This window comes from Alkalibacterium olivapovliticus (assembly GCF_003003275.1).
Taxonomy (GTDB): domain Bacteria; phylum Bacillota; class Bacilli; order Lactobacillales; family Carnobacteriaceae_A; genus Alkalibacterium; species Alkalibacterium olivapovliticum.
In genome coordinates this window covers 57,672-115,342 of record NZ_PVTO01000006.1, presented here as the reverse complement: position 1 = coordinate 115,342, position 57,671 = coordinate 57,672, and the positions used below count along the sequence as shown (strand labels likewise).

The following is a 57,671-nucleotide window of genomic DNA, read 5'->3' as shown; positions in this document are numbered from 1 at the left end:
CCAGATCACATTCAATCAGAAGCTGACCAGCTGCAACTTTGTCTCCTACCTTGACTTGAGGTGCAAAACCTTTTCCGTCAAGCTGGACAGTATCCATACCGATATGGATCAGGATTTCTACACCTTCATCACTTTTCACTCCAATAGCGTGGTGCGTCGGGAACAATACTGTGATCTCTCCATTAACAGGTGAGAACACTTTTCCATTGACTGGTTCAACAGCCACCCCTTTACCCATAGCACCTGATGCAAAAGCTTCGTCCTTAACCTGACTTAATGGAATAACGTTCCCTTCCATCACACTTGCCAACACTTCTTTTTCAATGTATGTTTCGCCGTTTGCTTCAATAACTGGTCCGGCTGTTTCAGGTTTAGATTCAACGCCTTGAGTCGTTGCTGTTTTATCATCTTCAAATACTTTACCGAATCCTAACAGGTAAGTGACGACAGCTCCGAAGATCATGCCTGCTATAGAGATTGCAATAATAGTGTACATGTTACCTACACCCGTAATTTCCGGATTGATGAAGTTCGTGTAGCCAAAGACGCCAAGACCACCAATGGTGTACGTTCTTGTCCCAATCAATGCTAATGCCGCACCACCTAGCCCCCCGCCGATACAGCTGACGATAAATGGCTTTTTAAGCGGCAATGAAATACCATAGATTGCAGGTTCTGTAACACCGAACATTCCTGATATGATGGCCGGTATAGCAAGTGTTTTTACTTTTGATTCTTTTGTTTTCAACAGGACGCCGATAATGGCCCCTACCTGTGCAAATGATGCAATAAATGATAATGCTAGAATTGGATCATATCCATAAACAGATAAGTTGTTGATGGCTACCGGAACAAGTCCCCAGTGCAGACCGAAAATAACGAATACCTGCCAGAATCCACCGATTACCAGTCCTGCAATAATTGGACTGAAATTATAGACAGCTAAAGTTCCCGCTCCAATCAAGTTGGCAGCAATGTTTGCGATCGGTCCAATAACGATAAAAGTTAATGGGACAGCAATCAGTAAAGTTAAAAATGGAACAATAAATAATTTTATGACATCAGGCACCACTTTTTTTATCAGTTTTTCTACTTTAGCTGCGAATAGTACGGCTAAAATAATCGGAATAACTGTGGAGCCATATCCACCTTGAGGTAAAATAACAGGTATACCCAGAAATTCAAGGACAACTGGAGAGGCAAAGACAGTTCCTTCAAATAGAGTATACAGTGTTTCACCAGTTGCTAAACCTGCCATACTAGGATAAACGAGCGCTCCACCAATTGCCATACCGATAAATGGTGACAGTTTCAATTTCTTGGAAGCTGTATATCCAAGGAATATTGGGAAGAAGTAAAATAATGCATCTCCTGTTGCATCTAGAATTTGATATGTGCCCGATTCTGCTGTTAACCATCCAACAGCCAGAAATAAAGCGTTGAATCCTTTGATCATCCCAGTCGCAGCCAAAACACCAAGGACTGGCTGGAAAATGCCTGAGACTAAATCAATAAATCGGTCAAACGGGTTTCCTTTTGGCCCGTCATCTGCAGCGTCACTTGACTCGCCACCTAAGCCACCTTCGATCAGGACTTGCTGATAAACATCCGGTACATGATTTCCAATAACGACCTGATACTGTCCGCCACTCTGCATGACCGTCACGACGCCATCCATGTTTTTCAGAACATCTGTATTTGCTTTATTCTCGTCTTTCAATTTGAAACGTAAACGCGTGATACAGTGTGTCAGATTATTGATATTACCTTTGCCGCCGACATTTTCGACGATTTTTTTTGCCAGTTCTTCGTAAGCCATTCTATTTTCCTTCTTTCTTTTTGGGTTTGTTTTTTAATTTTTAATTCCATTAATGAAAAAAACCCAAATCGATAGTCAATACGACACTACTCCTCTTAAAGAATAGTGCGTTGACTATCAATTCAGGTTTTGCCTGGTCTAACCAGTAACAATCCATCAGTGATAGATCAGTCTATTTAATTGACAGTCAATCTTCAGTCGTTACACGCTGTATGTGTATCGCGAGATACAGCTGTTCATCTTTTGTTAAAGACGTGTTTTCGACATTTAACAGGTAGTCATTGATGCGTTCCGTACATTTAAAAGCTTTCTGATATTTTTTTTGGATTTGATCATATAGAAAATCGTCATTTGATTCCCGTCGTTCCTGATGAAGCAGTCGTCTTGCAAAGTACTGCAAGTGAGTGATGAAACGGGTGTATTGAAATGAATCTTCATCAAAAGTCATACCGTAGTAAAAGTGAACGATATTCAATATATCCTGAACCAGTTCAGTCATGCGGATCGTGACACCCAGATCTGAGTTGTCTTGTCTTGCATTGACGATATGAAGCGCGATGGAAGCCGCTTCTGAATCAGGGAGCAGTATGCTCATCTCGTCTTTTACAAGCGAAATGGCCTTCAACCCTATTTCATATTCCACTTTATAAAAGCGCTTGATTTCCCATGTTAAGGGATTTCTGATATCGAGACCTTCTTTTGTCCGACTGATGGCATAACTCAAGTGATCAGGCAGGGTCAAATAAATATGATTGCTTAATTTCAAACGCAGTACCCCTTGTGCATACTTGATGACGTTAGTGGCTATCTCCAAAATATCAGGATCGATATCACGGTACAAATTGGCAAGATTTTCAAGTACTTCCTGCCCTTCCGGAATAAAGGTTTTTTCAATTTTATCGGTTTCAATGTCTTGTCCTACTTTTTTCTGAAACGCAATCCCTCTCCCCATAACAACTGTTTCCTGATTGGATTCATTCAAAGTAAGCACAACATTGTTGTTTAATATTTTTTCAATTTTCATTTCACTAGTCTGACACCCCCTAAACGGACTTTTCCAAAAAAATAAACCTAAACTCATCCCAAACCTTTCCTGAAGACAGTCTGCCTCACAGATAAAGTTCTCGGATCAATTCAGGTTTTGCCTGCATCTTTTCAGATCAGTAACAATCCAGTTCTGTTCCTGTTATTTAACTCTGAGTAAACTATAACACGCTTCAAAATATCATGCAAGCGTTTTTTTCTGAATTTTATTAAACATCTTGTATACTTAATTTGTCACATCAATACCCAGGAAATGAGGTCGCTTGTATGCATTCAAACTTGTCACTGTTACTACTGGTTTCTTATATATCGATTCTCACTGGATGTACGACTGGTACGGAAGAACAAGTAGTGACTATCTCGGAAATCACTCCTGAAGAGATACTGAGACTTGAACCAGATGCCGATATTTTTCAATACAATGATGTCATTTATCAGACAAACATCGATTGGGTCGATGAGCTGGAACTGACAACTGGAAAAAGAGTCATGACGATCGAAGAAAACGCTTCTGACCCCGAGGGTTTTTCGCACGGTACAGCTAACCTTCTTCCTATAGGAACAGACATATTTGAAGCTGATGGACGACATGATGTTCTGATTGCTGATGTTGACGACGAGTATCTTTATTACATGGCTATCGTTGAAGGATAAGTTACCATCATGATATATAAGGAATCGCCTGCGAATTCAGCAGACGGTTTTTATTTTACTCTGTTTTCACTTACTCCATCTACAATAACCGATACCGCACTATCTAATGCAATATCCACCATGTTCTGCACCGCTTCGGTCGTGTAGAACCCTATGTGTGGAGTAATCAGAACTGTCTCTGTGTTCATCAGTTTCTGGAGATGTTCGTCAGGGAACTCTTGAGCCGTTAAATCCTGATTAAAAAAGGACTGTTCTTGCGGGAGCGTATCAAGTGCTGCTCCTGCTAATTTTTTGAATTCAAGCGCATCAATCAGCGCATTTGTGTCAACCACAGGACCTCGCGCAGCATTTATCAAGTAGGCGCCTGATTTCATCTGATTCAGTGCTTCTGCATCGATCAGATTCAGTGTCGTTTTATCCAGTGGCACATGAAGGCTGACAATATCCGCGGATTCCAGCACTTCTTTTTGAGTTGATTTATATGTTAGAACTTCTTTTAATCTATCGTATTGTATTGGATCATACGCAATAACGTTTGCACCTAAGGCATTAAATAAACGGGCAGTGGTTGCTCCGATGTGACCTGCGCCGATGATGCCAACTGTCAAGGTATGGATTTCTTTAGCCACCAGTCCAGACCATCTAAAATCTCCTCTAGCCATATTGGATTCTATGACCGGAAAGTTTCGAATTAGACGCATGACTTGCGTAACAACTAATTCCGCTACCGAACGCGGCGAATACGCCGGTACATTTGTGACAGCCAGATTATATTTTTCTGCCAGTTCCATATCGACAATATCGTACCCGGCTGTTCTAAGAGAAATCTGCTTTATATTGAAAGCAGACAGTTTCTTGTAAAGTCGTTCATCTTTTAGTTCCGTTCGCTGCTGAATACAAATGCCATCGAATCCTTCCACGAGATCGATATTTTCTAGAGAAAGATCTTCACTGACTGGTGTAATCTCTATTCCCTTTCGTGTTTCCCATTTGTTTATAGCTGCTTTTTCGTCTTCACGCACACTGAACATGATCAGTTTCATTTTGATTCATCCCTTCGTAACTAACTTCTTGAATAAATATGAAGATAATCTGGTAAACCAGATTATCTTCATATTTATTTTACTTCTATAGTGTAGTTCAGCAGAAGAATGACGTGCTAAACTAGTCTTTTTTTCAAAAATGTACAGTACAGGACTCGTTATTCTACATGAACTTCACTAAATCAGATAAAACTGAACTTCACTGAGTTTCGAATCGGTTAAACTGCAGTTTTTCTGCTAAATGTGCAGTTCATTAGATAAATGAACTCTAAACTCAACCTCATTTATTTTAGAGTCTAAAACACCCTATAGAAGCAGCTTTTCACTGTTTCTACAGGGTATCACTTTTACTCGCCTAATCCAACTCGAGTGAATATTTCATCTACGTTTCTTAAATGATAATTGTAGTCGAATGCCTCTTCGATATCTGACAGGCTCAAAATAGACATGATTTCCTTGTCTTCTTCTAAAAGTGGACGGAATGCTGTCTGCTCATCCCATGCAATAGCCGTTTTAGGCTGTACCAAATCATAAGCATCTTCGCGGCTCAAGCCTTTATCGATCAGTTTCAGCAAAACACGCTGGCTGTAGATCAGTCCAAGTGTCGCATCCATGTTGCGCTTCATATTTTCTGGGAACACCGTCAGGTTACTGACAATATTAGAAAAACGGTTCAGCATATAGTTCAGTAAAGTTGTACTGTCTGGTAAGATAATACGTTCAGCTGAAGAATGCGAGATGTCACGTTCATGCCATAGGCTGACATTTTCGTAAGCTGTCACCATATGCCCTCTGATTACACGAGCCAGTCCGGCCATGTTTTCTGAACCGATCGGATTACGCTTATGCGGCATAGCGGATGACCCTTTTTGTCCTTTTGCAAAGCCTTCTTCTACTTCTCTGGTTTCAGATTTCTGCAGTCCTCTTATTTCCGTTGCAAATTTTTCTACACTAGTCGCAATCAGAGCGATCGAGCTCAAATACTCAGCATGCAGATCACGCGGCAGAACTTGAGTGGATATTTCCTGTGGACGCGTGCCCAGTTTTTCACAGACATATTTTTCAACGAACGTCGGGATATTCGCGAAAGTCCCCACTGCACCACTTATTTTCCCAGCTTCTACACCTTTAGCAGCATGTTCAAACCGCTCGATGTGGCGTTTCATTTCTGAATACCATAAAGCCAGCTTCAGTCCGAAAGTGGTCGGTTCAGCATGCACACCATGAGTCCGGCCCATTGTAACATTGTATTTATGTTCTTTCGCTCTTTCACCAATGACTTCAAGCAGTTTCTGCAAATCTTTTCTCAACACGTCGTTGACCTGTTTCAGCTGATAGCCGTAAGCTGTATCGACAACATCTGTACTGGTCAATCCGTAATGGACCCATTTCTTCTCAGCTCCAAGAGATTCAGAAACAGCACGTGTAAAGGCAACCACATCATGTTTGGTCTGTTTTTCGATTTCTAAAATACGGTCGATATTAAAAGAAGCATTCTCACGGATTTTCTGTACATCTTCTTTAGGAATGTCGCCGAGTTCAGCCCATGCTTCGTCGGCTAAAATTTCTACTTCCAGCCATGAGTTATAGCGATTTTCTTCTGACCAGAGTTCTTTCATTTCAGGTCTCGTATAGCGTTCAATCATATAAACAGTCTCCTAATTCCAAATTTTCGTTTCATCGATTGCGTCCAAGGTTTCTTCTATAGAATCCGTCAAGATTGTGACGTGTCCCATCTTACGTCCGACTTTGACCCCGTTTTTCCCGTAGTTATGGACATGCCAGGACGGGTGTGATGCATTCAGTTCTATAGCTGATTCAAAATGTTCACCCAGTATATTGACCATTACAGCCGGTTTCAGCAAGTCGACTTCTGGCAAAGGATAGCCGCAGATCGCTCTGATGTGCAAATCAAACTGTGAATCCGAACAGGCTTCGATTGAATAGTGTCCGGAGTTATGCGGACGCGGTGCCAGTTCATTAGCGTATATTTTTCCAGAATCTGTCAGAAACAGTTCAACACCCAGCACGCCCACTAAATTCATCGTATCAGCAATCGTTTTTGCAATCGTTTCAGCCTCGTTCAAACTGTCCTCTGAAACACGGGCAGGCACAATACTTTTAAGTAGAATATTATTTAGATGGATATTCTCTGAAACAGGTAAAGTTACAACATCTCCTGATGCATTACGAGCCACCATGATAGAAATTTCTTTATCAAATGATACCCATTCTTCCAGCACACACGTCCCTTTTTCCAATAACGATTCAGCTTCTTTTAAATCTGAATCTGATTTTAAAACGACTTGTCCTTTTCCGTCATAACCACCTTGAATAGTTTTTAAGACAGACGGATAGCCCAATTTATCGATCCCTTGGGTCAAATCAGCTTTCGTTTCAATTTTAGCATAGGATGCAATGGGAATGCCTGCTTTTTTCAGGAAATCTTTTTCTGTTAAGCGGTTTTGAGTGTTTAAAAGCAGCTCTGTTCCTTGAGGAATAGCAATCTCTACTTCAGACAGTACACGGTCGATCGTTTCTGCATCTACGTTTTCAAATTCATAGGTCAGCACATCGCTTTGTTCAGCCAGTTCTTTCAAGGCATCTAAATCATCATAAGCGGCTTCAATGTGGACGTCCGCTACTTGAGCAGTCGGACAATCAGGAGTCGGATCGAGAACAGCTATGCGGTAGCCTCTTTCTTTAGCAGAAAAGGCCATCATCCGTCCAAGCTGACCTCCACCAATAATCCCTATCGTGCTTCCTGGTTTGATTAAGTTAGACAAGGTTGTCACTACTTTCCATGACTTTCTGTTTTAAGGTTTCCCGTCTTGATTCGACTCGTTCGGCAATATCAGATTGAGTAGTCCCCAGAATTTGAGCGGCTAGAAGTCCTGCGTTGGTCGCACCTGCTTTTCCGATCGCAACGGTTGCAACAGGAACACCGCCTGGCATCTGAACGATCGACAAGAGTGAATCCAGGCCGTTCAGAGCTTTTGACTGCACAGGTACACCAATAACGGGCAAGGTTGTTTTGGCGGCAAGCATACCCGGTAAATGAGCGGCTCCCCCTGCTCCGGCAATAATAACTTTAAGGCCGCGTTTGCGTGCTTTTTCTGCATACTCAAACATCAAGTCAGGTGTTCGGTGAGCTGATACTACTTTTTTCTCATAAGCGACTTTCAGTTCATCCAATACATCACATGTGTGCTTCATTGTTTCCCAGTCAGAGGTACTGCCCATGACGACTCCTACTTCAATTGCCAAATCAAACGCCTCCTGTAGTTGTGGTTCCTTTTTTTATTGTTCTCTTTTATAATGCGTTGTGTCCGATATCTGTCCTGTAAACGCACCCTGCTGTATCCACAGACTCAAGCGCCTCATATACAAGGCCTTGTGCCTCTTCCATTGAATCACCGGATGCCTCCACTAAATAAATGCGGCCGCCATCTGATACCAATTCACTTTCATCTTCAGTTACCCCGGAAAAATACAGTTGGATCTTATCATTCGTGTCTGGAAGAGCTAACGGAATGTGTTTGTTGTAGGCTTCGGGGTATCCTTCTGCCGCAACGACAACGCCTAAACTCACGCCGTCTTTTTTCCAGATCAGTTCAGGTTCTCTGTCTTCCAGTATATCAGTAATAGCTTGGGCCAGGTCTGATTCCAGCCGATTCATCAGGACTTGTGTTTCCGGGTCTCCGAATCGTGCATTGAATTCAATTGTTTTGGGTCCTTCAGTCGTTGCTATTACACCCGCGTATAAAATACCGGTAAAGGGTGTCCCGTTTTTAACCATGCCTTCTGCGGCCGGTTTCAATATGCGTTCAGTGGCTTCTTTCACAACTGATTCAGCTATATGAGGAACAGGTGCATAAGCGCCCATGCCTCCAGTATTCGGCCCCTTATCTCCTTCAAGCAGGCGTTTATGGTCTTGTGAGATGACCATCGGGTACACTTTTTCACCATTGACGAATGCCATTAAAGAAAACTCTTCTCCCGTTAAATACTCTTCTATAACGACTCTTGCATTATGAGTTCCATATTTTTTATCAAGCATCATGTCTTCTAAAGCGCTGAGTGCTGCATCTTTCGTTTCCGCCACAACGACTCCTTTACCTGCAGCCAATCCATCTGCTTTTATGACAATAGGAATCGGGCCATTCAACACATACTCTTTAGCTTCTTCAAACGTGTCGAAAGCCTGATAGTTGGCTGTTGGGATATGATTAGCCACCATCAGTTCTTTCGCAAATTCTTTCGATGCTTCAATCTGCGTCGCCGCTTTGGACGGTCCGAAAACGGGTAATCCTTCAGATTGGAAATCATCAACGATGCCATTGAACAAAGGCACTTCAGGACCAACAATTGTCCAGGAAATTTTCTCTTTTTTTGCAAAAGTGATCAATCCTTCATGATCGTCCTGCGTTATAGGCAAGACCTGAATGCCGTCACGTCTCATCCCCGGGTTTCCCGGTGCACAAAAAACAGCCTCGACCTGACTGCTGGATAGTAGCTTTTTAGCAATTGCATGTTCACGACCACCTGCTCCGATAACTAAAAGTTTCACTCTGTTCTCCCCTTTGATCATTCTTATACTTCCTATGTAAAAATAGAAAAATGAAAGAGAGGTTCCCCTCTCTTATCCTCATTCTATTGATTCTGTTTAGCGACTATAGTGAAAACTGTTCAATATCCTGGGTTCAACAGCAACTATTGAGCGTTGCGTCTCCCATTTGCAGGATAATTACTTATTATCTTAAGAAGTTTAATCTTTTTGAAAGACAACTTCTGAAGCTTATCTTTTTTCTCAAGAAATTGACTCTGAAAATGTATCTACTTCATTAGAAAACTCAGAATCTTCGGAAGTTTACTCCTCAATTGTACAAACTTCTGAATAAACTGTCGAATGGACTATAAAATCTGACTTTTCTTAATGTCTAAAATGACGCATAGACGTAAAGACCATCGCGATTCCGTATTCGTTCGCTTTATCGATCGAAGCCTGATCTTTGACACTTCCACCCGGCTGGATAATGGCTTGAATCCCATGTTTCGCGGCGTATTCAACGCTGTCATCCATTGGGAAAAAGGCATCACTAGCCAGAACAGCTTCTTTTGCTTTATTTCCAGCTTGTTCGATAGCGATTTTAACAGCCCCGACACGGTTCATCTGACCGGCACCGATACCTAAAGTCTGCTTGTCATTTCCTACAACGATGGCATTACTTTTAACATGCTTGACCGCTTTCCATGTGAGCGCTAAAGCTTTCATCTGTTCTTCAGTCGGGGCATTTTCTGTCACGACTTTCCATTCAGGTGTGTCTTCTTCGGCTACCATGTCCTGGTCTTGAATCAATAGTCCGCCTAAAACAGCAACAGTTTCTTTTCCGCCTTTTTTCGCGTCAGAAAAGTCCAGTTGAAGCAGGCGAATATTTTTCTTTTTAGTTAAAACAGCCAGTGCTTCTTCAGAGAAACTAGGTGCAATGACGATTTCCAGAAAGATTTTGCTCAGTTTTTCTGCTGCTGAGACAGATACTTCTTCGTTCAAGGCAACAATTCCACCGAAAATAGACATCGAATCTGCTTCATAGGCACGGTCGAATGCTTCTTCGATCGTCTGACCGATTCCGATTCCACATGGGTTCATGTGCTTGACCGCTACTGCAGCCGGCTCATCAAATTCACGCACAATGCGGATAGCTGCATCTGCATCTTTGATGTTATTATACGATAAAGCTTTTCCGTGCAGCTGTTCAGCTTTGGCTATGGAAAAATTGGACGCTAACGGTTCTTCATAAAACAGAGCAGTCTGGTGACTGTTTTCACCGTAGCGTAAAGGTTGTTTCAATGTATAAGTGGGGGTCAGTGTTTCAGGTTCTTCTACTCCTGATAAATCAGTTAAGTAATCAGCTATCAGTGCATCATAGCTTGCTGTGTGACGGAAAACTTTTGCAGCTAATTGCTGTCTGGTTTCCAAAGTCGTTTCGCCATCTGCCTCAAGTTCGTCAATTACTAATGAATAATCAGCTGCGTCAACAACGACAGTAACGGAAGCAAAATTTTTCGCAGCGCTTCTCAGCATGCTGGGGCCGCCAATATCGATCTGCTCAATGGCTTCTTCTGGAGTCGTGTCTGATTTTGAAATGGTCTCTTTGAAAGGATAAAGATTCACACAGACAAAATCGATCGGTTGAATATTGTGCTCATCCATTGCTTTCATATGGCTGTTCAGGTCACGACGCCCTAGTAAGCCTCCGTGAATAAGTGGGTGCAGAGTCTTTACACGCCCATCCATCATTTCAGGAAATCCGGTTATTTCTTCAATTGAAAGAGTTGAGATTCCAGCTTCATCCAATACTTTCTTTGTACCGCCGGTCGATATGATGTCTACATCCTGATCGACCAGCGCTTTTGCAAACTCTACTATGTTAGTCTTGTCTGATACACTAATAAGTGCGCGTTTCATAATTAGGCGTGCTCCTTCTGCAACTTTTTGATATAGGTTTGAATGACTTTCGGAAACAATTCATGCTCGACTGCATGAATCTTCCTCTCTAGTGATTCTATCGTATCGTCAGGTTCGATCGCAACTGTTTCTTGTGCCAGAATCGGACCCGTATCGATGCCCTCATCAACTATATGGACCGTTACACCCGTTTGAGTCGCTCCGTCTTCAAATGCATCTACTATTCCCTGTTTCCCAGGGTAACGGGGCAGTAAAGAGGGGTGGATATTCATTAATTTGTTCGGATAAGCTTTCAGTAACGTGTTCCCGACTATTCTCATGTAACCCGCCAGAACTACTAGATCAATAGAGGCTCCCAGTAAATGGTCCAGCACCTCTTGTTCATAAGCTTCTTTTGAGTCAAAAGATTTTGGTCGAAAGGCGACAGAAGGGACACCTAGTGTTTCGGCTCTCTTCAAAACAAATGCATCTGGTCTGTCACATACAAGTAAAGCCACTTCTGCATTAATTTGATCCGTTTGGAAAGCACGAACGATTGCTTCGAAATTCGATCCACTTCCAGATGCGAAAACGGCCAGTCTGACCGGCTGTTCTTTAGTCAAAACGGATCGCCTCGTTTTCGTCCTCACTTACTTCACCGATTGTTACAGCTGTTTCCCCCATTTGAGCAAGACTCTCAAGAACTTCTTTTTCTTTTTCTGCAGGAACAGCTAAAACCATGCCGATACCCATATTGAAAATACCGTACATTTCTTCACGGTTTAATGCTCCATATTTTTCAAGGAATGAGAAAATGCCGGGAATCTTCCATGACCCTAATTTAACTGTCGCCGATAATCCTTCAGGCAACATACGGGGAAGGTTTTCTACAAATCCCCCACCCGTCACATGTGATATGCCGTGTACCCATCCTTTTTTGAGAAGAGGAAGCACAGATGACACATAAATCTTTGTGGGTTCAAGCAGAGCTTCGCCCAATGTCGATTCTCCCAGCTCTTCAAATTTTTCATCATAGGTGAAGTCATTTTGTTCAAAACAGATTTTTCTGACGAGAGAGTACCCGTTAGAATGGATCCCACTTGAAGACAGCCCGATCAGTTTATCTCCGGTCAACACATGCTCAGGTGTAAGGAGTTGGCTTTTTTCCACGACACCGACACAAAAACCGGCCACATCGTAATCGTCTTTACCATACATATCCGGCATTTCAGCTGTTTCTCCACCGATCAAGCCCGCACCTGCCTGAACACATCCGTCAGATATGCCAGCTACGATCTGTTCCATTTTTTCCGGAACGGTTTTTCCTGTGGCGATATAATCCAGGAAATAAAGCGGTTCAGCTCCCTGAGCTAAAATATCATTAACACACATAGCGACACAATCGATGCCGATCGTGTCGTGTTTATCCTGTTGAATCGCTATTAAAAGCTTAGTCCCTACCCCATCTGTTCCAGAAACCAAAACCGGCTCTTTGACGTTTAGTGCAGACAAATCAAACGCTCCTCCGAAACCGCCCAGAGCGCCCATCATCCCCGATCGTTCAGTACGCTTGGCATGTTTCTTGATGCGTTCAACCGTTTCGTAACCTGCTTCTACATTGACTCCTGCTTTGGTGTAGGCATTTCCCATTTAATAGATCCTCCTGTATTCTTCGTTCATTTCATTTGTTTGTTGAAAATCAAACCATTTGCGGATTGCTTTCTTTGATTTTATTCAATGTCGTTCTGTAGTCCACTTCATAATCATATAAAGGCGTTGGATAGTCTCCAGTAAAGTAAGACATGCATAAGCCGTTATGTGGTGCATCAAATTTAAGACCGATTGATTCAACTGTTCCATCGATACTTAAGAAAGATAAGCTATCTGCTCCGATTTTCTCGCGAATTTCTTCAACAGAATAATCAGCCGCAATCAGTTCTTTCTGGTTTTGTATATCGATTCCGTAGAAACATGGGTATTTTAGAGGAGGAGAAGAAATACGCACATGCACTTCGGCCGCTCCTGCTTCTTTCAGTAACTGAACGATCCGCTTGCTGGTTGTTCCTCGAACAATGGAATCGTCTACCATGATGACCTTCTTACCGGCAACAACACCTCTGACAGCTGATAATTTCATTCGAACGCCTTGTTCTCTCAATGCTTGAGTCGGCTGAATGAAGGTACGAGCGACATACTGATTTTTAACGAGTCCCATTTCATATGGAATGCCGCTTTCTTCAGCGTACCCGCTTGCTGCAGATAATGATGAGTTGGGTACGCCAATCACCATATCAGCTTCTACTGGTGATTCTTTAGCCAGTCGTTTCCCCATATTTTTACGCGCCGTATGCACGTTTACACCGGCTATATTTGAATCCGGACGCGCAAAGTAAATGTATTCCATTGAACAAATTTGAAGCAATGTGTTATCCGTATATGTTTCGATTGTGTAGCCCGAATCGTCTATAATAACAATTTCGCCCGGCTGGACTGAACGGACAAATTCTGCGCCCACTACTTCCAGCGCACAGGTTTCACTTGCCAGGACATATGCCCCATTTTCCATCTGACCGATCGACAGTGGACGGAATCCGTTTGGATCCAGCGCGCCGATCAGTGCATCCGGTGTCAGCATGACGTAAGCAAACGCACCTTTAACGGTATTCAAGCTTTCTTTCAAGCGTCCCATCAACGTACTTTTTTTACTGCGACGTATCAGATGCATCAGTACTTCTGTATCTGAATTAGAATGGAAAATCGCTCCATCATCCTCCAGTTCTTGTCTAAGACTCAGTGCATTGATCAAGTTTCCGTTATGCGCAAGTGCCAGTTCTTCATCATGAAATTTGAACAGAAAAGGCTGGATATTTAAAATGCTGTTGTTCCCAGCTGTACTGTAACGGACATGCCCGATACCTGCTTCTCCAGATAATCTCTGCAGTTCGCGTTCATCCTTAAATACTTCTGACAGTAAGCCAAGATCTCGGTGTCCTTTTAAGCGTCCATTATGGTTAGTGACGATCCCCGCACCTTCCTGGCCTCTATGCTGCAGACTGTGAAGGCCGAAGAAATTCAACTGAGCAGCATCCGGGTGTCCCCACACACCGAATACCCCACATTCTTCATTTAAACTTTTGATTTCAGTAACCAAGGAATTGCTCCTTCCCAAATCTGTTTTGCTTCGTGTACGTTCAGTTCCATTTGATCATTATGTGTTTGAATCATTGCTGTTCCTGTGTCTGTCACTTCTCCGATTTCCACTGCATCTGCTCCGAATAATGCCTGAACCTCTTTAGCCACTTCCGGTTTCACTGATAATACGAAACGTGAAGGTGATTCAGAAAACAGCCATTCTTTTGGTATATCCACTGAGACATCTATTCCCAGTTCTTTAGGGAAAGCTGATTCGATCAAAGCAACAGCCAGTCCGCCCTCAGAACAGTCATGCGCACTTTGGATCCATCCGTTACGGATAGCTTTCAGTACTTTATCTTGAATTCTTTTTTCTTTATCTATATCAAAATCGAACAGCTCGCCTTCGATTCTCCCCAATTGCATTTTCTGTAGTTCTGATCCGTTAAAGTCTGCTTTCGTTTCTCCGATTGAAAAGATCTTATCTCCAGCCTGCTTGAATTCTGATGTCGTCACGTGATCCAAGTCTTTCACTAATCCAACCATTCCGATCATCGGTGTTGGATAGATGGCTTCCCCGTTTGTTTCATTATATAAAGAGACATTTCCTGAAATAACAGGCGTTCCTAATGTGTTACACGCCTTAGCAATACCGTCAGCTGAAGTCCATAATTCCCAGAATACTTCTGGTTTGTCTGGATTCCCGTAATTCAGACAATCTGTAATAGCTAAAGGTTCTCCCCCACTTGCGACGATATTTCTGGCTGCTTCCGCGACTGCCATCTGACCACCCATTTCAGGGTTCAAATACAAGTAACGGGCGTTACAGTCTGTCGTCATGGCCAATGCTTTTCGAGTCCCACGGATACGCAATACTGCTGCATCGCTTCCTGGTCCAACCACTGTATTCGTTCTGACCATTGAATCGTATGTTTCAAAAATCGATTTTTTAGACGCAATCGTCGGCTGCTGGAGAAGTTGCTTAAGTGTTTCTCCCGCATTTTCAACGATTGGTTCGAAATCTTTCATGTCTTTAAACTGTTGAATACGAGCAGGTTCAGTGTATTCTTTATGATAGACAGGTGCTTCTTCTGCCAAAGCATCGACAGGCAGATCCGCTACCGGCTTTCCGTGATGAAACAGGCGGTATTGACCGTCATCCGTTACATAGCCAATATTGACCGCATCCAGTTCGTATCTTGAAAACAATTCTTTCACTCGTTCTTCTGATCCTTTTGTGACACAAATCAGCATGCGTTCCTGTGATTCTGACAGCATCATTTCGTAAGGTGTCATGTGTGTTTCACGCTGAGGTACATCGTCCAGATTCAGAACCAGTCCGCTTCCGGCTTTTGATGCCATTTCAGAACTCGATGAAACCAGTCCGGCTGCACCCATGTCCTGAATCCCGACTAAAATATCACTGTGGTCCTTGATCAGTTCCAGACACGCTTCCATCAGAAGTTTTTCCATAAATGGATCGCCGACCTGAACAGCTGAGCGTTCAGATTCTTCGCCGTCACTGAATTCTTCAGATGCAAAGGTTGCCCCATGAATACCGTCTCGACCCGTTTTAGCCCCGACGTACATAATCGTATTGCCGACACCTTTAGCCTGACCTTTTTGAATATCTTTGTGATCAATCAGTCCGACACACATGGCATTAACAAGCGGGTTCCCTTTATAGACGGGGTCAAACCCGATTTCGCCACCCACAGTCGGGATGCCGATACAGTTACCATAGCCACCGATACCGGCGACCACTTCTTCCAATAAATATTTGGTGCGTTCATTGTCAAGCTCTCCAAAACGAAGCGAATCAAGCATTGCGATCGGACGCGCACCCATACTGAAAATATCACGGATGATGCCACCTACGCCTGTAGCTGCACCTTCATATGGTTCGACCGCTGATGGGTGATTGTGACTCTCTGCTTTAAACACAACAGCCTGGTTGTCCCCAATATCAACGATTCCAGCACCTTCTCCAGGTCCCTGAAGAACATGAGGGCCTTCTGTCGGAAACTTACGCAAAACCGGTTTTGAATTTTTATAGGAACAGTGTTCACTCCACATAACGGAGAACAACCCTGTTTCAGTGTAATTTGGTAAACGGCCTAATATGTCTTCTGAAATCTGACGATACTCTTCATCTGTCAGTCCCCACTGGGCATAGATGCGTTCGTCTTTAATCATTTCTGCTGAGGGTTCGTGGATGGTTTTCATACGTCTGCAGTCTCCTTTACAAAGTTACTAATCATTGATTGAAAGAAGCGCAAGCCATCACTTGATCCAAGCAGATCTTCAATGGCTCTTTCAGGGTGAGGCATCATTCCAAGTACATTGCCTTTCTTATTGATGATCCCGGCAATATTTTCAATAGAACCATTCGGATTGTCAGATGCATAGGTAAAGACGATCTGGTTATTGGCTTTCAAGTCTGCAAGCGTGTCGTCATCACAATAGAAACTGCCTTCTCCATGTGCAATGGGAATCGTGAGCACTTCGTCTTTTTGATATTTAGACGTGAATTTAGTCTGGTTGTTGTCTACTTTTAATTCAGTTGTCTTACAGATAAAGTGCAGCTGTTTATTTCTCTGCAGGGCACCAGGGAGCAGGCCCGCTTCTACAAGTATTTGGAATCCATTACACGTTCCAAAGACAGGTTTACCTTCTTCAGCAAACCGACTGACTTCGCTCATAATATTGGAAAAGCGTGAAATAGCACCACTTCTAAGGTAGTCTCCGTATGAGAATCCGCCAGGCAGCAGTACACCATCGAATCCTTCTAGACTATCTGCAGTATGCGGGACATACTCTGCTTCTTCTCCCACACCATCTCTTATGGCATGGAGCAAATCGACATCACAATTGGAACCGGGAAATTGAATCACTGCGAATCGCATGCTTAAACCGTCTCCTTTACTTCTTCGATCTCATAACGGTATGTTTCCATCACGACATTAGCCAGCAGTTTGTCGCATACTGTCTCAATGACATCTTCAACTGACCGTTCTTCCTGCTTGGATACTTTGATTTCAAAATATTTTCCGATACGAATATCATCAATTTCATCAAATCCCATACGGTGAACGGCTCCTCTAACAGCCTCACCTTGAGGGTCTAAAATAGATTCTTTGTAGGTTACATATACTTTTACGTTATACATGATTCACTTCTCCTCTTATAATTGAGTTAGTCTATCCAGTACTTCCTGATACAAAGGAATGATGTCTCCAAGGTCTTGTCTGAAAATATCCTTGTCCAGTCGATCGTTCGTGTTTAGATCCCACAATCGGCAGGTATCCGGCGAAATTTCATCTGCTAATACAATCGTTCCTTCTTTTGTTTTTCCAAATTCAAGTTTAAAATCAACCAGGCGAATATTGACCTGTTTGAACAAGTCGATCAAGGCGTCATTAATTTTCAGTGTTTTTTCTTTAAGTTCGTTTATCTCTTCTGTTGTAGCAAGTTCAAGTGCCAATACATGATCATCATTTATGATCGGGTCATTTAAATCATCATCTTTTAAATAAAATTCCAGCACAGGGAACGGAAGATCTATCCCTTCTTCGACCCCTAATCGTTTCGAAAAACTACCTGCGGCAACGTTTCTGACCACAACTTCCAAATCGAACATGGCCACTTTTTCAATAGCCTGATCTGTCTCAGACAACTGCTTGATAAAGTGACTGGGAATTCCTTTTTCTTTCAGTTTTTCAAATAAAAGACTGGTGATCTGATTGTTCAACTGACCTTTACCCGCTATCATTTCTTTCTTCGCACCATTTCCGGCTGTGGCCTGGTTTTTATAGGTGACCCAAAGAACGTCAGGTTCAGTTGTTTCAAATAATTGTTTCGCTTTTCCCTCGTAAAGAAGCTCTCTTTTTTCCAACAAATTACTCCTCCTATAAAAGCTCATTAAAACACGAACATTAAAAGCCGTTATCTTTAAAATCGTTCTTATTTATGATGTGCCTTCATCATAAATAGTATTCAGCATCTAGTCAACCTTTTCATGATTATTTATCATTGTAATCTCATTTATTGTTCGTGTTTAATCTCATCTGAATAATAATGGTCTTTAATTAAAGTTTATATACCTTTATACACGAACTTTATGCGCGTTTGATGGGTTTTGAAGTTCGTTTACAGCCGCTTACGATTCAGTTACTCCTCATTAATTATTTAAGGAAAACGATTGAGAATCATTCTCAATTAAAGTATACTGTTAATCATCATACATAGTTAATTAGTACACAATCAAAGGAGATGACTCATCATGCAGATTCACTGGACTACGGTTATAGATATTATTCAAGAAGCACCCTACACATGGACGTATAAACTGGACAGTCCTGCCGATTTCACCTGGGAAGAAGGTGCTCATACTCACCTTGCGCTAGAAGGATTTAATAGTGGTGAAAAACCGAACAAAAGCTTAGTTCGACATATGTCGATTTCTACTCTTCCGGGTGAACGTGCCATTGGCATAACGACTCGTATAAAAGATGAGTGCTCTGAGTTTAAATCCGAACTGCGCAAGTTAACTGTTGGAGATTCAGTCGCTTTATTCAAAACACATTCAAACGTCACACTTAAAAGAGAAGACAAAGCGATTAACTTGTTATCATGCGGAGTGGGTATTGCAACTTTCAGACCTTTGGTTCTTGAGTACTTATCAAATGCTTCAGGGATTGACAGAATCCACTCATTATCGATCGATTCGTCAAAAAACTATCTGTTTTCAGATAGCTTTAAATCCTTACCTGAACATCAATTATCTGTTCAGCATGTCGACAACCGTCATACCTACTATAAGGAAGTTGAGCAGCTAACAAAGGACAAACATGCTTTATTCTATGTTGTTGGCGGAGACGAGTTTCTCAAAGAGAACATCAGCTTTCTGCGCAGACAAGGGATCACAGATGAGCAGATCACTCTTGATAAACATGAATCAAGAGCGGGCGTATTCTTTGTCTAAACTAGCCTTTTCTTTTTAAATAAATAAATAAACCAGCGGATTTATCTAAAAGAATAGATAAATTCGCTGGTTTTTTGTTGGTCGATTCTGTTATTACCACATTTGGATAAAGTGGGCCAGATTTTCAAGAGTAGCTGAGTCTACTGTGTAGATCCCCTCATATGGTTTCTCAATATAACTGAACCATCTTGATTCATAGAAATAGACTGTATCTGTTCTGCCTTCAGCAGTTTGAAAGACAAGTGTCCAGTATGGTTCATCTATCGGCTGGTCATGGTTACTTGAACGCAGCGTGTTTTTAGCCTTTGCTATGTCTTCCAGAAGTACTGAAATAATAGCCTCGTCCGAAATATCTACCGTTTCGCCATTCCCTTCGATGGTTACTATAATGACATCATTCGGATCTGGTATATTATCTATTCTAAATTGCTCAAGCACAAAAATGCCCCCAGCAATAAATAAGAGATATAGAAGTAACCGATAGTTTATCTTCATCTTACAGCTCCCTACTTTATATGATCTTGAGTCTACAATACAGTACTTGTCAGGTTAATAAAAATCTGGACTGCTGCTCTTTAGTAGTGAAAGAACAGCACCCAGAGAGTGATTGACTCACTTATTTTTGAAAGTATCGTTTGGCATTGTAGTAACAGACATTTTCGACTAATCGCTTAATCAGGAGATCATTGTCTGGAAATTTCCCTTGCTCCACCTGTTCTCCGACAAAGTTACAGAAGATACGCCGGAAATAATCGTGGCGCGGATAAGATACAAAACTGCGTGAATCGGTCAGCATTCCAACAAAGTGCATCAAAAGTCCGTGATCAGCTAAAGTTTCCATTTGTCTCAGCATACCTTGTTCAGTGTCATTGAACCACCAGCCGGCACCGAACTGAACTTTCCCTTTGATGCCCTCTTCATTCGACTGAAAGTTTGCTACAGTGCTCGCAACTATATGGTTGAGTTCAGGGTTCAAGTTATAGATGATTGTTTTCGGCAGTTTGCTTTTTACGTCCATCGCATTCAGCAGCTGGTTTAAATGCTCTGCAACTTTCGGCTGATCATATATGGAATCCACTCCAACATTTGCACCCGCTTGATTAAACAGTCGTTTATTAGCATCTCGAATTGCACCGAAGTGAATCTGCATGATCCACCCTCTATCATAATAAAAACTACCCAAGTCCACTAATAACCGGGTCATCCATTGCGCTTTCTCTTCTTCCGTAACTGTTTCTTCAGCTTTAAACTTTGCAAATATCCGCTCGATATCGTCATCAGTAGACTCCTGATAAATCAATTCAGTTATTCCATGGTCTGAAATTAAGGCACCATGTTGATCGAAATACGCCACTCTATTTTCTAAAATGGTTTTGAAAGAGTCGTAATTGTCCGCGGTTTTCCCTGTCAGCTTTTCCAGTCGTCTGATATCGTCAGGAGATAAATTATACAGTTCGTCCGGTCTGAAAGAAGGCGCCACCGTCACATCAAAACTGGAATCTTCAGCGATCTGTTTATGATACTCCAGCGAATCAAATGGTGTATCGGTCGTGCCGATGAATTCAACCTGTGACTGTTTGATCAGTGACTGAGCAGTCATCCCGTCATTCTTTAGCTGCTGATTGGCTTTATCATAAATGTCTTCCCAGTTCTCACTCGACAGCAGATCTTCTATTCCAAAATACTGTTTCAATTCCAGTTGTGTCCAATGGAATAAAGGGTTTCCTAAGGCTACTTCGGCTGTTTCTGCCCAGGCTTTGAATTTCTCCTTAGATGATCCATTACCTGTGATCAAGTCTTCAGAAACGCCATTTGCCCGCATCGCGCGCCATTTATAATGATCTCCTGCCAGCCACAATTCGGTGATATCCTCAAATATATAATCTTCAGCTATTTCTTTGGGATCCAGATGGCAGTGATAATCAATAATTGGCAAGTCTTTAGCTATGTTATGATATATCTGTTTAGCGGTTTCATTTTGAAGCATAAAGTCGTTATGAATAAATGACATGAGCGTCCTCCAGTAGTTTGTTTAGCTTTTATATTAACCTTATTTTAGAATGAATGGCCTAAGGTTACAAGTGATTTATCACCCATATATTAAAACCTCCACTTAATTGAACGCTAAGTTCAAACTGGGCATGAGCTTTTTGTGTACTAAAAAAAGTAGAGCCTTTGGGGAAAGCCTCTACTTATACGAGAAACAGTCTATTTTATTTACAGCTCAGATTCTTTTTCTAAACAAATGTGCTGCTTTTTCACACATTTTTGACGTCACTTTATCCTCTGTTTTGTTGGCAATCAGCAATCTTAGTGACGCATGCAGCTCAAGTAAAATAATAGTTGTCCATAATAGGGCTCTGGCCAGTTCTGTCGTTTGAGACAAGAAACTGATAAGGGCTAAAGAAACACATATGGGAACCATATAGGTCACTGAGTATGAGAATGGTTTCTGTAGGAGGTGTCTGTCAAACTTTAATAAAACTGAAAAAATGTACAACGGAAAAAAGAAAACATAGAAATGGGCGAACATCAGAGTAAAGGCCAGGACATACGATTCAAAATACTCCAACCCTATCTCATACACGTGAACTTCAAATATTCTGCACGTCACTAACAGCAGATTCATGACACCATAAAACCACAACTGGTCATTCACTTTTTGACCAGTGACGCATTCAATTTCATCCAGTCCCCATTTTATCAGCAGCAAGCCAACTAAATTAGTCATAAGATAGAACAGACTCATGTCCTGTAGTGAAACAGTATATTTTAGAAATAAAAAAACAATCCCCCATAATACCAGTGCCATAAAAATACTCCCTCAGTTTATCCGTTTCATCACGTCACCAATTGCGCCTACTGACTATGACCCGAACGGATCACTGCCATTCACTTCTAAGTTCAGCTTATATCAAACACGGCTTTCTAACTAGAAACAGCTTGTTTCCCCCTGACAAACACTGTTACGACAAGGGAATGTCGCCACTATGTAACATCTTCTACCCATCTTATTTTTAAACTGTATCATGAATAATATGACCATAATTAAACTTTTGTTCATCTTTCCTATCCAACTGTTTGTAATCATGATATAATTGCCTTAATTTATTAACAGATATTCACTAGCTTTGGGGAGAGATTTAAATATGGATATTGGGGATAAAATTATTTACCTGCGCACTAAAGAAAAGTTATCGCAGGCTAAACTGGCAGATATTATTTTTGTCAGTCGTCAGGCTATTTCCAGATGGGAAAATGGCCACACACATCCGGAACTGGAAACGGTCAAACTGCTGTCTAAAACATTTGGCTATCCATTAGAGTGGTTCTTAACTGAAGAATACGGAACAGACTATCTCGGTGATCAGATGCAAGACAACGTACCTGCTGTGAACAAACTTAAGGTACACATAGAAAACACGTCGGTAAAATCGAAAAGAAAGTATACTCTTCCAGCGAAAGACGCTGTATCTCACTTGAAGTTGAACAAATGGATGGCTGTCAATTATCTGCTGATTGCCCTCTTTCCTGGTTTCTTTTTTCCGAAACTGCTCATTCTGACTATTCCTGTCGCCCTTCTCGCGCTATATACAACCACTAATCGCCTGCTGATTGGAGTACTGCTGTCTTTAACGACCGTGCTGACACTGCTTGAACTCCTCTCACTTCTAACTTTATACTTTAACTGGTTTGTCCAAACCGATATTCAGGAAGTGGTCAATCTGATCCTGATTCCCATCTTATAAATTTGAAGACGACTCTATAAAAAAAGCATCAGTTCTCGATTCTAACATGAGAACTGATGCTTTACTTTATAATACTTTCGACAAGAAATCCTGCGTACGCGCATGTTTCGGAGCGGAAAAAATAGCATCTGGTGTCCCTTGTTCAACAATCAGACCATCATCCATAAACAATACTCGGTCTGCTACTTCACGGGCAAATCCCATCTCGTGTGTAACCACGACCATTGTCATACCTGATTGTGCCAAGTCTTTCATAACCTTCAGTACTTCTCCAACCATCTCAGGATCTAACGCTGATGTCGGTTCATCAAACAGCATGACGTCCGGATCCATCGCCAGTGCTCGGGCAATCGCCACACGCTGTTGCTGACCACCTGAGAGACTTGCAGGGTACGCATCCTCTTTGTCGCCTAATCCAACTTGTCTTAATAACTGAACTGCTTTCTGGTCAGCTTCATTTTGACTCGTCCCTTTGGATTTGATTGGTGCGATTGTCAAATTTTCTTTAGCTGTCTTATGAGGAAATAGATTGAACTGCTGGAACACCATCCCCATTTTCTGGCGCAGCTGGTTCAAGTCTTTTTCTTTCAAACCAGTCAGTGTTGTTCCTTCGAAAACAATTTCGCCTTCAGTCGGTTCTTCAAGTAAATTCAAGCAACGGAGAAAAGTTGATTTCCCCGATCCGGAAGGGCCGATGACGACGACCACTTCTCCCTGATTAAACTCCTCATTGATATCTTTCAGTACTTCGTTTTTTCCAAATGATTTTTTCAAGTGGTTCACTTTAATCATGATTCATTCTCCCTTCGTAGAAGTTCAAGAGTTTAGTTAGAGTATACGTCAATACAAAGTATATCAGCATTGTCACGAACAATGGTAGAATACCTTGGAATGAAATCGAACGAACCACTCTTGTCTGGAAAATCAGTTCGCCTACACCGATTACAGATACGATAGAAGACTCTTTGATGATGGTAATAAATTCATTACCCAATGCCGGCCAGATATTTTTCAGTGCCTGCGGGAATACGATATGACGCATTGTCTGTTTCTTGCTCATTCCCAAACTTCTTGCAGCTTCATCCTGGCCTTTATTAACAGAATTTATTCCACCCCTGATGATTTCTGCAATATAGGCTCCTGAGTTAAGCGATACAGCAATGATACCAGCTATCAGTGCCGGCAGGTTAAAGAACATACCTGAAGCAAAGTAGATAAACATGACTTGAATCAATAAAGGTGTACCACGAACAAATTCAACGTAAGCTGTGGCAGGGAATCTAACCAGCACTTGCTTGGATAAACGCATCAAGGCTAATAGCGATCCAATAATCAGTCCGAAAATCACGCCTAAAGCGGAGATAAGTAATGTGATCAATGTTCCATCCCAGAAGTATTCCCAATAACTGGCAACGAATCCATCGTCTCCTGCTTCTTGTGCCATATATTCTCCAGCAGTTGCCAGATAGTCATCAGTTAAATTTTGTTCTGCTATTTCAGCTAAACTTTCGTTAACGGCTTCAACTAATGAATCTTCGCCTTGTCTGAAGGCAATTGCAGACCCTTCATCATCGCCATCTAATTCAAAATCCCCAACAAATGTATGTAAGTCTGGATCATTCCCTGCATGAGCTTCAGCGTTAGGGCCCTGCATAACAATGGCTTCAATACGGTTTGTTTTCAATGCAAGCAGTAAGTCATTTAAGTCAGTCAGACTCATAACTTCTGCATCCGGAATTTGTTCAGCCAATGATTCCTGAAGCGATCCAGTCTGAACACCTACTGTCAGTCCGCTTAAGGATTCAATTGTAGGATACACTTCTTCATCTTCAGCTCGAACCATAACATTCTGGAAAGTCTGGAAATAAATGTCTGAGAAGTCTACACTTCTTCTACGTTCAGCAGTTGGTGTCATACCGGCTATAATGACGTCGACGTTTCTGGCTTCTAAAGCTGGCAGCAGACTGTCGAACCCGATATCCTCTATCTGCAGTTCCACTCCTAAATCATCCGCTATCTTTTGAGCGATCATCATGTCCATTCCGACAACCTGACGCTCACCATCTACTACGGCATAAAATTCAAACGGTGGAAAGTCTGCGCTTGTTCCAACGACGAGGACTCCTGCATCCTGTACTCGCTGTAAAGCTGATCCATCCTCAGCAGATGCTGAAGTCCCCGGGATCATAAACGTGCTCATTAATATAAGTAAGGCAATAATTCCTTTTATACTTTTCTTCATAAGTCCTGTCTCCTTTGTCTATGTCGGCTTGAAGAAAATAATACCATTATAAAATTATTTATGCAATATATTTTATTAATATTGCCTTATTTTGTTTAAAATAGCCATTATATGTATTTTTTATGTATATTAAAGATTGCGGTTTCATAAAAAAAAGAGCCACGGATGGCAACTTGCACACCTCATAACTCTTTTCACCGTATTAAATTAGTCGCTCTTATTTTTTCTTTATTATTTTTCCTTCGTTAAATTCTTCATCATACTCAATCTGATTTTCTCTGTCATAACGAACCCATCGTCCATGTTTCACATTTTCTTTGAAATGACCGACTTGCCACAGCTCCCCTGTCTTACGGTAAAAAATCCATTCCCCTTCCATCATGTCATTGATAAAAGGGCCTTTAGATTTAACTGTCCCATCTTCAAAATAATAAGTGAGGTAGCTGTCTTCTAATAAGTAAACCTTCTGTCCGTTAGCATATTCTTTCTTTTTTAGCATATATGTTGGGAAGTTCCGAGAACTTCCCTTCCCCCTTATCACTTAAGTGTCGTTTTTCATAAGAGCGCTAGTATTTGAGTCTTATCTGTCTTAGTTGATACCGCACTTGGTTCTGATCTCGCAGTATAGTTGGCGTATTTCACCGCTGATTACTGATTGTTGTTTCAGTCGGTACGTTAATTAGTTTACTTCCCTACTCATTCTTATTCTGGGTTTCAGTAGGCATTTTAACCAGTTTACTTCCCTACTCACTACTGATTGTTGCTTCAGTCGACACGTTAATTAGTTTACTTCCCTACTTATTCTTATTCTGGGTTTCAGTAGGCATTTTAACCAGTTTACTTCCCTACTCACTCTTATTTTCGGTTTCAGTCAGCTGGTTAAAGCTTTTACTTCACCGCTCACTCTTAATTCTAGTCTCAGTCAGCAGGTAAAGCTTCCACTCCACAGCTCATTCCTAATTTTCAGTTCATCTGATAGCTTATTCGCAATTCATCACTTATATTTTGTCTGAAAGTCGCTGATTGCATCATATTCCTGTTCGAAGATCCGGCTCAATCGACTGTATATTGGAATCAGCTCTTCGTATATGCTGACGGCTTCCACTTCCGGTTTATTTATCGTTTCTGTTTTGACCAAGTCTTCGATTGCAGACAGGCTTTTCAGTTCGCCTACCGCAAACCGGCCCAATACCGATGCACCTAGGCAGGCACTTTCGACTGTTTGAGGAATATGTACTTCCTGATTAAAAATATCAGCAAGCATCTGACGCCAGACTTCTGACTGCGCAAATCCGCCGGTCGCATGAATCTTTGCTGGCCGTCCAATAATGTCTTCCAGTGCCTTCATTACCATGTACAGATTCAAGTTGATTCCCTCGAGCACTGCTCTCATCATATGTTCCCGTTTGTGATGCAATGCCAACCCATAAAATGATCCTCTGGCATTGGCGTTCCATGAGGGTGCGCGTTCACCTGACAAATATGGGTGAAATAGCAAACCGTTTGATCCTGGTCGGATAGTCGCTGCTTTTTCAGTAATCAGGTCATATGCCTCTATTCCTGTCTCTTTAGACTCATCTATTTCCTTAACACACAGTTCATCTCTTAGCCATCTCAAAATCATCCCACCATTGTTCACAGGTCCTCCGATGACCCAATGCTGATCGGTCAATGCATAACAAAATATTCTCCCATCAGGATCCGTAACCGGTTCATCGACAACTGTCCGGATTGCTCCACTAGTCCCGATTGTAACCGCTACTGTTCCTTTATCAATAGCATTGACTCCCAGATTGGCGAGACACCCGTCGTTAGCACCTATAACTACGGGAATCTTCGGATCGATCCCCATCCTTTCAGCCAGCTGTTTATTTACACCTTTAAAGATTTCAGTCGTTGGCACGATCTCAGACAGCTTACCACTTGAAATGCCAGCCGTCTCCAAGGCTTCACTGTCCCAGTCTAAAGTAAACATGTTGAATAGCCCTGTTGCTGATGCTACCGAATAATCAATAACGTACCGGTCGAACAGACGATAAAAGACATATTCTTTTATCCCAACAAATTTATATGCCTGCTCAAAAACAGCTGACTCTTCTTCTCTCAGCCAGATCAGTTTGCTTAAAGGAGACATTGGATGGATAGGTGTGCCTGTTTTTTCGTAAATAGACTGCCCATTTGTGCTTTTTAAAGCTTTTGCATATGGTTCACTACGCTGATCAGCCCAGGTGATTGATGGCGTCAGTGGCTGACCTTCTTTATCTACAACTATAATGCTGTGCATAGCAGAGCTGAACGAAATGACACTTAATTCATTCTGCTCGAGGATCTGTTCTTCAGCAACCCGCTTGATTGCTGTAACAACCGCTTCAACTATTTCATCCGGGTCTTGTACCGCTACTTTCGGAACGGGTGTCAGCAGCGGATACTCAATAGTCGCCTGATGCACACTTTCGCCCGATTCGGTGAATAAAACCGCCTTTGTACTTGTCGTCCCTATATCTACTCCAATGGAATACTTACTCATTTCATCTTGATCCTTCCCGTGACTGTACTGGTGATCCGTTTACCTCTGTTGCCTACACTTCATTCTAGCGCTTTATCATACATAAGCCAAGAGGCTAGTTCATCCGTTCTTACGAATTCTCTACAGAGTGTCCACCGAACTGGTTTCTTAAAGACGCAACAACCTTTCCACTGAAAGTATCATTTTCCAGAGAGCGATTTCTCATCATGAGAGACAATGCTATGACAGGAGCAGCTGTTTCCAGTTCCATTGCCGTTTCCACTGTCCACTTGCCTTCGCCTGATGCCTGGACTACCCCTTTGATATCGTCCAGTCTTGGATCTTCAGAAAAAGCGGATTGCATCAATTCCATCAGCCACGAACGAATAACTGATCCGTTATTCCAGACTTTAGCTACCTTCTCATGATCATAATCGAAATGACTTTTCTCGAGTATATCGAATCCTTCGCCGATTGCCTGCATCATGCCATATTCTACTCCGTTGTGTACCATTTTAAGAAAATGGCCACTTCCAGCCAGTCCAGTATAAAGATAGCCATCTTCGACTGACACATCTCGAAATACAGTTTCTATTTCCTCTACTATGTCTTTTTCTCCACCGACCATAGTGCAGGCACCATGTCGTGCGCCTTCCATACCGCCACTGGTACCTATATCAATATAATGTATACCTTTAGTTTTCAGTTCAGCTGCGCGTCTGATGCTGTCTTTATAAAAAGCGTTCCCTCCATCCATCAGAATATCCTCCTCGTCCAACAGCGGTGTTAGTTCATTGATCAAATTCTGCGTAATGTCTCCTGCCGGTACCATCATCCAAATGACTTTTCTATCACCAGAAAAGGCTGCCACCAGGTTATCCAACGATTTTGCACCAATGGCCCCTGCTTTCTCAGCCGCTCTAATTGCCTGATCATCTATATCGTAGGCTATAACCTCGTGTTCATTTTCAATTAAATTTCTTACTAAATTAAGTCCCATTTTTCCTAGTCCACATAATGCTATTTTCATATTTTAGTCCTCCATAGAATTTTTTTCGACACCCTTAGTATAGAAAAGAATTTTATTTCTTTCAAGTCTTTTAAAGAAAATATTTTCTTTCTCCTCTTTTATCTTTATAATTAGTATGGGAACAAACTAATTAACTGAGGTGGGCATTATGACTCAATCATTAAAAACTAAAGATCTAAGAACACGCCTTTTAACTGTGACTCATTCGCTCAGTTCTAAAGAGTCTGAAGTTGCAAGGTACATAACTGATAATCCTGAAAAGATCATGCATGGTACCATCAGTCAAATCGGACACGACCTTGGTCTTGCCGATTCTACTATTTTCCGGTTCTGTAAAAAATTAGGCTACTCAGGATTCCAGGAACTTAAAATAGCAATGGCTCAGGAAATGAGCCACACCTTTAACGATGTCCACGAGAAGGTCGTTAAAAGTGACAGTGAATTAACAATCTTGGAAAAAGTATTTCAATCTAATATTAGAACCCTGAATGATACGCTGGAGGTCATCAACGAACAGAATTTCAAGGAAGCAGTGGATAAAATCGTCCATTCCAATCGTCTGGAATTCTTTGGGGTGGGAGGATCTATGATTATTGCCTTAGACGGGTATCATAAGTTTATCCGGACAGGTCTGAACGTCAACGCTCAAATGGACTCTCACCTGCAGCTGATGTCAGCTTCACAACTTAAAGAAGGAGATGTGGCTGTTCTGATTTCACATACTGGACAAACGAACGACCTTCTGGATATTTTAAACGTCGTTAAATCCAAAAAAGTATTCACGATTTCTCTGACAGGTTTTGCTCAATCAGCATTAAGCAGTCAGTCGGACATCGCTCTGCATACATTATCTGAGGAAACTGATTTTCGATCTGAAGCTTTAGCCTCTCGAATCGCTCAGCTTAGTCTGCTGGATGCTTTGTATGTCAACGCTATGCTGTTAATGGGTGAGAGAGGGAAAGACTCACTGGAATCCGTTAGACAGGTTATACAGAAGAAAAAAGATTAACATATCAAACTAGGAGGTTTTCCTTTGATCGACCTCAATAAATTAACATCAGGAAAACAATTGACAAATCTGGAGAAAGACATTTTAAGATACGTCGTTGAAAACATCTCAGATATACAGGATATGGGTGTCCGCGCAGTCGCCAAAGAAACATTTACCTCGCCTGCGTCAGTCATCAGATTGTCAAAAAAATTGGGATACAGTGGGTTTACAGATATGTATTATTCCCTGCTTCCTTTAGTCAAAAAATCAGAATACAGTGAAGGAACTTCAGAAAGCCTGCTGCTCAGTCAGGAGATTTCAAGCCTGTTTGTAAACTGTTCACAGGAAACGATGGACACCTTTATTCGAACCGTACTGATGAACAAAGAAAAATATATTTTCCTGTACGCTACCGGTTTTTCTAAAATCATCGCTGAATATATGTATAAAAAGCTCCTGACTCTTGGAAAGAAAGCCATGCTGGCGAGTGGTTCTGACTCTGTCGGTATATTTGAAAATAATCTGAACGATATTGCCGTTATGATTGTCGTCTCGAGATCCGGCGAAACGGAGCAGGTCTATGAAAAACTGAAAAAAGCGTCAGAAGCCGGTATTTTCACCATTTCAATCACTCAGGAATCAGAAAACAGAATAGCTAAATTGTCAGATTTAAATATCCAGATTCATGATTCGCATAAACTGGATGACCGTAATCTTCTGCCTAATCTCTTCTTCCCTGGCGTCCTGCTTTCTTTTGAACTGATCATCGAACGTTATCTTAATCAATAGTTTAATCAATAAATACCCGGAACGTGTTTCGCTTTTGAGAAACACGTTTCGTTTGCGTCCAATACCCTAACATTTTAAACGCTTCCACGCTATACTCAACGTATCACATTACTAATCTTTTTAGACGATGCTTCTAAAAAGTAAAACCATTGGAGGAAAGACAGCTATGAAAGACAAATTAATGAATGGCATGCAGCGGTTCGCCAAAGCCATGTTCATTCCCGTCCTTATTTTACCGATAGCCGGTATTCTGATTGCAATCGGTAATCTGTTTACCAACGCGCAATTGATTGAAACCGTTCCATTTTTAAATAACCCCATCACAATGGGATTCGGAACGATATTATCCGGTTCGCTTGTTTCAATATTAACCAATTTAGGCCTCATTTTCTGTGTGGGGATAGCCATGGGCCTTGCCGACAAGAAAAAAGCAGAAGCCGGTTTTACGTCATTATTAGGCTACTTAGTTTTTATTCATGCAATGAACAACTTTTTATCATTGAACGAACTATTAGTTGATCCTGCTGCTCTTCAAGGAACAGGACAAACCATGGTTCTTGGTGTTCAAGTTCTAGATATGGGTGTGTTTTTGGGTATTATTTTAGGTGTCATCACTGCATTTGTACACAATAAATATGCGGATATTGAATTTGATAATGCCTTTCAAATTTATGGTGGTTCACGATTCGTTTTCATTATTTTGATTCCAATCGTTGTCTTAGCAGCCATCCTTATGAGCTTTGTCTGGCCAATCGTCCAATCCGGTATCGACTCTACAGGGGTATTTATAAATCAGGCCGGCAACTTCGGATTATTCCTTTACGGGACTCTCGAAAGACTTTTAATTCCAACCGGTCTCCATCACCTTGTTTATACACCGTTCCTTTATACTTCTTTAGGTGGAGTAGCAGAAGTTGGCGGCGAGCTTTTTGAAGGAGCTCGAAATATCTACTTTGCTGAAATGGCTGAGCCTTCAATTAGCGTCCTGTCAGAAAGTGTTATCTGGGATGCACGCGGTATTTCTAAAATGTTCGGACTGATCGGAGCCTGTTTAGCGATGTATCACACTGCCAAGCCTGAACATAAGGCTAAAGCTAAGGCTATTCTGATCCCTGCTATCTTCACTTCATTTATTGCAGGTGTAACTGAACCGATTGAGTTTTCATTTATGTTTATTGCCCCATTATTGTTTGTTGTTCACTCAGTTTTAAGTGGATTGAGCATGGTCACACTGAATTTACTCGGTGTACGTGCTATTGGACCAAATGGGTTTATTGACTTTCTTCTATATAACATTCCACTCGGGATCGAACGAACACGCTGGCCTTTATACATCTTGGTCGGACTGATTTACTTTGGGTTGTATTATGTTATATTCCGCTTCCTCATTACAAAATTCAATTACAGAACGATTGGGCGAGAAGATTCGTCAAGCGAAACACGACTCTATTCTAAGAAAGATTATAAGGCAAAGAAAGCAGGTACTCTTGTTGATGGTGTCATCGAAAACGAAACAGACAAAGCTCAGGACGGCATGGCAGGCACGATTGTTCAGGCACTGGGTGGAGATGACAATATCAAAACAATCACTAACTGTTACACACGTCTGCGTTTAACTGTAGATGATCCTCAAGTTGTAGATGAGGCTGTTCTCAGAGACCAGACAGGTGCCAGCGGCGTTATCATCAAAGATAAAAATGTTCAGGTCGTGTACGGTCTGCAGGTCAATAAAGTCAGGCGATCAGTAGAAGAATTTTTAGGCAGACCATCCGAAGACTAAGAAAAAGATTAACTAAATTAAAAGGGGCAGATTTAAATGATTAAAGATTTTTCAGTAGTAATTGCAGGTGGCGGAAGTACGTTTACTCCAGGGATTGTTATGATGATGCTTGAGAACAGCGACCGTTTCCCGATGAGAGAACTAAAATTATATGATAATGACGGTGACAGACAGGCTGTTTTAGGAGAAGCTCTGGAAATATTATTAAAAGAGCAGGCACCTGATTTGAAATTCAGCTATACGACTGACCCAGAAGAAGCCTTCACAGATGTAGACTTTGTCATGGCACACATTCGAGTCGGAAAATACGAAATGCGTGAACAGGATGAAAAAATTCCATTGAAATACGGAGTAGTTGGTCAGGAAACATGCGGTCCCGGCGGTATTGCGTACGGGATGAGAAGTATTACAGGCATGCTTGAAATAATCGATCACATGGAGACTTATTCGCCTGATGCCTGGATGCTCAATTACTCAAATCCGGCTGCGATCGTGGCAGAAGCTTGCCGCGTTATGCGTCCTGATTCTAAAGTACTGAACATTTGTGACATGCCCGTTGGAACCCTTAGAAGAATGTCACAAATCATTGATAAAAAACCGGATGAGCTGGAAGTCAGCTACTTTGGACTGAACCACTTCGGCTGGTGGACGAGTGTTAAAGATAAAGAGTCCGGTCACGAATACCTGGATGAAATCAAAGAATACGTCGCTGAAAATGGGTATTTAACGCAAGTGGAAGTCGATACTCAGCATATGGACGAAAGCTGGCAGGCGACACATAAAAAAGCGAAAGATTTACTGGCAATCGAACCACGCTTTTTACCAAATACGTACCTGAAATATTATTTCTATCCTGATTATGAAGTCGGAACGTCAAATGCCGCATTCACCCGCGCTAATGAAGTCATGGCCGGCCGTGAAAAAGACGTCTTTACGGCTGCACGAAACATTATTGAAAAAGGAACAGCTGTAGACGGCGGTTTCCACATCGACAGTCACGCTTCATTTATTGTAGATCTTGCGCGCGCTATAGCGTTGAATGCTAAAGAACGCATGCTTCTGATTGTTGAGAACAATGGGGCAATCGCTAACTTTGACGATGATGCAATGGTTGAAGTGCCTTGTATCGTAGGCAGCGGCGGACCAGAACCGTTAGCTCAAGGTAAAATTCCTGAATTCGAAAGAGCACTGATGCTTCAGCAGGTCACTGTTGAGAAGTTAGTCGTTCAAGCCTATATCGAAGGTAGTTATCAAAAATTATGGCAGGCACTGAGCTTATCTAAAATCGTTCCAAGTGCAGGCGTAGCCAAAGAGTTGCTCGATGATCTGATCGAAGTCAACAAAGGCTACTGGCCTGAATTAAAATAATCAGCTAACTGATCATCAGTCCTTTAACTTGATCAACTGAATACAAAAGCCCTTACTGCTCAGAGAGTAGTAAGGGCTTTTGTCAGTTCATTAATGACTCATTTCACCTGCTAGCCTGCGTTTTTTTACTCATCTTCAAGAAGGGCCAGAAATTCTCTTGTACGGTCCTCTTTTGGATTCGCCAGCACCTGGTCGGCAGGTCCTTCTTCGACTATATAACCATCATCCATGAAGAATGCTTTATCAGCGATTCGACGGGCAAAATGCATTTCATGTGTCACAATCACCATCGTCTGTCCATCTTTAGCCAGACTTTCAATGACTTTAAGTACTTCTCTGACCAGTTGAGGGTCCAGAGCAGATGTCGGTTCATCAAACAGCATTACTTCCGGGTGCATCATCAAGGCACGGGCAATCGCTGCTCTCTGCTGCTGTCCGCCGGATAACGCATCAGGGTATTTATCCTGGTGTTCTGATAAGCCTACTTTTTCAAGAAGCACTTCTGCTTCTTTCATAATGACGTCCTTTTCCTGCTGTTTAGCAGTTAACGGGGCCTGAGTAATGTTTTCAAGCAACGTCATGTGAGGAAACAGGTGAAAGCCCTGAAAGACCATACCTGAATACTTTCGGATATCTTTGATATCTTTTTTGCTGATTGGTTTCTCACCGAATGATACTTCTTTATCGCCAATTTTAATTCTGCCTTCATCAGGCGTTTCAAGCAGATTCAGACAGCGAAGAAGTGTTGTTTTCCCGGATCCCGAAGCACCCACCAGACAAACCACTTCCCCTTTGTTGACTTGAAGGTCGATCGACTTTAAAACCGGTGTATCGTCAAAACTCTTTTTAAGACGCTCAATGGTTATCATGTGTGCCCCTCCTTAATTAGATAGGTAACGGTTGTATCTGACTTCCAGACGTTCCTGGAAAAAGCCGATGACGATACAGACCATCCAGTAAATCAAAGCTGCTGAAATATACATCGTCATGCTGTCGTAAGTTCTTCCAGCTACCAGTCGTGAACTGTAAAGCAGTTCCTGAACAGTAATGACGGAAGCTAATGAAGTCCCTTTAACCACATCCATAAAAATATTGAAGGTTGGGGGAAGGGCAATACGAGTAGCTTGTGGAATAATTATTTTTCTCAAGGTCTGGAAATAATCCATCTGTAAAGTTGCCGCTGCTTCCCACTGCCCTTTTGGGACAGACAAGATAGCTGAGCGGACGACTTCTGCATTATACCCTGCAAAGTTTAAACTGACCCCCACAATAGCAGCGACCAGGGCGTTATTGAACTCAATACCGATGACCGGCAATCCGTAAAACAATATGAACACGAATACCAGCAAAGGTGTCCCCCGCATAAACGAAATATACAAACGTGCCGGCAGGTGAAACACAGCGTACTTCGACATCCGTGCAATGCCTATCACAATACCCAGCAGCAAGGCAATAACCATACTGAACAGGGCGATGATCATTGTATTCTGTAGTCCCTGAAGCAGAAACGGCAATGAGTCTATCGCCAGTTCCAGGTCAAACAGGTATTCCCAGCGAATATTTCTGAATGTATCAAACATCGTCTTATCCTCTCACTTTTTATTTTAGATTCAAAAAATAAACATACAAGAAGAGCGTACTTCTTGTATGTTTATACAGCTGATTATTCTCCGTCTAAACTGACAACTTCTGATTCATCAACAGGTTCAGTCACATCTGCTCCAAGGAATTCCATAGACAGGTCAGAAACGACTCCTTCATCCAATAACTCCTGAAGTGTTTCGCTTAACTGGTCTCTTAATGTTTCATTTCCTTGTAAGACAGCCATGCCACTTTCAGTTGAATGGAACTTAACGTCTTCAGCAATTGCCAGATTATCATCGTCGAATTCATTTAGTGTATTTAACAGTACCAGGTAATCATTCAAGTAGGCATCCTGGTTGCCGTTCATAACATCTCTTAAAATAGCTTCAACGCCACCATCATAAGCCGTCCCGTTTGCACCGATGTTATCAGCGAAAATCGCATAGTTACTTGTTAGTGAACCGACAGCTACATCAACACCTTCTAAATCATACGCTGATTCAAATGTATCCTGATCTTCAGCTCGGACAATGATCGATCCATAAGAGAATTTGTGCGGATCAACGAAGTCAAAGATTTCCAGACGTTCTTCTGTGATCGCAAAGTCATGTGCTGCCACGTCGATTTGTCCATTTCTCAGTGCCGGAAGAATGCCGTCAAAGTCCATTGTTTCAAATTCAACTTCAAGATCTAAACGCTCGCCGATTTCTCTGACTAATTCAACTTCAAATCCCGTCAGTTCATTGTTTTCATCAAAGAATGTAATCGGCGCATATGTTCCGGATGTTCCGACAGTCAGAACGCCTTCTTCTTCAATATCAGCCCATGATGTTTCTTCGGCTGCCGTTTCTTCAACAGTATCTTCTCCAGCATCTTCGTTCGGTTCAACATCAGAAGCTGTGTCAGTTCCACAAGCGACTAATAATCCTCCAAGAGATAATAAACTAGTTAAAAATAATTTTTTCTTCATAATTATAAGCTCCTCTTTTTCATATCATCCCATATTTAACACATTTTTAACGTACAAAAGCACTGGATACTAAATAAGTCCAGTGCTAAATATAGCATGATTTTTGCTTAATGTCACGTATTTTCTCTAACTTTTAGTAAGTTTTTCGTTTATCATTGCCTCTACACCAAAATGATCACTGATGACCGGCTGAGCTTTCCCATCGAATACGACACGGTAACGATTAACTTGAATCCCATTCCCCACAAACACATAATCGATGCGCTTATGATCCTGATGCCCTTCCCAACCATCTATTGCACGTTCTACAGTTGCTTCGCCAATGCTTGTCCCCGCTGCTTTGAAGGAATCCTTTATAAATGGAGCAGTGCGTTCGATCAGAGCATACCCTTCATTATCCGTTTGAGGTTCATTGTTGAAATCACCCATGACAATCAGCCGTTCTCTTTCATCCGGCTGAATAACCGCAAGCGTCTGTTCCCACTCATGCTGGAACAATTTCTCTTCCTGATCATTTTTCCACCATGAATAGTGTGCCGACATTACTGTCCAGCGCTTTCCACTTCGCTCGATCTTCGCTTTCAGGACTTTACGAGTGTAATGACTGGCATAGTCATCTGCTCGTGATATCAGGTGACTTTCAGCCTTAAAAGGCTCCCTGGACAAGACAGCAACCCCTTCATCATACACATCATACCCTATATGATTAGCTGCCCAGCTCCAGTAGTAAGACAATCCTTTCTCTTTGAGTTTTTCAACTAAAAGATACGCAAAATTGTCTTCCTTAATCGGCACTATTAACTGGTCTTCACGAGGACTGATGAAGGTTTCATCTTTGATGACGTCGCCATCCATGGACTGATTGACTTCCTGCAAAGCAATAATGTCATACGCTTCCGCTGCCAGGCTTTCCACCAGACTCTCAAGCTTTCCGTAGGGATCCTCTTCCATCCATGAATGTGTGTTTAACGTTAAAACCTTCATCTGCTTTCTCCTTTAACTAGCTTAATTAATTGTGCCTACACGGCCTGACTGATCTGGATGAGCGTGCAATTTAAATATCTGTTTATCCGACAGGTTAGTAAAGACGACCATGACCAGCGTGTTTTTACCGGCATCTATTACCTGTTTCCGGTCCATGTCTGCCAGAGCATCTCCGACTTGAACCGCTTGCCCTTCTTTAACATGAACAGTAAAGGCTCTTCCTTCTAATTCTACCGTATCGACACCCATGTGAACAAGAACATCGATTCCTTCAGCCGTTTTGATCGAAATCGCATGCTTAGTCGGGAAAATGTTTTCGATTGTTCCTGAAACAGGTGACACGATTTCGTCTGAAGAGGGATCGACAATAAAGCCGTCTCCCATCATTTTTTGAGAAAAGACATCGTCCGGTGCTTCAGTGATGGATTTTACGTCTCCTGCTCCTGCAGTATAAATGGCCGTATCCACTGCCGCTTCTGAGTACACAGCAGACGTCTGGTCAGTTTCACTGACTTCATCAGTATTGGATTGATCGATCGTAGAAGCGGGAATAGGTGCATTTGATTCCAGTACATCAATGATATCCGATTTAAGCACATCTGCTTTAGGGCCATAAATGGCTTGAACACCAGTGTTTTTGTGTACTAATCCCATGGCTCCTGCTTTTTTCCAGTGCGCCTCTTTCCCAACACGGTTTGTATCTTTTACAGTCACACGTAAGCGAGTCATACATGCATCTACATCTGAAATATTCTCTTTTCCACCAAGCAGGTGAATAATGTCATACACTTGCTGAGACGCATCGACTGGTTCAGTTGAGTCAGTTCCTACTGCATCATTTTCATAATTTCCTTTACGACCTGGTGTAGCATAATTGAATTTTTTAATCAGATAGTTCGCTATAAAATAGGTTACCACTCCAAATAAGACAGAAACCCATATAAAATTGATCAAATCAAGACCTAATCCTGCTCTTAATGCCAATGGTGTCCGTGTCAGCAGTTCGATACTCCCGAAGGCATGCACACGTAGGCTGATGATATCTGCCATTGCAAAGGCTGCTCCTTGAATCACAGCATATATCGCATAAAGCGGCATCGCTGCAAACATGAACATGAATTCCAGCGGTTCGGTCACACCAGTCAGAAAGACGGCCAGACCTGCAGACAAGTACATTGATTTGTATCCCTTGAGTTTATCTTTATCGACATTCTTATACATGGCATATGCCATACCCATTAATATCCCTGACGATCCAATCATTTGTCCGACTTTAAAACGTGCCGGGACGAATGTTTCCATAGCATACTGATAGGTACTGACATCTCCAGCAGCATCCAGATTGACTAAGTCACGTGCCCAAGCCAGCCAGAGTGGATCCTGACCGAAAACAAGCGCGCCTTCTTGTGCACCGCTTAATACCTGATACGTTCCCCCTAGTGCTGTATAATTTAACGGAATCGTCAGCATATGGTGGAGACCAAACGGCAATAGCAGACGCTCTAGTGTTCCAAACAGGAAAGGTGCCAATACTGGTGCGGTGTCCTGTGATTCTGCGATCCAGATACCAAAACTGTTTATCCCACTTTGAATGACCGGCCATACAAATGCCAGAACAAGCGCTGCCAATAGAGACCAGACGATGACGACAAATGGGACAAATCGTTTCCCATTAAAGAATGAGAGGGCATCCGGCAATTTTCTGTAATTGTAATATTTATTGAACGCCATCGCTCCTAAAAACCCTGCGATCATCCCAACGAAAACACCCATATTTAGAGCGGGGGCTTCTAGCACTGAAACAAAGTACCCATCAACGGCTATCTCTGCTCCAAGCAATGTTTGTGTTACAGCCCCTTCTTCAGCCAGCATATCTCCCGTTACCCCAAAAACCGCTCCAGTGATTCGGTTGATCAAAATAAAACTGATTCCGGCAGCAAATGCTCCACCAGCCTTATCTTTTGCCCAGCTTCCACCGATTGCCAGTGCGAATAAAATATGTAAATTGCCAATGATGGCCCAACCGACATTTTCGATCACACTACCGACCGCTACCAAAGCTTCAATATCCGGATTAATCAGCGGAATCGATCCCCCAATAGAAATCATTAATCCAGCTGCCGGCATAACGGCAATAACACCCATTAACGCTTTACCAAACTTTTGCCAAAACTCAAAATTCATCATTTTTTTCATCATCATTACTCCTGTCTAGTCTAGTTACCCACAACTATCTTACTCTATTTACTTTCTGCCGATTCAAATGCCAATGAAGCGGCGCCCAAAAAACCGGCATCGTTTTCGAGTGTCGCGATTTTAATTGCTGTGTGCTTTGCGATTGTTGGAAAGGCATTTCGTTCAAAATTCGGCACGACATAACTTAGCAGCAATTCACCCGCTTTTGACACGCCGCCACCCAATACAATCGTTGAGGGATTCAATATATTTGCTATATTTGCACATGCTATCCCTAGATATTGTCCCACTTTTTTAAGCACATGCTCCGCCAGTGGATCCTGACTTCTAGCTGATTCAAAAACATATTTAGCGGTAATCATCTGTTTTTCTACTATAACTTTAGCCAAAGCTGATGACTCTATAAAGTAAGGCGCTTCTTTCTTAGCCACGTTCACGATACCCGTTGCGCTTGCGACTGTTTCAAGGCATCCGACCTGTCCGCAGGTACACGCAAAGCCATTGTCCTCCACTTTCAGATGACCGATTTCTCCAGCAGTATCCAAAAAGCCATGGACCAATTCGCCATTCACAATCACTCCACCTCCCACACCTGTACCAAGCGTCAGGAACACAACATTCGGTTCGTTCTGGCCTGCTCCCATCCACTGCTCACCAAGAGCAGCTGCATTCGCGTCATTATCCAGTACAAACGGGATCTCCAATGCCTGTTCGATAGCCTCTTTTATATGCACAGTGTCGACCCATCCCAAATTGTAGGCTCCCGTCACTGTTCCATTTGCACGGTCAACAGAACCGGGAGAGCCCATACCAATGGCCACTATATGGTCAGAGGTCAAGGCCTGTTCGATCATTTTATTCTGAATCGATTCTATAATAGTGGGAACGATGCTTCGTCCGCTGTTATGAACCGGTGTTGGGACTGCCCACTGTGTCTTGACCTGCCCATCTTTTGTCAGAAAAGCGAATTTAATCGTTGTTCCTCCTAAATCGATACCGATAGCAATTTTTTTCATGGGTTTCTCCTTTAAGGTAAAGTGTAGTAGTTCGGATCATGCCATACTTTCTGTTTCGCCACTTTATAAACACGAGCCTCATAAGGTCTCAGTTTAATAACTGGATTCAATTCATCTGTCACTGTGTAGTTGCTCAGTTTCAGTTCGCCCAGGTCGAGCTCCTTACTTAAATCAAGAACAGTAGATGAGTTGAACATATTGACCATTACAACATATTCCACCCCTTCGTAAGCGCGCAGGTAGGCATAAACCGTTTCATGTTCGTCAGCTATCAGTTCATAATGTCCATAGATCAGAACAGGCGTTGTTTTTCTCATCTGAATCATTTTTTTGTAAAAATGATAGATCGAATCCGGGTCGTTCACTGCCTGTTCTACATTGATGTCCGGATAGTTCGGGTTCGTCCCAAACCAGGGCGTTCCTGTTGTAAATCCAGCTTCCGGTGCGTTCGACCATTGCATCGGTGTGCGGGAATTGTCCCGTCCATTTTTCCAGATGTATTCCATGATTTCATCATGAGTCGATCCATTTTTAGTTTCAATATTATACATGTTGATCATGCCGACATCATCATAGTCATCGATCGAATCGAACTGAACATTCGTCATTCCGATTTCCTGTCCCTGATAAATGAAAGGCGTTCCCTGCATGAAGAAATAGAAAGTCGCCAGGGCCTTAGCAGACGTTTTTCTTAAATCTGCATCATTACCCCAGGTCGACACACTTCTCGCCAGATCATGATTCTCTATGAATAAAGCGTTCCATCCCCGACCATCAAGCCCCTTCTGCCATCTAGTCATCACTTCTTTCAATTCTTTAAGGTCTAATCCTTCACCATTTGCACCCCAAAGTCCCAGGTGTTCAAACTGGAAAATCATATTGAAGTAGCCATTTTCTTCTCCTACCCAGCGGTCGGCGTCTTTGATCGATACCCCGTTCGCTTCACCAACAGTCATCACGTCGTAATTCTTGATTGTCTTTTCAGCGAACTCAGACAGGAACAGATCGATCCCCGGCTGATTCATGTGCCCATCAAATGACGGTACATAATCTTTATTTAATGGGTTCGGCATATTAGGAAAGCCGTTTCTTTTCTTGATATGAGAAATTGCATCGACTCTAAAGCCATCAATTCCTTTATCCAGCCACCAGTTAACCATTTCATACAGATGCTCTCTAACCGTTGCGTTTTCCCAGTTTAAGTCCGGTTGTTTTTTCGAGAAGACATGCATGAAATACTCATCTGTTGTTTCATCGTATTCCCAGACTGATCCGCCAAAAATCGATTCCCAGTTGTTGATCTCTGAACCATCCGCCTTGGAGGGGTGCCAGATATAGAAATCACGATACGGATTATCTTTAGAGGAACGCGATTCAATAAACCATTCGTGCTCGTCTGAAGTATGATTGATGACCAGGTCCATAATGATTTTCATTCCGCGATTATGTACTTCATCAAGCAATTCATCAAAATCAGCCATAGTGCCGAATTCAGACATGATGTCGTGATAATCACTGATATCATAGCCATTGTCATCATTAGGTGATTCATAAACAGGACTCACCCAGATAACATCGATTCCCAGTTCCTTTATGTAGTCTAGCTTCTCGATAATGCCTCTTAAATCTCCTATGCCATCTCCATTTGAATCATAAAAACTCCGCGGATAGATCTGATAGGCTACCGCTTTTTTCCACCATTGTTTTTCCATTGATTTTGTCACTCCATATTCTCGTCAGCAATTTTTCATGTCATTTATGACAACAGATATAATCTTAATCTCTGTAGCGTATTCACACAACACTTTTCAGGATGTTATCGGTATCATCTTTTTTAAATGAAAAATGAATGAAAATTCTGGTTGCTGGTGCTCTTTTATTTTTCAAGTTTAACTGGCATTTGTGTTTAATATAAACATTATGAGTGGGTTAGTTTGATATTAATGATACTCACTTCTAACTCTTTTTTGAGTAACTATAATCGGCTTCTTATTTTCGGAACTCGCTGAAATAGTTTGCCGACTTGGAACAATTGGGCTCTTATTCTTGAAACTAAATCTATAATCAAGTTCAGCTCTGACAATATGATTGATATTCTTTGAGCTCACTCTTTATTTCTTTTCAGTTCCTAAAATAGAATCTCTATTTTCGATACTCACGCCAAAATTATTTCCGACTCCAACAAGCTGTCTCATATTCTATCAACTCAACTATAATTTCTGTTCAGTTCGAAAAACAAAGTAACTATCCTTTAAAGCCAGCATTAAATCCATCTTAGCTTTGAATATAAATCCAAAATTATGAAATACTCATCAGAAAAGCGCGACAATCCCACTTTGTATCCACTAATAAAGGCTCTTGCACTTAGCAAGAGCCTTCATCATTTATCTTATTTTTTCTTCTTGAATAGTTTTACAGCTGCCCCCGTCAGGATACTTAGTAAGCCGACTGCTCCAACTGTCCATAGGGCAGTTGCCGTTGATGGCAGCCTTTGTCCTAAATCTGAATCGGATTCCCCATCAAGGGTCTCGTCCGTGTCTTCATCTGGGTCTGTAGCCTCATCTTCATCGGGATCAATATCTGGATCTCCGTCTGGATCTGCGTCCCCGTCTCCATCGGGATCAATATCTGGATCTCCGTCTGGATCTGTGTCTCCGTCTCCATCGGGATCAATGTCCGTATCTCCGTCTGAATCTGTGTCTTCGTCTCCATCGGGATCAATATCTGGATCTGCGTCCCCGTCTCCATCGGGATCAATATCTGGATCTCCGTCTGGATCTGTATCTTCGTCTCCATCGGGATCAATATCTGTATCTCCGTCTGGATCTGTGTCTTCGTCTCCATCGGGATCAATGTCTGTATCTGCGTCTGGATCGCCTTCTGAGTCACCCTCTTCATCTTCATCCGGATCTTCAACTGGCACTTCTTCTATGTCTCTATCCGTTAAGACTATAACAGAAGCAGTAAGCGGGTCTAAAGTAACGCTCTCTTCTGTAACTGAAATCCCTTCTGGACTAGTGATTGAATGAGTGCCTGCAGTCTGGCCGTCAACAATGACGTATCCTTCTGTCAAGTCTGCATCCAGTGTCAATTCCCTTTCAGTATCGTCAGCGTTCACGAAGACATAGTAGACATCTCCGTTTGAATCCTCCGCCCGGTAGGCAATCACTAAATCTGTCTCATCTATTTCTGGCGCATCAACTAGTGACACGAGTTCTGAAATTTCTTCCATCGTTCCTTTACGGAAAGCATCTGTGCTTCGTCTCAACTCGATCAGTCCAGTAGTATACGACTGCGTCAATGTATTGATCGGATAAGCTTCTTCATTTGTCGCTTTATTCCATTCAAACATGTTGACTGCATCTGTTGAATCATATGAGTCGTGAATAAAGTACGGGTACAGGAACGGACTGCCATCAGCGTTCGTCATGAACGTTGATTTATATGGAACAAGTTCATCAGCTACCGGTTCAGCAAAGTCCGGATCGCGGAATTGTTTCGTGCGTCCGAATTCCTGACCAGCATGAATGAACGGTGTACCTTGAGCAGTCAGCACCATCAGGTTGCCTAAACGAATACGCTGATGGATCTCCTGCTGATGATCTTCAGGATCTTTTTGAATAGACTGGGCAATCACGTCATGCAGCGTCAAATTATCGTGAGCTGCAATGTAAGGCACGACATCGCCAGGGTTTGTTGCTGTAAAGTTATGCGGGTTAGCTGTGAGATTATCAAATATCTGCTGAATAGAACGGGCACCACCTGTAATGAAGCGTGGTTCGCCTTCACTGCCGAATCCGGATTTCAGTTCATTTCTGAACTCATCTGAAAATGATCCAACTGATTCAGTATGCTGCATCCAGTCCTGATCCGCAGGCATAACATCTTCATATCCTTCATCTCCGACAAATGTGCGCCAGCCTTCACCGATCATCAGAATATTCGGATTCAATTTTTTCGCTTCATCAAACGCAATCTGAATACTTTCGGCATCATGGTCGCCCATCATGTCGAATCGGAATCCGTCTACTTTAAATTCCTCCACCCAGTACGTAATGGAATCAACCAGTATGCGACGCGCCATTTCATGTGTCGTTCCTAGACGTCCGCCGCCAAAACTTGTACGGGAAGTGCCGTCAGCGTCCATGAAGTGGTAATAGTTTGGTTCAAGATCTTCAAAAATATGTTCCCTCGCCGTATGGTTGTATACAACATCAAGGACCACGCCCATTTTACGACTATGAATTTCATCGATCAATTGTTTAAACTCTTCAATACGCTTGGCTGGATCTTCCGGGTTTTCTGAATACATTCCAGTCAATGAGAAGTAACTGTGCGGATCATACCCCCAGTTAAAGTTCGTATTAGTTGAACCATACTCCAGCATCCGTTCGCTGTTTTCAAATTCATTTGCAAAGAAATAGCTCATGACCGGAAGCAGCTGGACGTGCGTCACACCCAGACTTTCAATATAATCCAGTTTTTCAATAAAGGCACTGAATGTCCCAAACTGACTGTCCAGTTCATCTTCGAGTGAAGGATCTGAGGTGAAATCTCTGACGTGAATTTCATAGATGATGGCATCTTCACGTTTGTCGTAGCCTTCAATATTAGCGTATTCCAGTTCCGGTCCAATATGACTCGGGTTCACTATGGCTGCTTTCCCGATATAATTGTCAGGATCACTACTGTTCCATGCTGCCATCGAACGGGCATACGGATCTAGAGCCAGTACTGATTCACCATTACGTTCAATTTCGAAATGGTAGAAGTAACCTGTCACATCCTCCAGTCCTGTTGACTGCTCATCAAGAACGATCGACCACACACCTGATTCCAGTGACGTCATTTCGATGTCATCTCTTACCACTTCGGACTGGTTGTCTTTATCGTATAAGATGACTCGAACAGCTTCTGCACTTGGCGACCAGACTTTCAAATCAGCTGTACCGTCTTCATGAAGATCAAGTCCCAGCTCACCATCATAAGCATAGAGTTCATCTTTCAAACGCCATCCCATGCGAGCTTCCACTTGAGTTTCATCAAACACTATACTGTAAGGTGCCTGATTTAATGAAAAGTCTCCTTCTAAAGTAACAGCGTTTCGTTCATTATCTATTGTAACTGACGTAAATGTGACTGTATTCCCGTCTTTATCCAGGACTTGAATCAATTCCATCAGCGCTTCTTCCGTTAACGCTTCTGTAGAGTGGAAGAAGACCTCTATTTGCGTTTCTGAAATCTGTTCTGCTCTGATCATGCCGTCTTCTCTGACATAATAAGGATTGGTATAAATAGTATCGTCCCCTTCACGTACAAAAATTTGACTCTGTTCAGACAAGCCTGAAAATGCGTAATCAGTAGACTGATCGGATCCATCTCTTTGAACAAATAAGAAGCCGATTTCTTCTGCATCTTCGGCTAGGGCAAGATTGAAGAATGTTCCGTTTCGACCGATACCGTCACTTTCCATAGCGCCAGTTGTCCAGTTTTCAGTAGGTGTCAGCACATCGTCCCATGTCCATAAACCCCAATTGTCATAATCCTCATTTGTTCTCTGATAGTTGACGCGAATCATGTCCTCTTCCATCAGGGGTTCATATGGATAGATGCTGTAATTCGCATCCAGCCAGGCTTCATTCATTTCATGTGCCAGCAAACGCACCCTCAGATCACCTGTCAGATTGCTTCCACTTCTATTATTAATTAAGAACCCGATGACTTCCGGGTCTTCTGCCAGTTCTATATCCATATAGTAGCCGTAATCTGTACTGACCGCATCACCAAAAGATAAGGCAGCATCCGGCCATCCACCGACTGTGTCGGACGGGTCTTTTACATCTTCCCAGATCCAAAGTCCCAGATTCGACGGATCATTCTCTGGAAGCGTCGCAAAATGGAGCCGAAAAAATCCGTCTTCTAGCTCACCTTCTTCTTGAGGCGTTTCTGAATCATCAGGTGTTTCCACTTCCTGAGAAATGAACGACCCGTTTTCGATTGTGAGTAAAGCCGTCCCGCCGTCTGCCATTGCAGGTACTGTATAGGTCAGAACGTAGCTGCCATCAGCTTCTACTGCGGTATAATCAACATTGGAGTAGTGATCCATAACCACTACATTTTCGTTATCCACTTCGACTGAAATCGTCTGTTCCTCTTCTGAAACATTAAACGCCATATAAACTAGCTCATCGTTCAATGCACGTTCGACCATCATCCAGTCCTCATTTTCAGAAGTCAGAAATTCACTCCTTGTTCCTCTGGACAGCAGCTCACTGTTATCATTTCTGAACCCTGTGAGTGCCTGATAATGAGCCAGGATATCATTCCCTTCAACGTCGTCCCAGGCTAAATCATAGCGGTTATCGTAGACAGGCCAGTTTTCGGGTCCGGATTGACCCAGTTCTTCGCCGTAATAAATGACTGGCTGCCCTTTAGCTGTCATTTGAAGAGAAGCAGCTAGTTTAAGCATGCCTTCATTATTATCATGTCCGTATAAAAATCCAGCTTCGTCATGACTGCCAAGGAATTGACCAAGTGTTGCATCGCTTGCCAGTACCTGGTTGCGTTCAACCAGCAAATCATTTGCTGCTGTCAGATTCCCTCTTACAAAGCTTGAGGCATAATCTTTAAAGCTGAAATCAAGCAGACTATCCATCATGCCGGAATTCAGATAGCGCGTATGGCTGTTGTAATTCGCTCCCCATGATTCGCCAATCAGACGGAAGCCGGGGTCTTTTTCAACCAGTTCATTTTTAAAGTGCTGCCACGTCGTATCATCCACGTGTTTCACTGTATCCACTCGGTAACTCGCAATAGCATTCCCATTAGGTGTCGTAGACTTGGTGATCCAGTCTGCCTGCCAGTCGACCAGCTGTTCTCTCACATCCTGACGTTCAGTAATGAAATCAGGCAATCCAGCCAGTTCCATCGTCAAGTCGCCCCCACCGGAATTTTCTCTGATCATGCCGTCGAATCGTGCGCGGTCTTCATCAGTCGGGTAGCCTTCTGGTGGATTGGGAACGGTGTTAGAGGGATGCAGGCCGTAACCTGGGTGATTCAACACTACATCGACCATGATATTAATGCCCCGGTCTGCAGCAGAATCGATCAGTTCATGAAAATCTGCGAGTGTTCCCAGATGAGGATTCAATTCTTCAAAGTTCGAAGCCCAGTAGCCGTGATAGCCGTAATAGCTGCCATCTGCGCTGGCATACTCTACATCATACGCAACGTTCTCAACGATTGGTGAGACCCATATTGTCGATACCCCCAGCTCATCGAGATAGTCAAGATTCTGAGTCACCCCTTTAAAGTCTCCACCCTGATAGGTGCCGCGGGGGTTGTCTGCATTGGCGTAATCAAGTCCATAGGGATTGTTGTTCGATTCATCTCCGTCAGCAAAGCGGTCTGTCAGCATGAAGTAAATGATTTCTTCATCCCAGTCCCGTTCGCCTTCTGCTTTAACTCGAGCATCGATTGTCACTTCTGTCTGAGTGGTGTATCGTCCATTAGTCTCATCCCAGACAGTCACGGTGATCGGGTACGTACCCGGTGCAACTGTGTGGTCAACAGACAAGGTGACCCGGTTCAACTCCGGTGAGATCGTCAGATTGCTTCTTCCACCTATAGATGACACGTCTGCAGAGATACGGTCAATTACAAGTTCAGAATGGTTGTCAATTTCCACGTCCAGTATGCCATGTTCTGAATAATCGAATGATCGATTCACTGAAGCAGAGACTGTAATGTCGCCTTCGCCTTCCGTCTCATCCAGTTCATCCTCTTCTTCTGCCAAAGACTGGAAATACGGATTTGTGAACACTTCTTCGACATCGGATTTGAGGAAAATCTGCTGATGACTGGCTAGTTCTTCAAACACCAGATCACCTGTCTGCTCGCCTGTAGCGCTGTTCAAAATCAGAAATGAAAAACCGCCGGCTCCTTCGTTAACAGGAATGTCTACATAAGCTCCGTATGGTCCTACCTGTTCTGAAGAAAAATAGATTGCATCGTCCGGCCAGTTTTGAGGAAGATTAGGTGCTGCACCCCAGAACCAGATGCCATAGTCCGAATAATTTTCAGATTCATCAGAGAAATGAATGCGAATCGTCGGCGTTTCAAAGTCAACAGGCTCATAATAATAAACGGATCCGTCTTCTCTGATCCAGACTTCATCGACATTATCGAATAATGAGATGATGATGTCTTCATCGATGAACTTGGATTCATCTGCGTATACAGCGATCATGCCGATTTCTTCTGCATCTGCATCAATCGGGATATCCTGGAAGTAACCAAATTCTGTCTGATCATCTTCATTGAAAGCCGACCCACTCGGCCATTCAGCTACGTCAGATGATTCACTGATGACATCCCCCCAGATCCATAAGGACAGATCATTATCGATTGTCTCTGTCTCCAGATGGACACGCAGCTGACGTTCTGTTTCTGCACTGACCGTTGTTGTAAAAATCGGGAGTACACTTGCCAGTGACTGAAACACCATTAAACTCACCATTAAAGCGGAAAAGAAAGAACTCCATTTTCTGTTCATCTACTTAACTCCTCTTCTTTTTTAGTTAACGCTTACAAAATGTGCAAAAAAAACTCCCCCCACAATAGGTGTAAGGGAAGCTTAAGTTGGTTCTATCCTTTTGTCGCACCAGAGGCAAGACCTGAGATCAGGTACTTCTGGAGGACAAGGTAAACAGTTGCAATTGGAATAGCGATCAGTACTGCACCCGCCGCAAATCGACTGAAGTTGTTAGAAAACTGAGCGTTAACAAAGTTATACAACCCAAGTGCAAGTGTAAAGTTTTCAGGACTTCTCAGTACAATACGCGGCAGAATGAAGTCCATAAATGGTGCCATGAAGTTGAACAAGGCTACCACTGATAGGATCGGTTTCGCAAGGGGCAGTAGGATCTGGAAGAAAATTCTAAAGTGCCCCGCTCCATCCATTTTAGCTGACTCATCCAGTGATTTAGGCAGAGTATCCAGATAACCTTTAACAAGAAAGGCATTCATTGGAATATTCCCGCCGATATAAATCAGGATCAGTCCCCATAAGTTATCAAGTAATCCTATAGTGTTCAGCAAGATGTATAAAGCCACCATTGCCATTAATACAGGAAACATTTGAAGTAACAAGAACGCATATAATCCATATGTTCTTCCTTTGAAGCGGTAGCGCGAGAAAGCATACGCTGTAAAAGTAACCAGTAATGTGGTCACCACAGTAACCACAGTGGATACGAATAACGTATTACGGTACCAGAGTAGATAATCACTTCGTGGATTGGTAAAGAGCCATCTGTAATTATCCAGAGACCAGTTCTCAGGTGAAAGAGATGCTGTGTACAAATTCGATGAGGTATTCATAGAAATTGCAAACGCCCAGAACAGCGGGTAGAAGATGATGATAAACATAACCGCAATAATGAGGTAAATAAAGGCAACCTCGATCTTGCTTTTCTGTTTACGTGTCAATTGTTTCTTCTGCATACGTTCGAATAATTTACTCATTAGAAATTCCCCTCATCTTTAAATGATCGTGAGCGACGGAACTGGAAGAAAGCAAATGTCGCAACTATTAACCCCAATATTAGGGAGATGGCAGCAGCCATACTGTACTGTGAATTTGTAAAGGTCAGGTTGTACACCCAGGAAATCAGGATATCCGTCCCACCGGCACTTTGTCCACGAACAGCCGGTCCACCTTCGTTAAACAGATAGATAATATTGAAGTTGTTAAAGTTGAATGTGTATTGTGTCAGCAATATCGGTCCGGTTGCAAACATGAGATGTGGGAAGGTTATATTCATAAACTTCTGCCATTTAGTAGCCCCATCCATATCAGCCGCTTCGTACCAGTCGTCCGAAATCCCTTTTAGTACACCCGAGAATAGCGCGTAGACGTAAGGGAATCCAAGCCATACTTGAATCATAATGATTGCAATACGACTCCACATGACGTTAGACATCCAGGGAATCGTCGTTCCAAACAGTGGCAAGATAATATCCGTATTGATTGCGCCAAAGTTGTCATTAAATAGGGCTGAAAAGATAATGATTGTTACAAATCCTGGCACAGCCCAAGGCAGGATCAGGACTGTCCGAATAATTCGCGTGCCTTTTAACCGTTTATCATTCGTTAAAATAGCTAAAAACATAGCTAATCCAATTGATAAAGTTGTGGCAACGAACGTCCAGGTCAATGTCCACGATAGAACACTGAAGAACGTTGTACGCCACTCAGCAATCGTCACTAATCTGATAAAGTTGTCAAAACCAACCCACTGCAAAATGTTTCGGGGAGGCGCATTGTAAAGGTTGTAGTTTGTAAATGCCAGAAATGCCATAAATAGTATCGGCAGAATCACTACGAAAATCAGAAGCATGAATCCTGGACCAATCAGTACGTAAGGGAAACTTCTATCCCATGCGTTTCTGAAGTTTTCCATAACAGTCCCAGGACGCCAACCGTCTCTGATTCTGCGTGCTTCCACTTTGGCATCCTGTATATTAAAGTAATAGAATATGCCGTAAAACGTGGTGAAAATAAGAGCTAAAATCCCTTCAATTAAAAACACACGGGAATCATCTACTCTGGGTTCGACACCTAACGTGATCAATCCCTGTAGACCTCCAGCTATAAATTCAAACATCATAACTGTAAATGCAGCAAACAGTACAAATAGTATTAACCCTTTAAATAATCGCTTGTTGTAAATCTGGCCCATACCTGGAATGATCGATAGCAGCATAGCTTTCTTAGGGCTATGGTCTAAATTAGCATTCACCGGGTGCTGGAATTTCTTTTCATTCTCGTTAGTAGGCATACTCTCTCTCCTTCAATCAGCCCTGTACTTCACAAAAGACATTTCTGTCTGTTCAGTCTCTCTCTATACATCCTATGCTTCATCTGAACTAACATGAAGAAGGAGACTGAGTAAACGAATCTGCTCAATCTCCCCGATCCAAATTAGTTTAATCGTTTTAATTCTAAATTATTGTCCCATCATTGAAATGTTAGCTTCAATATCCTGAACAGCTTCATCTAAAACTTCTTGCACATCGTCACCCTGCTGTACGAATTGTAATGCGTCACCTAAAGGCTCCCAAACTTGAGACATTTCAGGAATGTTAGGCATTGGGTGCGCGTGTTGTGTTTGTGCAAAGATTGGATCCATGAATTCGTCATCGATTTCTACTGCAGTATGAGCCGGTAATTCACCCGCTACTTCGAAGTAAGTTGTAGAACTTTCTTCGTTAGTAATGAACAGTGCTAACTCAGTTGCCCAGTACTCATTTTCAGTGTAATAGTTGACTAACCAGCCTTTATTCCCTGAGAACGAGTTCAATTGTTCGCCGTTTTGAGTTGGCAGTTCAACAACTTGCAGGTTGTCTCCAATTGAGTCACGGTAATCTGGAATAGCCCAAGGTCCGTTAACAATCATACCTAACTGGCCATCCATGAATAAGCTGTTTGCAACTTCCAAGTCTGTTCCAGGTGGCATCAAGCCATCATCAAACCATGATTGAATGCCTTCTACAGCAGATACTGTTTCTGGAGAATTCAATCCGATATCTGTTGGGTCATAAACACCGTCAGCATCTTGTCCGAAGATATATCCGCCATCAGCTGTAATGAATGGGTATGTGAAGTATAAATCTCCAGCATTCATCATGAATCCGTATTGACCGTCTCCAGTCAGATCAGCTGCAATTTCAACTAGTTCTTCCATTGTCTCTGGTGCTTCAGGTACTAATTCATTATTTACGAATAAAGCATACGTTTCAACAACAGCTGGAATACCGAACTGGATTCCTTCATAGCTGAATGACTGAACAGCTTCTTCGTTGTATTCGCCCAATCGGCTTAACTGATCATCAGTCAGTTCCAGTTCAGCGGCTACACCTTGTAAGTAAATATCGCCCATACGGTCATGCGGCTGGAAGAATAAATCAGGACCTTGACCAGCTGGACCATCCAAGCTCATTCCGTCTAACTGCTCCAGCATTTCATATGGTGTGATTTGAACGTCGATGCCATACTCTTCAGTAAAGCGCTCAGTAATTTCTTCATACGCATCTAACTGCTGTTCTTCCTGGTTGACCCACATCGTAAGCATTTCAGGTTTTTCGGGTTCGTCTTCGTTTGAAGTTTCGCCTTCAGCAGTTTCACCGTTAGTATCTTCTGCTGAATCTACCTCTTCAGTTGAATCCGTATCTGTTCCTGTATCACCAGCGTCGCCGTCATCTCCATTTCCACAAGCAGCTAATAAACCGGCTGTTGAGAGCAGTAACAATCCTTTATATAATAATTTAGTATCGATCATGTGTTGTTCCTCCTATTTTTTTACATATTATCAACAAGTTAAACAAATGTCGTGTCACTTATTCTAACCAGCAGTCTCTGTGGGAAGGTACCATTCCCCTTAAGAAATCGCTTTTAAATTGTTATGTAAGTGATTACAAGTTAACTATATAAGGTTTTTACAAATGTTCCAATTGTTTTCTCTATGTTACCGGTATCAGGATGTAACAGGTATGAACAGATAAAGTCTAAACAAACTGAACAGCCATTGCTTCAAACGGTTTCAGGGTCAAATCAGACCAGTTCAGTGAGCTGCGGTCATAGTTAGAGACCACCACATTGCCCTGATCTTTTATGGTTTCAAAAGAAACTATTTGACTGTCTGCACTTAAATTGGTCACGACTACCCACTTCTCATTTTTATAAAGACGTTCATAAGCAAAAACTGTTGGATGCTCAGGTAGCAGCAGATTAAATGATCCCCAGACAATCGCTGGATTCTCTTTTCTGATCTGAATCAGTTTCTGATACGTGTAAAAGACAGAATCTTTATCGGCCAGCGCCTGTTCTACATTGATTTCTTTATAATTAGGCTGGACTTTAAGCCATGGCGTTCCCTCAGTAAAGCCGGCCTGATCTGTCTGATTCCAGTGAATAGGTGTGCGGGCGTTGTCACGACCTTTGACATTGATCGATTTCAGAATGTCCGCTTTTGAATAGCCTTGCGCCAGACGTTCAGCATACATATTGCGACTTTCAATATCATCCACTTCATCTATCGATGTTACGTGACGATTGGTCATTCCAATTTCTTCTCCCTGATAAATATAAGGTGTTCCTCTCATCAAGTGAAGCAGGATTGCGAAGCACTTGGCACTCTCCACACGGTAGTCCTTGTCATTTCCCCACCTAGAGACGACGCGCGGTGTATCATGATTATTCCAGAAGAGACTGTTCCATCCATCCTCTTTCAGTTCGACCTGCCATTTGGTAAGAACCTCTTTCCAGTCGACCACATCAAGTTCCTTCAAGTCCCATTTGCTCTTACCAGGCTGTTCGTCCATCATCATGTGTTCAAACTGGAACACCATAGACAGCTCGTTTCTGTCAGGATCAGAATATAATTTGGCAGACTCCGGCGTGGCACTCCATGTTTCGCCCACCGTCATGACCTCTCTGTCTTTTAACGTCTGTTCGTGCATGTCTTTTAAGTAGGCGTGCAGCTTGGGCCCATCTGCCGTTATTTTGTGATCCGGTACTTTCGCGATCAGGTCGATAACATCCATTCTAAACCCGCCAACTCCCTTATCCAACCAGAAATTCATCATGTCATAGACTTCTTGACGCATGGTTTCATTTTCCCAGTTCAAATCAGGCTGCTTTTTGCTGAACAAGTGCATATAGTACTGGCCACTTGCTTCATCAAAAGTCCAGGCTGACCCACTGAAGGTGGATCCCAAGTCGTTTGGAGCCTGTCCATCGACGGGATCCCGCCAGATATAATAGTCCCTGTAAGGATTCTCTCTTCCTTTTTTCGCTTCTACAAACCACTTGTGTTCATCGCTGGTGTGGTTCACGACCAGATCCATGACAATCCGGATATTTCGAGTTTTTGCTTCTTCGATCAGTCTATCCATATCATCCATTGTACCGAATTCCGGATGAATAGCCTGATAGTTACTGATGTCATATCCGTTGTCATCGTTGGGTGATTCATATACTGGACTCAGCCAGATTGCATCGATTCCCAGTTCCTGAAGATAATCGAGACGGCTGATAATACCTGGAATATCTCCAATGCCGTCCCCATTACTGTCCTGAAAACTGCGGGGATAAATTTGATAAATTACTGCGTTCTGCCACCACTTCATCTGAAACTCTCCTTTATTGACCTGCTTTTTCAAGTATCGTATTTAAATCAAGCTGAGAAGTATCTTCAACCGCATAATCAGCTTCTTTCATGGCTTCTTTGGATCCTACTCCAACTGAGAACATATGGGCACCATTGATTGCCTCAATTCCGGCTTCAGCATCTTCCAACCCTACGCATTCTGATGGATCGAGTCCCAGCATTTCTGCACCTCTGACAAAGATTTCCGGGTCAGGCTTGCCTGCTTTAAGCGATGCAGGATCAACGATTCCATCAAATAAATCTGTGATCTGAAGATTATCCATGATTGCCGGGCCGTTCTTACTAGCAGAAGCCAGTACCATACCTAAATTTCTTTCTTTAGCCTCTTTTAGCAATTTTTCAATACCCGGAAGCAGATCCTCAGGCGTGATTTCTTTTATGGATTCTTTGTATTCGTCATTTTTTTGAGTAGCGAGAGCTTCTTTTTCTTCTTCAGTGAAGTCCTGTTCTTTGTTTCCGTGTTTCAAAATCAGATCCAGTGATTCCATGCGACTGATTCCTTTCAACTGTTCATTGAATTCACGGTCGATCTCAATTCCTATTTTTTGTGCCAGGCTTTTCCATGCAAGATAGTGAAATTCAGCTGTATCCGTAATGACGCCGTCTAAATCGAATATTAATCCTTTAATCATGTGTTGTTCCTCCTGTTTTTTATTGTTTTCGTTTTTCAGAATGACCTATTTTCCGTCCGTCGGATAATAGCGACTACATTGGTACTTCCGTCCGTTGTATGGCTACCTCAAATTGACATTTCTCACGAGTTGGGAAGTTAGGCAGTTGAAAGATTATATGGATCATTTTTCAGAGAAAAATGTCTTTAAAAAGGGGCTTATAAGCTTTTTGGTTCATCTTTTTCCTAAAAAAGAGGGGAAGAAATTCTTCCCCTTCATTTATTTTTCTATTGAGTTTGTCAGGGCGTCTTTAAGCGTGACTTCTTTGCCATATAAGGTGAAGGTCAGATCCTGACCTTCTTCCAACGTGAATTCTACTTCTTTAGCTGTTACATTCACTTTAATCAGACGACCTCTGTATTTCAGTTTGAACTGGTAGCCGTCCCATTGAGTCGGACAGTATGGGTCAAAAGATAAATGCCCTTCTAACGTCCGCATACCGGCAAATCCTTGAACGATCGATAACCATCCTCCACTCATAGAGGTAATGTGAAGACCATCTTCGGTATCATTATTATAATTGTCCAGATCTAATCTGGCTGTGCGTTCATACATTTCGAATGCTTTTTCTTTTTTGCCTAATTCAGATGCTAAAATCGAATGAACAAGTGGAGATAAGGATGATTCGTGAACAGTCATTGGTTCGTAGAAGTCAAAGTTTTTCTCTTTTTCTTCCTGGCTGAACTCATGATTCAGAAAATACATCCCCTGCAGGACATCTGCCTGTTTGATGAAAGGCGAACGTAAAATTTTATCCCACGACCAGTTCTGGTTGATTGGACGCTCTTCTGGTTTAAGCGATGTGACAGGCTGCAAGTCTTTATCCAGGAAAGAGTCATGTTGAACATAGACATCCAGCTCTTCGTCTTTCGGGAAATACATATGCTTGACAATATCATGCCACTTTTCTGATTCTTCCGTACTAACGCCTAGATTTCCTTTTTTCTCAGCAGACGCTTTTTCCAGAGATTCGAGAGTGTACCTTAACGTCCAGGCAGCCATTGTATTGGTGTACCAGTTATTATTGATGTTGTTTTCATATTCATTGGGTCCGGTGACGCCATGAATCATATACTGCTTATTGCGCTGAGAATAATGAACACGGTCTGCCCAGAATCTAGAAATACCGACCAGGACATCTAGCCCTTTATCCAGTAAGTACGACTCATCGCCAAAGTAAGACGAATAGTTATAAATCGCGTGTGCTATGGCACCATTTCGGTGGATCTCTTCAAATGTGATTTCCCATTCATTGTGGCACTCGATTCCAGTGAACGTCACCATTGGGTAAAGAGCACCTTCAAGTCCCTGTTTCTGAGCGTTGGTGTGCGCCTGTTCCAGCTGGTTATGGCGATAGACCAATAGCTGTTTTGATACTTCCTCATCTGTCGTAGACAAGTACATCGGCAAAATACAGGACTCAGTATCCCAGTAAGTTGCGCCTCCATATTTTTCGCCTGTAAAGCCTTTAGGTCCAACATTTAATCTTGGATCTTCTCCATAATAAGTCGAGAACAGCTGGAAAATATTAAACCGGACCCCCTGCTGGCTGGCTTCATCGCCTTCGATCACGACATCCGCTTTGTCCCAGCGGTTCGCCCATTCAGCGACGTGTGCCTCTCTTAACTGGTCATAGCCTTTTTCTACTGCCGCATTAAGCAATGCTTCTGCAGCTTCGACTTGATCAGACTCTTCTATGTCACGACTGGAAACTACTGATACGATTTTTGTCAGTGAGACTTTGTCGCCTGCTGAAACAGATGCTTTAACCGTTTCTTCCACTTTCATCTCTGACTCATTTGAAGAGTCAGATGTCAGATTTTCCACTTGGTTCGCCATCATCATGGTTACGGTAAAGCGATCTGTTCCAAAGTTATTCTCTACCGTTTTAGTTGTCAGATAAGGGTAAGGACTCAATCCTCTGTTTCTTTCCAGCCAGAATGTTTCATCATAATTACTGTCTTCATTCTCAACGTCCCCATCTAGAAGCGCCGTCAGTTCAAGTTCTGCTTGACCCGTTAAAACCTCAACAGACACTTTAATGACAGCCAGTTCTTTAGTGGCGACACTGACGAATCGTGAGAATGTAAAGGCAATTTCCAGTCCATCTTTCATCCAGACGAACGACCGGTTCAGAATGCCTTCTTTCATATCCAGTTCCAGATAGTAATCTCTGATGTCATCGACAGCCAGGTCGACTTGATGACCATTTACACGAATCGTTACTGGTATGAAATTAGTCGCATTGATGACTTTTCCGAAATAGTCAGGATAGCCTATTTTCCACCAGCCAACTCGCGTTTTGTCCGGGTACCAGACACCAGCTAGGTACGTGCCGATATGAGTGTCTCCAGAAAATCCTTCTTCAAAATTTCCTCGCAGACCCATATAGCCGTTCCCGATTGAGGTTAAACTTTCCTGCACCCGCTTCTTTTCATTT

44 protein-coding genes (2 of these 44 cut by a window edge) are annotated in these 57,671 nt (G+C 42.4%); 7 read left to right on the top strand and 37 right to left on the bottom strand.

Annotated features, from left to right (window positions below; translation table 11 throughout):
- A protein-coding gene (locus tag CLV38_RS04620; protein WP_106192158.1) for a beta-glucoside-specific PTS transporter subunit IIABC crosses the window boundary here: on the bottom strand, positions 1-1,819 show its 5' portion. Its footprint begins 134 nt before the window's first position; the window shows 1,819 of its 1,953 coding nt (coding positions 1-1,819); its start codon is at positions 1,817-1,819; its stop codon lies off the left edge, out of view.
- Positions 1,820-2,006: 187 nt separating this feature from the next.
- Positions 2,007-2,843: a BglG family transcription antiterminator LicT gene (gene licT / locus CLV38_RS04615; RefSeq protein ID WP_106192155.1), complete on the bottom strand. Its 837-nt coding sequence runs from the start codon at positions 2,841-2,843 to the stop codon at positions 2,007-2,009.
- 287 nt (positions 2,844-3,130) lie between these two features.
- Between licT and CLV38_RS04610 the strand changes: the two genes are divergently transcribed.
- Positions 3,131-3,517 carry a hypothetical protein gene (locus CLV38_RS04610; RefSeq protein WP_106192152.1) on the top strand — a complete coding sequence of 129 codons (387 nt, stop codon included), beginning with the start codon at positions 3,131-3,133 and terminating at the stop codon, positions 3,515-3,517.
- Between the two features lie 50 nt (positions 3,518-3,567).
- On the opposite strand, the gene CLV38_RS04605 is transcribed toward CLV38_RS04610, so the two are convergent.
- The 13 genes from CLV38_RS04605 to purC all read right to left on the bottom strand — a co-directional run bounded on the left by CLV38_RS04605 (position 3,568) and on the right by purC (position 18,035).
- Complete coding sequence (locus CLV38_RS04605) at positions 3,568-4,560, bottom strand: D-2-hydroxyacid dehydrogenase (RefSeq protein ID WP_106192150.1); 993 nt, start codon at positions 4,558-4,560, stop codon at positions 3,568-3,570.
- Between the two features lie 347 nt (positions 4,561-4,907).
- Positions 4,908-6,206 (bottom strand): adenylosuccinate lyase, encoded by a 1,299-nt coding sequence (gene purB, locus CLV38_RS04600; RefSeq protein ID WP_106192147.1) that lies wholly within the window; start codon positions 6,204-6,206, stop codon positions 4,908-4,910.
- 12 nt (positions 6,207-6,218) lie between these two features.
- Positions 6,219-7,346, bottom strand: coding sequence for a 5-(carboxyamino)imidazole ribonucleotide synthase (gene purK / locus CLV38_RS04595; RefSeq protein WP_106192144.1), 1,128 nt, complete (start codon positions 7,344-7,346; stop codon positions 6,219-6,221).
- Positions 7,339-7,827 (bottom strand): 5-(carboxyamino)imidazole ribonucleotide mutase, encoded by a 489-nt coding sequence (gene purE / locus CLV38_RS04590; protein WP_106192141.1) that lies wholly within the window; start codon positions 7,825-7,827, stop codon positions 7,339-7,341. The genes purK and purE overlap by 8 nt, the downstream gene beginning before the upstream one ends.
- Positions 7,828-7,873: 46 nt before the next feature.
- Positions 7,874-9,130 carry a phosphoribosylamine--glycine ligase gene (purD, locus tag CLV38_RS04585; protein WP_106192173.1) on the bottom strand — a complete coding sequence of 419 codons (1,257 nt, stop codon included), beginning with the start codon at positions 9,128-9,130 and terminating at the stop codon, positions 7,874-7,876.
- A gap of 363 nt (positions 9,131-9,493) precedes the next feature.
- The gene (gene purH, locus CLV38_RS04580) at positions 9,494-11,029 is read right to left on the bottom strand and encodes a bifunctional phosphoribosylaminoimidazolecarboxamide formyltransferase/IMP cyclohydrolase (RefSeq protein ID WP_106192139.1); all 1,536 of its coding nucleotides are present in this window, start codon (positions 11,027-11,029) and stop codon (positions 9,494-9,496) included.
- 2 nt (positions 11,030-11,031) lie between these two features.
- The gene (purN, locus tag CLV38_RS04575) at positions 11,032-11,631 is read right to left on the bottom strand and encodes a phosphoribosylglycinamide formyltransferase (RefSeq protein ID WP_106192136.1); all 600 of its coding nucleotides are present in this window, start codon (positions 11,629-11,631) and stop codon (positions 11,032-11,034) included.
- The gene (purM, locus tag CLV38_RS04570; RefSeq protein ID WP_106192134.1) at positions 11,624-12,658 is read right to left on the bottom strand and encodes a phosphoribosylformylglycinamidine cyclo-ligase; all 1,035 of its coding nucleotides are present in this window, start codon (positions 12,656-12,658) and stop codon (positions 11,624-11,626) included. Before purM ends, purN begins: the two co-directional genes overlap by 8 nt.
- A 49-nt stretch (positions 12,659-12,707) precedes the next feature.
- The gene (gene purF / locus CLV38_RS04565; protein ID WP_106192131.1) at positions 12,708-14,159 is read right to left on the bottom strand and encodes an amidophosphoribosyltransferase; all 1,452 of its coding nucleotides are present in this window, start codon (positions 14,157-14,159) and stop codon (positions 12,708-12,710) included.
- Positions 14,135-16,366 carry a phosphoribosylformylglycinamidine synthase subunit PurL gene (gene purL / locus CLV38_RS04560; protein WP_106192129.1) on the bottom strand — a complete coding sequence of 744 codons (2,232 nt, stop codon included), beginning with the start codon at positions 16,364-16,366 and terminating at the stop codon, positions 14,135-14,137. Before purL ends, purF begins: the two co-directional genes overlap by 25 nt.
- Positions 16,363-17,046, bottom strand: a complete 684-nt coding sequence (gene purQ / locus CLV38_RS04555; RefSeq protein WP_106192126.1) for a phosphoribosylformylglycinamidine synthase subunit PurQ — start codon at positions 17,044-17,046, stop codon at positions 16,363-16,365. Before purQ ends, purL begins: the two co-directional genes overlap by 4 nt.
- Positions 17,047-17,048: 2 nt before the next feature.
- Positions 17,049-17,309 (bottom strand): phosphoribosylformylglycinamidine synthase subunit PurS, encoded by a 261-nt coding sequence (gene purS, locus CLV38_RS04550; RefSeq protein ID WP_106192124.1) that lies wholly within the window; start codon positions 17,307-17,309, stop codon positions 17,049-17,051.
- A gap of 15 nt (positions 17,310-17,324) precedes the next feature.
- The gene (gene purC, locus CLV38_RS04545) at positions 17,325-18,035 is read right to left on the bottom strand and encodes a phosphoribosylaminoimidazolesuccinocarboxamide synthase (RefSeq protein ID WP_106192170.1); all 711 of its coding nucleotides are present in this window, start codon (positions 18,033-18,035) and stop codon (positions 17,325-17,327) included.
- Between the two features lie 387 nt (positions 18,036-18,422).
- Here purC and CLV38_RS04540 point away from each other — a divergent pair, with 387 nt between their 5' ends.
- The gene (locus CLV38_RS04540; protein WP_106192121.1) at positions 18,423-19,124 is read left to right on the top strand and encodes a dihydropteridine reductase; all 702 of its coding nucleotides are present in this window, start codon (positions 18,423-18,425) and stop codon (positions 19,122-19,124) included.
- Positions 19,125-19,217: 93 nt separating this feature from the next.
- On the opposite strand, the gene CLV38_RS04535 is transcribed toward CLV38_RS04540, so the two are convergent.
- The 3 genes from CLV38_RS04535 to CLV38_RS04525 form a co-directional block, all read right to left on the bottom strand.
- Complete coding sequence (locus tag CLV38_RS04535) at positions 19,218-19,619, bottom strand: DUF5301 domain-containing protein (RefSeq protein WP_106192119.1); 402 nt, start codon at positions 19,617-19,619, stop codon at positions 19,218-19,220.
- Between the two features lie 121 nt (positions 19,620-19,740).
- Positions 19,741-21,135 carry a glucuronate isomerase gene (gene uxaC, locus CLV38_RS04530; protein ID WP_106192116.1) on the bottom strand — a complete coding sequence of 465 codons (1,395 nt, stop codon included), beginning with the start codon at positions 21,133-21,135 and terminating at the stop codon, positions 19,741-19,743.
- 213 nt (positions 21,136-21,348) lie between these two features.
- Positions 21,349-21,936 (bottom strand): hypothetical protein, encoded by a 588-nt coding sequence (locus CLV38_RS04525; protein ID WP_106192113.1) that lies wholly within the window; start codon positions 21,934-21,936, stop codon positions 21,349-21,351.
- Positions 21,937-22,273: 337 nt separating this feature from the next.
- On the opposite strand from CLV38_RS04525, the gene CLV38_RS04520 reads away from it, so the two are divergent.
- A complete protein-coding gene (locus CLV38_RS04520; protein WP_106192111.1) occupies positions 22,274-22,873 on the top strand; it encodes a helix-turn-helix transcriptional regulator in 600 nt (199 codons plus the stop codon).
- Between the two features lie 66 nt (positions 22,874-22,939).
- Here CLV38_RS04520 and CLV38_RS04515 read toward each other — a convergent pair whose 3' ends face one another.
- From CLV38_RS04515 to gnd, 5 genes are all read right to left on the bottom strand, one after another.
- Complete coding sequence (locus tag CLV38_RS04515) at positions 22,940-23,665, bottom strand: amino acid ABC transporter ATP-binding protein (RefSeq protein ID WP_106192108.1); 726 nt, start codon at positions 23,663-23,665, stop codon at positions 22,940-22,942.
- Positions 23,658-25,115 (bottom strand): ABC transporter substrate-binding protein/permease, encoded by a 1,458-nt coding sequence (locus CLV38_RS04510; RefSeq protein WP_106192106.1) that lies wholly within the window; start codon positions 25,113-25,115, stop codon positions 23,658-23,660. The genes CLV38_RS04515 and CLV38_RS04510 overlap by 8 nt, the downstream gene beginning before the upstream one ends.
- Positions 25,116-25,332: 217 nt before the next feature.
- Positions 25,333-25,614 carry a toxin-antitoxin system YwqK family antitoxin gene (locus CLV38_RS13700; RefSeq protein WP_106192103.1) on the bottom strand — a complete coding sequence of 94 codons (282 nt, stop codon included), beginning with the start codon at positions 25,612-25,614 and terminating at the stop codon, positions 25,333-25,335.
- A 495-nt stretch (positions 25,615-26,109) separates the two neighbouring features.
- Positions 26,110-27,642, bottom strand: a complete 1,533-nt coding sequence (gene gntK, locus CLV38_RS04500) for a gluconokinase (protein ID WP_106192100.1) — start codon at positions 27,640-27,642, stop codon at positions 26,110-26,112.
- A 109-nt stretch (positions 27,643-27,751) separates the two neighbouring features.
- Positions 27,752-28,651: a phosphogluconate dehydrogenase (NAD(+)-dependent, decarboxylating) gene (gene gnd, locus CLV38_RS04495; protein ID WP_106192098.1), complete on the bottom strand. Its 900-nt coding sequence runs from the start codon at positions 28,649-28,651 to the stop codon at positions 27,752-27,754.
- A 148-nt stretch (positions 28,652-28,799) separates the two neighbouring features.
- Between gnd and CLV38_RS04490 the strand changes: the two genes are divergently transcribed.
- From CLV38_RS04490 to CLV38_RS04475, 4 genes are all read left to right on the top strand, one after another.
- Positions 28,800-29,660 carry a MurR/RpiR family transcriptional regulator gene (locus tag CLV38_RS04490; RefSeq protein ID WP_106192095.1) on the top strand — a complete coding sequence of 287 codons (861 nt, stop codon included), beginning with the start codon at positions 28,800-28,802 and terminating at the stop codon, positions 29,658-29,660.
- Positions 29,661-29,684: 24 nt separating this feature from the next.
- Positions 29,685-30,431 (top strand): MurR/RpiR family transcriptional regulator, encoded by a 747-nt coding sequence (locus CLV38_RS04485; RefSeq protein ID WP_106192093.1) that lies wholly within the window; start codon positions 29,685-29,687, stop codon positions 30,429-30,431.
- Positions 30,432-30,597: 166 nt separating this feature from the next.
- A complete protein-coding gene (locus CLV38_RS04480) occupies positions 30,598-32,211 on the top strand; it encodes a PTS transporter subunit EIIC (protein WP_106192090.1) in 1,614 nt (537 codons plus the stop codon).
- Between the two features lie 36 nt (positions 32,212-32,247).
- Positions 32,248-33,579 (top strand): 6-phospho-alpha-glucosidase, encoded by a 1,332-nt coding sequence (locus CLV38_RS04475; RefSeq protein WP_106192088.1) that lies wholly within the window; start codon positions 32,248-32,250, stop codon positions 33,577-33,579.
- 125 nt (positions 33,580-33,704) lie between these two features.
- Here the strand turns inward: CLV38_RS04475 and CLV38_RS04470 are convergent, their stop codons facing one another.
- The 14 genes from CLV38_RS04470 to CLV38_RS04405 form a co-directional block, all read right to left on the bottom strand.
- Positions 33,705-34,448, bottom strand: a complete 744-nt coding sequence (locus CLV38_RS04470) for an amino acid ABC transporter ATP-binding protein (protein WP_106192086.1) — start codon at positions 34,446-34,448, stop codon at positions 33,705-33,707.
- A 12-nt stretch (positions 34,449-34,460) separates the two neighbouring features.
- The gene (locus tag CLV38_RS04465; RefSeq protein ID WP_106192084.1) at positions 34,461-35,159 is read right to left on the bottom strand and encodes an amino acid ABC transporter permease; all 699 of its coding nucleotides are present in this window, start codon (positions 35,157-35,159) and stop codon (positions 34,461-34,463) included.
- 83 nt (positions 35,160-35,242) lie between these two features.
- The gene (locus CLV38_RS04460; RefSeq protein WP_106192082.1) at positions 35,243-36,133 is read right to left on the bottom strand and encodes a transporter substrate-binding domain-containing protein; all 891 of its coding nucleotides are present in this window, start codon (positions 36,131-36,133) and stop codon (positions 35,243-35,245) included.
- Between the two features lie 126 nt (positions 36,134-36,259).
- On the bottom strand, positions 36,260-37,117 hold the full coding sequence (locus CLV38_RS04455) for an endonuclease/exonuclease/phosphatase family protein (RefSeq protein WP_106192079.1): 858 nt from the start codon (positions 37,115-37,117) through the stop codon (positions 36,260-36,262).
- A gap of 21 nt (positions 37,118-37,138) precedes the next feature.
- Positions 37,139-39,313: a PTS transporter subunit IIBC gene (locus CLV38_RS04450; protein ID WP_106192076.1), complete on the bottom strand. Its 2,175-nt coding sequence runs from the start codon at positions 39,311-39,313 to the stop codon at positions 37,139-37,141.
- Between the two features lie 44 nt (positions 39,314-39,357).
- Positions 39,358-40,329, bottom strand: a complete 972-nt coding sequence (locus CLV38_RS04445) for an ROK family glucokinase (RefSeq protein ID WP_106192074.1) — start codon at positions 40,327-40,329, stop codon at positions 39,358-39,360.
- A gap of 11 nt (positions 40,330-40,340) precedes the next feature.
- Positions 40,341-42,041: a glycoside hydrolase family 13 protein gene (locus CLV38_RS04440; protein WP_106192071.1), complete on the bottom strand. Its 1,701-nt coding sequence runs from the start codon at positions 42,039-42,041 to the stop codon at positions 40,341-40,343.
- Positions 42,042-42,718: 677 nt separating this feature from the next.
- A complete protein-coding gene (locus CLV38_RS04435; RefSeq protein ID WP_106192069.1) occupies positions 42,719-48,883 on the bottom strand; it encodes a pullulanase in 6,165 nt (2,054 codons plus the stop codon).
- Between the two features lie 92 nt (positions 48,884-48,975).
- Entirely contained in the window at positions 48,976-49,854 is an 879-nt protein-coding gene (locus CLV38_RS04430) for a sugar ABC transporter permease (RefSeq protein WP_245920535.1), read from the bottom strand.
- On the bottom strand, positions 49,854-51,170 hold the full coding sequence (locus tag CLV38_RS04425) for a sugar ABC transporter permease (protein ID WP_106192066.1): 1,317 nt from the start codon (positions 51,168-51,170) through the stop codon (positions 49,854-49,856). Before CLV38_RS04425 ends, CLV38_RS04430 begins: the two co-directional genes overlap by 1 nt.
- A gap of 168 nt (positions 51,171-51,338) precedes the next feature.
- The gene (locus CLV38_RS04420) at positions 51,339-52,670 is read right to left on the bottom strand and encodes a sugar ABC transporter substrate-binding protein (RefSeq protein WP_106192064.1); all 1,332 of its coding nucleotides are present in this window, start codon (positions 52,668-52,670) and stop codon (positions 51,339-51,341) included.
- Positions 52,671-52,896: 226 nt separating this feature from the next.
- Entirely contained in the window at positions 52,897-54,519 is a 1,623-nt protein-coding gene (locus CLV38_RS04415; protein ID WP_106192061.1) for a glycoside hydrolase family 13 protein, read from the bottom strand.
- A 13-nt stretch (positions 54,520-54,532) separates the two neighbouring features.
- Complete coding sequence (gene pgmB, locus CLV38_RS04410; RefSeq protein ID WP_106192059.1) at positions 54,533-55,192, bottom strand: beta-phosphoglucomutase; 660 nt, start codon at positions 55,190-55,192, stop codon at positions 54,533-54,535.
- A gap of 258 nt (positions 55,193-55,450) precedes the next feature.
- Positions 55,451-57,671 carry the 3' portion of a glycoside hydrolase family 65 protein gene (locus tag CLV38_RS04405; protein WP_106192056.1) on the bottom strand. 50 nt of this gene lie beyond the right edge of the window, so only the last 2,221 of its 2,271 coding nucleotides appear in the window; the start codon falls outside the window, past its right edge; it ends in the stop codon at positions 55,451-55,453.

What these genes read in the sequence shown, in the direction of transcription:
- CLV38_RS04540 (WP_106192121.1), top strand. Translation starts at nt 18,423, where the DNA reads ATGCAGATTCACTGGACTACGGTTATAGATATTATTCAAGAAGCACCC.
- CLV38_RS04520 (WP_106192111.1), top strand. Translation starts at nt 22,274, where the DNA reads ATGGATATTGGGGATAAAATTATTTACCTGCGCACTAAAGAAAAGTTA.
- CLV38_RS04435 (WP_106192069.1), bottom strand. Translation starts at nt 48,883, where the DNA reads ATGAACAGAAAATGGAGTTCTTTCTTTTCCGCTTTAATGGTGAGTTTA.
- CLV38_RS04510 (WP_106192106.1), bottom strand. Translation starts at nt 25,115, where the DNA reads ATGAAGAAAAGTATAAAAGGAATTATTGCCTTACTTATATTAATGAGC.
- gnd (WP_106192098.1), bottom strand. Translation starts at nt 28,651, where the DNA reads ATGAAAATAGCATTATGTGGACTAGGAAAAATGGGACTTAATTTAGTA.
- CLV38_RS04420 (WP_106192064.1), bottom strand. Translation starts at nt 52,670, where the DNA reads ATGATCGATACTAAATTATTATATAAAGGATTGTTACTGCTCTCAACA.
- purM (WP_106192134.1), bottom strand. Translation starts at nt 12,658, where the DNA reads ATGGGAAATGCCTACACCAAAGCAGGAGTCAATGTAGAAGCAGGTTAC.
- CLV38_RS04475 (WP_106192088.1), top strand. Translation starts at nt 32,248, where the DNA reads ATGATTAAAGATTTTTCAGTAGTAATTGCAGGTGGCGGAAGTACGTTT.
- CLV38_RS04525 (WP_106192113.1), bottom strand. Translation starts at nt 21,936, where the DNA reads ATGGCACTGGTATTATGGGGGATTGTTTTTTTATTTCTAAAATATACT.
- CLV38_RS04455 (WP_106192079.1), bottom strand. Translation starts at nt 37,117, where the DNA reads ATGAAGGTTTTAACGTTAAACACACATTCATGGATGGAAGAGGATCCC.
- CLV38_RS04470 (WP_106192086.1), bottom strand. Translation starts at nt 34,448, where the DNA reads ATGATAACCATTGAGCGTCTTAAAAAGAGTTTTGACGATACACCGGTT.
- CLV38_RS04465 (WP_106192084.1), bottom strand. Translation starts at nt 35,159, where the DNA reads ATGTTTGATACATTCAGAAATATTCGCTGGGAATACCTGTTTGACCTG.
- gntK (WP_106192100.1), bottom strand. Translation starts at nt 27,642, where the DNA reads ATGAGTAAGTATTCCATTGGAGTAGATATAGGGACGACAAGTACAAAG.
- licT (WP_106192155.1), bottom strand. Translation starts at nt 2,843, where the DNA reads ATGAAAATTGAAAAAATATTAAACAACAATGTTGTGCTTACTTTGAAT.
- CLV38_RS04440 (WP_106192071.1), bottom strand. Translation starts at nt 42,041, where the DNA reads ATGGAAAAACAATGGTGGAAAAAAGCGGTAGCCTATCAGATCTATCCG.
- CLV38_RS04490 (WP_106192095.1), top strand. Translation starts at nt 28,800, where the DNA reads ATGACTCAATCATTAAAAACTAAAGATCTAAGAACACGCCTTTTAACT.
- pgmB (WP_106192059.1), bottom strand. Translation starts at nt 55,192, where the DNA reads ATGATTAAAGGATTAATATTCGATTTAGACGGCGTCATTACGGATACA.
- CLV38_RS04450 (WP_106192076.1), bottom strand. Translation starts at nt 39,313, where the DNA reads ATGAAAAAAATGATGAATTTTGAGTTTTGGCAAAAGTTTGGTAAAGCG.
- purH (WP_106192139.1), bottom strand. Translation starts at nt 11,029, where the DNA reads ATGAAACGCGCACTTATTAGTGTATCAGACAAGACTAACATAGTAGAG.
- CLV38_RS04415 (WP_106192061.1), bottom strand. Translation starts at nt 54,519, where the DNA reads ATGAAGTGGTGGCAGAACGCAGTAATTTATCAAATTTATCCCCGCAGT.
- CLV38_RS04460 (WP_106192082.1), bottom strand. Translation starts at nt 36,133, where the DNA reads ATGAAGAAAAAATTATTTTTAACTAGTTTATTATCTCTTGGAGGATTA.
- CLV38_RS04445 (WP_106192074.1), bottom strand. Translation starts at nt 40,329, where the DNA reads ATGAAAAAAATTGCTATCGGTATCGATTTAGGAGGAACAACGATTAAA.
- uxaC (WP_106192116.1), bottom strand. Translation starts at nt 21,135, where the DNA reads ATGTCATTTATTCATAACGACTTTATGCTTCAAAATGAAACCGCTAAA.
- CLV38_RS04430 (WP_245920535.1), bottom strand. Translation starts at nt 49,854, where the DNA reads ATGAGTAAATTATTCGAACGTATGCAGAAGAAACAATTGACACGTAAA.
- CLV38_RS04610 (WP_106192152.1), top strand. Translation starts at nt 3,131, where the DNA reads ATGCATTCAAACTTGTCACTGTTACTACTGGTTTCTTATATATCGATT.
- purL (WP_106192129.1), bottom strand. Translation starts at nt 16,366, where the DNA reads ATGAAAACCATCCACGAACCCTCAGCAGAAATGATTAAAGACGAACGC.
- purQ (WP_106192126.1), bottom strand. Translation starts at nt 17,046, where the DNA reads ATGCGATTCGCAGTGATTCAATTTCCCGGTTCCAATTGTGATGTCGAT.
- CLV38_RS04515 (WP_106192108.1), bottom strand. Translation starts at nt 23,665, where the DNA reads ATGATTAAAGTGAACCACTTGAAAAAATCATTTGGAAAAAACGAAGTA.
- purB (WP_106192147.1), bottom strand. Translation starts at nt 6,206, where the DNA reads ATGATTGAACGCTATACGAGACCTGAAATGAAAGAACTCTGGTCAGAA.
- CLV38_RS13700 (WP_106192103.1), bottom strand. Translation starts at nt 25,614, where the DNA reads ATGCTAAAAAAGAAAGAATATGCTAACGGACAGAAGGTTTACTTATTA.
- CLV38_RS04425 (WP_106192066.1), bottom strand. Translation starts at nt 51,170, where the DNA reads ATGCCTACTAACGAGAATGAAAAGAAATTCCAGCACCCGGTGAATGCT.
- purS (WP_106192124.1), bottom strand. Translation starts at nt 17,309, where the DNA reads ATGTATAACGTAAAAGTATATGTAACCTACAAAGAATCTATTTTAGAC.
- CLV38_RS04605 (WP_106192150.1), bottom strand. Translation starts at nt 4,560, where the DNA reads ATGAAACTGATCATGTTCAGTGTGCGTGAAGACGAAAAAGCAGCTATA.
- CLV38_RS04535 (WP_106192119.1), bottom strand. Translation starts at nt 19,619, where the DNA reads ATGAAGATAAACTATCGGTTACTTCTATATCTCTTATTTATTGCTGGG.
- CLV38_RS04480 (WP_106192090.1), top strand. Translation starts at nt 30,598, where the DNA reads ATGAAAGACAAATTAATGAATGGCATGCAGCGGTTCGCCAAAGCCATG.